Below are 42,661 nucleotides of genomic sequence, written 5' to 3' on the forward strand. Positions count from 1 at the left end.
TCGCCGCACCCGCCGCGACGGCGCCCGTCGCCCCCACCGCCCCGCCGGCCAGGCAGCCGAGCGTCAGCCCCGCCACCGTATGCCGGTTCTGGTACAGCAGGGCGCCGCCCAGGATGATCGCGCGCTCCGCCCCATCGCGCAGCCCGCCCGCGCTGTCGGACAGCCAGCCGCGCCACTCCGCCCGCCACTCCGACGCAGGCGACGCCGCCTGGGCCACCGGTGCGGCCATAAGCACCAGCGTGGCGAAGCCCGCCGCGACGAGGGGATGGCCCGTCCTGTGTCGCATGGGAAGCTCCTTTTTCCAGGCCGTGAGGATACGCCATCGCGGCCGGAACGCCGTCCCGAAAGCAGGGATGAGCGACCGCCGACCGGGCTACCCCCTTCGCATCGGGCCTGTAGTAGATACTTACTGCCACACCAACAATCCGCACCACTAGCATTCATGCTGGAGCCACCAACCGGAATGGAGCCAGCCCCCATGGCCAAGGCCATCCACATGATGATCCGGGTCCTCGACGAGGAGCGGTCGCGGGATTTCTACGCCCGCGCGTTCGGCCTGGAATGCGCCGACCGCTACGCGTTCGACGGCTTCACCCTGGTCTATCTGCGCAACGCCGAAAACGACTTCGAGATCGAGCTGACCATCAATCACGGGCGCAGCGAACCCTACGCCCATGGCGACGGCTACGGCCATCTGGCCGTCTGCGTCGAGGATCTGGACGGGGAACACCGGCGCTTCACCGCGCTCGGCTACGGCCCCAACCCGATCAAGGAGTTCGCGCGGGACGGCGCGCTGATGGCCCGCTTCTTTTTCGTCCAGGACCCCGACGGCTACAAGATCGAGGTCCTCCAGCGCCACGGCCGCTACCGCTGACAAAAGCGCGACACCCGAAACAAGAATCATAATCGGTCTTGGGAGGAAGCCATGCGTTCTCCGACGAGCACAACAGCAAAACCCGCCCCGAACTCCACCATGCACCGGCGCGCCTTCCTGGCGGCCTCGGCCACCGCCGCCGCGGCGACGGCCATCCTGGTGTCGGGCGGAGCGATCCTCTGCCCGCGCGAGGCCTGGGGGTACGAAACCAAGGCGCTGGCGCCCGACACCATGCGCTCGCTGATCCGGGTATCGCGGGACATCTACCCGCACGACCGGCTGGCCGACCGCTTCTACGCCGTCGCCATGAAGGCGCAGGACGAGAAGGCGGCCGCCGACGCCGCGCTCAAGGAGCTGTACGAGTCCGGCATGGCGAAGCTCGACCGGCTGGCCAAGGCCAAGCACGACGCGCCCTACGCGGAGGTCGGCTGGGAGGCCGACCGGGTCCGGCTGCTGCACGAGATCGAGGCCGATCCGTTCTTCCAGACGGTGCGCGGCGGGCTGGTGACTGGAATCTACAACAACCAGGAGGTCTGGCCGCTCTTCGGCTACGAGGGCGAGAGCGCGGCCAAGGGCGGCTACATCGACCGCGGCTTCAACGACATCGAGTGGCTCTGACCACCGTCTCAGGAAGGATGTTTCAGCCATGGCAGCGAAATTCGACCTGAACGACGACAGCGTCGTGGTGATCGTGGGCTCCGGGGCCGGGGGCGGCACGCTGGGCACCCAACTGGCGCTGAAGGGCATCAAGACGGTGATCCTGGAAGCCGGCGGCCGCCACGACATGGAGGATTTCCAGAACGACGAATGGGCCAGCTTCGCCCAGATCTCCTGGCTCGACCCGCGCACCACCTCGGGAAGCTGGCGGGTGTCGCGCGACTTCCCCGGCCTGCCGGCCTGGATCGTCAAGGCGGTCGGCGGCTCCACCGTGCACTGGGCGGGTGCCGCCCTGCGCTTCCAGCCGCACGAGTTCAAGACGCGCACCGCCTACGGCGAGGTAGCCGGCGCCAACCTGCTCGATTGGCCGGTCACGCTGGAGGAGCTGGAACCCTGGTACGCCAAGGCGGAGGACCGCATGGGCGTCACCCGCACCAACGGCATTCCCGGCCTGCCCGGCAACAACAACTTCAAGGTCCTGAAGGCCGGCGCCGACAAGATGGGCTACACGGAATGCCACACCGGCAACATGGCCATCAATTCGGAGCCCCGCGACGGGCGCGGGTCCTGCCAGCAGATCGGCTTCTGCTTCCAGGGCTGCAAGTCCGGGGCGAAATGGTCGACCCTGATCGCCGAGATCCCCAAGGGCGAGGAGACCGGCAAGCTGGAGGTCCGCGCCAACGCCCAGGTGCTGAAGATCGAGCATGACGCCAAGGGCAAGGTGACCGGCGTCGTCTACGCCGACAAGGACGGGGCGATCCAGCGGCAGAAGGCCCGCATCGTCGCGGTGGCCGGCAACTCCATCGAAAGCCCCCGCCTGCTGCTGAACTCCGCGTCCTCGATGTTCCCGGACGGTCTCGCCAACTCCTCCGGCCAAGTGGGGCGGAACTACATGCGGCACATGACCGGCTCGGTCTACGGCGTGTTCGAGAAGCCGGTGCGCATGCACCGCGGCACCACCATGGCCGGCATCATCCGCGACGAGGCGAAGAACAAGCCCGACCGCGGCTTCGTCGGCGGCTACGAGATCGAGACCCTGTCGCTCGGCCTGCCCTTCATGGCCGCCTTCCTCGACCCCGGCGCCTGGGGGCGGGAGTTCACCTCCGCGCTCGACGGCTACGACCATATGGCCGGCATGTGGCTGGTCGGCGAGGACATGCCGCAGGAGAGCAACCGCATCACCCTGCACGCCGACAAGAAGGACAAGTACGGGATGCCCGTCCCCAATGTCCATTTCGACGATCACCCCAACGACGTTGCCATGCGCCAGCACGCCTACCGGCAGGGCATGACGCTGTATGAGTCGGTGGGGGCGACCCGCAGCTTCCCGACGCCGCCCTACCCGTCCACCCACAATCTGGGCACCAACCGGATGAGCGAGAAGGCGCGCGACGGCGTGGTGAACAAGTGGGGCCAGACCCACGACGTGGCGAACCTGTTCGTCTCCGACGGCTCGCAATTCACCACCGGCGGCGCCGAAAATCCCACCCTGACCATCGTCGCGCTGGCGCTGCGGCAAGCCGACTACATCGCCGGCCAAATGGCCAGGAACGCGATCTGAAGCTGTTCTGTCCCATTATTCGGGACGCTCCATTCTCGTCTGCCCCTCTCTTCCGAATGGAGGAGGGGGGCATTCTTTTGCGCTCAGGCCGTCTCGCGTTCTTTTTCCGGGGCGGTGAAAGAGGTCGGAATGCCTGCCGGAAGGACGGCGGCGGCCACCGCGGCAAAATCGGTGCGTGCCTCCCGCTCCAGTTCCTCCACGCAGGGGCGGTGGCCCTTCACCTCCTGGGCGTAGGTCAGGCAGGCGCAGCGCAGCAGGCCGGCAAAGTTGCGCCGCTCCACCCCGCGGGCAAAGACTTCATCGTGCAACTTCGACAAGAAGCGGCCAAGCGACACGCCCTGCATCGCCGCGATTTCCTCCAGCGCGTCCCAGAAGGCCGCTTCCAGACAGACGCTTGTCGAATGACCGCTGAGGCGGACCCGCCGGGTTACCATACGGAAGCGCTCCGGGTCCTGACCGGCAAAAATTCGGCACATCCCTCGTCTCCTTCCAAACTTCCCCGATTCCTTTAATGCACTATGAACGGAAAATCCGTTACGCGCATTAATTTCCGAAAGGCATCACCCGGCCAGGTCGAGTGGAGAGGGGGAAACATCACCAAATTCGTGCGCGTCGAAAAGCACTGGAGACGCGCAGTCTTCCTCGAATACCACCCCCGCCCGCTGAAATATGCGCTTACCCCAGCCAACCCGGCGCAAAAGAACGAGCGTTGAAAATATGGGGAACCGTTTTCCGCAACGCATTTCTGTCACGGAACCCACCCATGCCGACCCCGTTATTGGTTTCCGGTTTGCGACGTCACTCCGCTGCGCTGCGAAAATCCGCTGTATTCGTGGCGAATTTCCGGCGGCACCCCGACGATATGTCACTTAAGAGAGGATGGAAACATGAGTTGGGCCGGCCAACACCAGTTCCCAATCGGCAGAAACCGAAAAAGAACACGTCCGACCGCCGACTCTCCGCATTCCAACACCATCGACACCCCATCGCAGACCCTGATCTGCTTTTCACACCTGCGCTGGAGCTTCGTTTATCAGCGTCCACAACATCTTATGTCGCGATTCGCGCGTGACCACCGCGTGCTGTTCGTCGAGGAGCCGATCCACAACGACACGCCCGAGCCCTGGCTGGACGTGCGGGAGGACGAGGGGGTCCATGTCCTGGTGCCCCGCCTGCCCGCCGGCATGGACGGCGAGGCGGCCGTCACCGCCCAGCGCCAGCTGCTCGACCGCTATCTGGCCGAGGAGGGGGTGACCGACCCGATCCTCTGGTACTACACGCCGATGAGCCTCGGCCTGTCCGGCCATCTGCGCGGGGCGCTGGTGGTCTACGACTGCATGGACGAGCTGTCGGCCTTCCACGGCGCGCCTCCGGAGTTGGTCGAGCGTGAGCGGCAGCTGATGGCGCGGGCGGACGTTGTGTTCACCGGCGGCGTCAGCCTCTACGAGGCCAAGCGCAACCTGCACCCCAACGCCCACGCCTTCCCCAGCAGCGTCGATGTCGCCCATTTCGCCGCCGCCCGCGGCATCGTCGAGGAGCCCCCCGATCAGGCGGCCATCCCGCACCCGCGGCTCGGCTTCTACGGCGTCATCGACGAGCGGCTGGACATCGCCCTGCTCGACGCCGCCGCCGCGGCCCGGCCCGACTGGCAGTTCGTCCTGGTCGGCCCAGTGGTGAAGATCGACCCGGCCGACCTGCCCCGCCGTCCGAACATCCACTATCTCGGCCCGAAGAGCTACGACGACCTGCCGCACTATCTGGCGGGCTGGGACGTCGCCCTGATGCCCTTCGCGCGCAACGAGTCCACCCGCTTCATCAGCCCGACCAAGACGCCGGAATATCTGGCCGCCGGGCGCCCGGTCGTCTCCACCTCGATCACCGACGTGGTGCGCGGCTATGGCGACAGCGGCGTCGTGCGCATCGCCGACGCGCCGGAGGACTTCGTCGCCGCCGTCGCGGCCGCCCTGGCCGACGCCGCCGATCCGGAGCGGCTGCGCGCCACCGCGGACCATGTCCTGCGCGACATGTCCTGGGACAAGACGCAGGGCCGCATGACGGCGCTGATGGAGCAGGCCCGCCAGCGCGGACGCGCCGCGCCGCCGGCCCACCGCCCGGCACCGGCGATCCACCCGGCCACTCACCCGGTCAGGCACGTCAACGGGCGCGCCGCCGGCCGCCGCTCCGGCTTCGACTACCTGATCGTCGGGGCGGGCTTCGCCGGCAGCGTGCTGGCGGAGCGGCTGGCGGCCGGGCTGAACAAGCGCGTGCTGCTGATCGACCGGCGTCCGCACATCGGCGGCAACGCCTACGATCACTACGACGACGCGGGCGTCCTGATCCACCGCTATGGCCCGCACATCTTCCACACCAACGCCAAACCGGTCGCCGACTATCTGTCCCGCTTCACCAAGTGGCGGCCCTACGAGCACCGCGTCCTGGCGCGGGTGGACGAACGGCTCGTTCCCATCCCGATCAACCGGACGACGGTCAACCAGCTCTACGGGCTGGATCTCGACGAGGCGGGCGTGGCGGAGTTCCTCAAGAGCCGGGCGGAGCCGGTGGCCGACGTCCGCACCTCGGAGGATGTGGTGGTCGGCGCCGTGGGGCGGGAGCTGTACGAAAAGTTCTTCCGCGGCTACACCCGCAAGCAGTGGGGCCTCGACCCGTCGCAGTTGGACAAGGCGGTGACCGCCCGCGTGCCGACGCGGACCAACGACGACGACCGTTATTTCGGCGACAGCTTCCAGGCGATGCCGCTGAACGGCTACACGCGGATGTTCGAGAGCATGCTCGACCACCCGAACATCAAGGTGATGCTGAACACCGATTTCGACGACGTGCGGGACGAGATCGCCTACGACCGCATCGTCTTCACCGGCCCGATCGACGAGTATTTCGGCCACCGCTTCGGCAAGCTGCCCTACCGCTCCCTGACCTTCCGGCACGAGACGGTCGATCAGGAATGGTTCCAGCCCGTCGCCGTGGTGAACGAGCCGTCGGAGGGGGTGCCCTACACCCGCGTCACCGAGTACAAGCACCTGACCGGGCAAAGCCACCCGAAGACCAGCATCACCTACGAGTATCCTTCCGCTCACGGCGACCCCTACTACCCGATTCCCCGTCCGGAGAACCAGGAGCTGTTCCGCAAGTACCAGGCGCTGGCCGACGGCACCCCGGACGTGATCTTCCTGGGCCGGCTCGGCACCTACCGCTACTACAACATGGATCAGGTGGTGGCGCAGGCGCTGGCGGTCTACGCCCGCCTGGAGAAGGAGGAGCAGCAGAGCCGCGGTCTCGCCGCCGCCGCGCGGGCCTTCGGCTCGCTGGGCGCGGAGCGGGAGGTGCGGGTCGCGGGGATGGGGGATTAGGCGCGCCCTTGCCCCCACCCTTCCCACGGCTTCGCCGCGGGCCCCTTCCCTCCCCCGCTTCGCAGGAGAGGGAGACAATCCCCTCCCAGCCCCCCATGCACACCCCCACCCTGTTCGACAGCGTCTTCCTTGGTGGCTTCGAATGCTCGACGCACCGGCGGCATGACGGACGCCGGTTGGACCTGATCACGGCGACCGGCCACGACCGGCTGGCCGCGCAGGACTATCAACGCATGGCCGCCCACGGCCTGCGCACCGTGCGCGACGGTGCGCGCTGGCACCTGATCGAGACCACGCCGGGCCGCTACGACTGGTCCAGCCTGCTCCCCATGGTCCGGGCGGCGCGGGAAGCCGGGGTCCAGGTGATCTGGGACCTCTGCCATTACGGCTGGCCGGACGACATCGACATCTGGCGGCCCGCCTTCGTGGAGCGCTTCGCCCGTTTCGCCGGGGCCACTGCCGCCCTGCTGCGCGACGAGGGCGTGGAGACGCCCGCCTATTGTCCGGTCAATGAAATCTCCTACTGGGCCTGGGCCGGCGGCGACATGAAGCGCTTCAACCCGATGACCGAGCGTCGCGGGTTCGAGCTGAAGCACCAGCTCGTGCGGGCGAGCATCGCGGCCATCGACGCCATCCGCGCCGCCGACCCGCGCGCGCGCATCGTCCAGGTCGATCCGGTCATCAACGTCCTGCCCCGCCCCGACCGCAAGGGCGACGCCGGGGCCGCGGAGGCCGCCCGGCTGGCCCAGTATGAGGCGTGGGACATGATTGGCGGCTACGCATGGCCGGGGCTGGGCGGCAAGCCGGAGTATCTGGACGTGATCGGCGTCAACTACTACTCCGACAACCAGTGGTTCCTGAAGGGCGGCACCATCGGGCGGGACGACCCGCGCTATCGCCCCTTCGCCGACATCCTGGCGGAGGTGCACCAGCGCTACGGCCGCCCGGTCCTGGTGGCCGAGACGGGAGCCGAGGGCGACGCCCGCGTGCCCTGGCTCGACTATGTGACGGAGCAGGTGGTCACGGCCCTGCGCGCCGAAGTGCCGGTGGAGGGCGTCTGCCTCTACCCGATCCTCGACTATCCCGGCTGGGCCAACGAGCGCCACTGCGAGACCGGCCTCTACGGCCTGTGCGACGAGCAGGGCGGGCGTTGCCTCCATCAACCGCTGGCCGCCGCGTTGGAGCGCGGACAGGCCCGCATCGGCGCGCTGCTCGGCCAGCCCCAGTTCGACCAGCCGGAACTCCAGGCGGCTCAATGAGCGGTTCCAACACGGACACCATCCCGGACCGCCCCGGCCGCTTCCTGCTGCGCTACATCCGGCGGCGGCCCTGGTCCTTCGGCGGGCTGTTCTCGGTGATCGTGGCGGCGGCGGGCTGCGCCGTCGCCGTGCAGTACGGGATGAAGCTGCTGATCGACGCCATGGCCTCCCCCGACCGGGCGGCCGCCGACGTCTGGACTCCGCTCGGCCTGTTCCTGGGCTTCATCGCGGCGGAGAACGTGCTGTGGCGGCTGGGCGGCTGGCTCGGCTGCCGGACGGTGCTGGCGACCGGCGTCGACATGCGGCTGGACCTGTTCCGCCACCTGACCGGCCATTCGATGCGCTATTTCTCGACGCATCTGGCCGGGTCGCTGGGCAACCGCATCGCCGCCACCGAGAACGCCGCCACCACCATCTTCCGCACCCTGACCTGGAGCATCGTCCCGCCGGTCACCGACTTCCTGGGGGCGGTGCTGGTGCTGCTGACCATCCATTGGGGCATGGCGGCGGCGCTGGTGATGTTCGCCCTGGTGGTCGCCGTCGCCATCGTCGGGCTGGGGCTGCGCGGTCGGACGGTGCACCACGCCTTCGCCGAACAATCCGCCCGCACCAACGGCGAGTTGGTTGATGTCGTGTCCAACGTCTGGACGGTGAAGGCCTTCTCCGCCCGCGGGCGGGAGCGCGAGCGCCTGCGGCAGGCCTTCACGGTGGAGGCCGGGGCGCACCGCCGGAGCTGGATGCATCTGGAAAAGACCCGCGTGGTCCATGACGTCTGCCTGTGGGTGATGGCCGGGTCGATGCTGCTGTGGGCGCTGCTGCTGTGGCGGGACGGCACGATCACCACCGGCGACGTGGTGATCGTCAGCGCGCTTACCTTCCGCATCCTGCACGGCTCCCGCGACCTCGCCTTCGCGCTGGTCACCGCCACCCAGCAGGTCAGCGCCATCGACGAGAGCCTGCGGGTGATCGCCCGCCCGCACGACGTGCTCGACCCCGTGCCGGCCGAACCCGCCACGCCCGGCGGCGGCGCCATCGCGTTCGAGCGGGTCTCCTACCGCTACCCCGAAGGGCGCAAGGTGCTGGAGGATTTCAGCCTGACCATCCCGGCCGGACAGAAGGTCGGGCTGGTCGGGCCGTCGGGGGCCGGCAAGTCCACCATCATCAGCCTGATCCAGCGGTTAGACGACGTGCAGCGCGGCGACATCCGGATCGACGGTCAGCCGCTCACCGCCTTGGCCCAGGACGACCTGCGGGCCAAGATCGCCGTGGTGCCGCAGGACATCGCGCTGTTCCACCGCCCGATCCTGGAGAACATACGCTACGGCCGCCCCGACGCCAGCGACGAGGAGGTGTTCGAAGCCGCCCGCCACGCCTTCTGCGACGGCTTCATCCGGCAGTTGCCGGAGGGCTACGGCACGCTGGTCGGTGAACGCGGCGTGCGGCTGTCGGGCGGGCAGCGGCAGCGGCTGGGCATCGCCCGCGCCTTCCTGAAAAACGCCCCGATCCTGATCCTCGACGAGGCGACCTCCGCCCTCGACACCCAGTCGGAACAGGAGATCCAGGCGGCGCTGGCCGATCTGGCCCAGGGGCGGACGGTGGTCGCGGTGGCGCACCGCCTGTCCACGGTTTCGGCCTTCGACCGCGTTCTGGTCCTGGTGGACGGCCGCATCGCCGAGGACGGCCACCCCACGGAGCTGCGGCGGCACGGCGGACTTTTCAACTCCCTGTGGCAGCTCCAGGCGCAGGGCTTCGCGGCGGAGTAGATGACGGCCCCCGCACCGTGGCGCGGGGGCCGCATCAGCCAGAACGGTTAGGGAAAACCGCCCTTCGACGAGCTATCTTTCCGGGCGTTGTGTGTTAAGACACCAGACGCAACCTCGCCTCGGCCCGAAAGCTCGATGAAAGCCACGACCGACGACAGCATCTTTGCAATTCACACCCTTATTCCGTGCAAAATCCGCGGAGCCGGCGCATGACCGACCTGCCGGTGATTGGCGGCCCGGTGATTGGCGGCGACCTGGATTTCCTGTCCGGCGGGGGCGAGATGGGAGAGCGGATGCGCTCCCACGACTGGGCATCCACGGCGCTCGGCCCGCCGGAGAGCTGGCCGCAGAGCCTGCGCACCATCGTCAGCGTCGTCCTCTCCTCCCGGCAGGCGATGTTCGTGGCCTGGGGGCCGGAGCTGTCCTTCCTCTACAACGACGGCTATGTGCCGATTTTCGGGGCCAAGCACCCGGAGGCGCTCGGCCGCCCCTTCGCCGAGGTGTGGTGGGACATCTGGCCCCAGATCAAGCCGCTGGTCGACCGCACGCTGTCCGGCGAAGCCTCCTGGTACGAGGATCTGCTGATCCCGATGGAGCGCCGGGGCTTCCGCGAGGACGCTTGGTTCACCTTCTCCTACACCCCGGTGCGGGGCGAGGACGGGCGCATTCCGGGGATGTTCTGCGCCGTCGTCGAGACGACCGCCCAGGTGCTCGCCACCCGTCGCACCGCCTTTCATCTCGAGCTGGAATCCCGGCTGCGCCAGCTCTCCGACCCCTTCGCGGTGGCGGCGGCGGCGGCGGAAGCTCTGGGTCGCCACCTGGGAGCCAGCCGCGTCGGTTACGGCGTGATGGACGAGACCGCGCGCTTCTTCACGACGGAGCGGAACTGGACCGACGGCAGCGTCGATCATCAGGCCGGCACCCATGACCTGCTGAGCTTCGGATCAGAGCTTCTGGACACGCTGCGCGACGGCGGGACGCTGACCATCCACGACACAGCGACGGACCCGCGCTTCGCCGCGCCGGACCGCCAGACCGCCTTCGCGGCGCTGAACCTCGCCTCCACCGTCACCACCAGCCTGGTGAAGAACGGGCGGATGGTCGCGGCCCTCTACATCCACGACCGCAAGGCACGGCGCTGGCACCAGGACGAGGTCCGGCTGGTCGAGGAGGTGGCGGAGCGCACATGGTCCGCCCTGGAGCGCGCCCAGGCCGAGGAGTCGCTGCGCCGCGCCAACGCCCGGCTGGCCGCGGAGGGGGAGCAGATGCGCACCCTGTTCCGGCAGGCGCCCAACTTCATGTGTGTGCTGCGCGGCCCGGACCATGTGTTCGAACTGGCCAACGACTCCTACCGGCAACTGGTCGGCGACCGCCCCCTGATCGGCAAGCCGGTGCACGAGGCCATGCCGGAGGTCGCCGGGCAGGGCTTCTTCGAGCTGCTGGGCCGCGTCTACGACAGCGGGAAGCCCTTCGTCGGGCACGCCCTGCCGGTGCGGGTCGTCCGCCAACCCGGCGCGCCCGTCGAGGAACGCTTCATCACCTTCATCTACCAGCCGATCAAGGACGCCGACGGGCGGGTGACCGGGATCTTCTGCGAAGGCAGCGACGTCACCGAGGCCAAGCGGGCCGAGGACGCGCTGCGCGACCTGAACGCCACGCTGGAGCAGCGCGTCGCCGAACGCACCGCCGACCGCGACCGCATGTGGCGCCTGTCCACCGACGTCATGCTGGTGGCGCGCTTCGACGGCTCCATCAGCGCCGTCAATCCGGCCTGGACCACCCTGCTGGGATGGTCGGAGGAGGAGCTGGCGACGCGCAGCTTCCTCGACCTCGTGCATCCGGACGATCTGGAGCGCACGCGGGCCGAGGCGGCGCGGCTGGGCGCCGGGCACACCACGCCGCGCTTCGAAAACCGCTACCGCCACAAGGATGGTCATTATCTCTGGCTGTCCTGGGTCGCCGTGCCGGACGACCGCTTCATCCACGCCGTGGGCCGCGACATCACCGCACAGAAGGAGGCCGACGCCGCCCTGCGGCAGGCAGAGGACCAGCTTCGCCAGTCCCAGAAGATGGAGGCGGTCGGCCAGTTGACCGGCGGCGTGGCGCACGACTTCAACAACCTGCTCCAGGCGCTGGAAGGCTGCCTGTCGATGATCGGGCGCCGCACCGGGGAGCCGCAGGTCCACGCCCTGCTCGACGCCGGGCAGCAGGCGGTGGGGCGCGGGGCCAAGCTGGTGCAGCAGCTCATGGCCTTCGCCCGGCGCGACAGCCTGCGTCCGGAATCCATCGGGGTGCGTGACCGGGTGCTCGCCATGTTGGCTCTGCTGGAACGGGCTCTGCGGGCCGACATCACGCTGGACCTCCGCCTCGGCGACGATCTCTGGCCCGTCGAGGTCGACCCGACCCAGTTCGAGCTGGCGGTCATCAATCTCGCCGTCAACGCGCGCGACGCCATGCCGGCCGGCGGACGGCTGACGGTGGAGGCGGTCAACGCCGTGTTTCCCCACGGCGATCCACGGGGAGTGGAGGGCGAGTTCCTGCGCCTGTCCGTGTCGGACACCGGCTGCGGCATGCCCGCCGCGGTGGCCGTCCGCGCCTTCGAGCCGTTCTTCACGACGAAGGACCTCGGCAAGGGGACGGGGCTGGGGCTGGCCCAGGTCTACGGCCTTGCCCGGCAGGCCGGCGGCACCGCCTGGATCGACAGCGCGCCGGACCGGGGCACTACGGTGCATCTGCTGCTCCGCCGCTCCGGCCTGGCTCCGGCGGAGGAACCCGCTCTTCCCGCCGCCATTGTGCCGCCGTCGGGTGGCGCGCGGCGTCATGGCCGCGTCCTCGTGGTGGAGGACGACCCCATCGTCGCCATGACGGTCAGCACCGCGCTGGAGGACGCGGGGTTCGCCGTGCTGTCCGCCGCCAACGCCGAGGAGGCGCTGCCCCATCTGTCGGACGACGGGGTCGACGTTCTGCTGAGCGACGTGGTGATGCCGGGCGGGATGAGCGGCATCGACCTGGCCCGCGAAGCCCGCGAGCGGCGGCCCGGCCTGCCGGTCATCCTGGCGACCGGCTACAGCGAGGACATCGCCCGAGCCACCGGCATCCCGGTGCTGGCGAAGCCCTACCGGATCGACGAGTTGGTCGGGCGGATCGACGCGATCCTGACGGGCGAGGTTGGGGAGTAAAGAGGTCGGGGAATGAAAAAGGCGGAGTCCCCCAGGGGGACTCCGCCTTGGCCGGCCGCGATAGGGTCCTCAGATGTGGTCGGAGGACAGGATGGCCTCGGCGTCGCCGCCGGTGCCGCGGCCCGGCAGGACCGCGTTCAGGACGACGCCCATCAGCGCCGACAGCGCCATCGAGGAGACGACGAAGCCGCCGTCGCCGAACTTCAGCGACGCGCCGCCGATGCCGATCACCAGGATGGTCGAGGAGATCAGCAGGTTGCGCTTGTCGCCCAGATCCACCTTGCCCTCGATCAGCGTGCGGATGCCCGAGGAGGCGATGACGCCGAACAGGGCGATGGACACGCCGCCCATCACCGCCGTGGGGATGCTGGACAGGAAAGCCGACAGCTTGCCCACGAAGCCCAGGATGATGGCGAGCGTCGCCGCACCGCCGATCACCCACACGCTGAACACCCGGGTCACCGCCAGCACGCCGATGTTCTCGCCGTAGGTCGTCGCCGGGGGACCGCCCAGCGCGCCCGCCACCATGGTCGCCACGCCGTCGCCGAACACCGAGCGGTGCAGGCCCGGATCGGCGATGAAGTTGCGGCCCACGACGCGGCTCAGCACGATCTGCCCGCCGATGTGCTCGGCGATGGTGACCAGCGCCACCGGGGCCACCAGCAGGATCATCGCCCAGGCCGAGACGCCCTCCTTCATATCGGAGAACAGCAGGTGGAAGTCGGGCATCCGCAGGAAGGGAGCCGCGGCGACCGGTCCGAAGTCCACCATACCGAAGACCACGCCCAGCACATAACCGGTCAGGATGCCCAGCAGGATCGGCACCACCGTGAAGAAGCCGCGCAGCACGATGGAGTAGAGGAAGATGCTGCCCAGCGTCGCCAGCGCCAGCAGGAAGTGCGGCAGGCTGTACTCGCCGCCGCCCGCGGTGTTCTGCGCCATGCCGACGGCGACCGAGGCGAGGCCGAGGCCGATCACCACGATCACCGGCCCGACCACGATGGGCGGCAGGATGGCCAGCAGCCAGCGCACGCCGAAGGCGCGGATCAGCAGGGCGACCGCCACATAGACGGCTCCCGCCGCGCAGGCCCCGACCAGCGCGCCGCCGGTCCCGCCGATCTGCGTGGCGGCGACGATCGGGCCGATGAAGGCGAAGGAGGAGCCCAGATAGGCGGGCAGCCGCCATTTGGTGAAGGCCAGATAGATCAGGGTGCCCAAACCGCTGGTGACGAGCGCCACCGACGGGTCGAGGCCGGTGAGGATCGGCACCAGCACGTTGGCGCCGAACATGGCGAACAGGTGCTGAAGGCTGAGCAGGAGGAAGGTGGCCGGGGGCGGACGGTCGTGGACGTCCAGCACCCGGTCGCGCGGGGCTGTCATGAACTGCGGTTCCCGTATCGGTGGTTGCCGGGCAAGGGTTACTCCGCGACGGCCTGCCCGGTCAAACGCCACCATGCGGAATTTTTCGGCACAGGACTCCCACCGGGACCCGGCGGCACCATCACGGATGCGAAATTATTCGTCCGTTGCCTTGCAATCGCCCTTTTGTTATTATGGGTTTTAATAAAAATTCTCGTTACCGGACATGAAACTGCGTTCCCACACGCGATGCGGGGATGACGCGCCTTGTTTTTAGAGTGACTGACCGCATGGCCGACGAACTGTTTGCTCAACTCACCGACACCCTTTCGTCGGCGAAGACCGTGGAAGACCTGACCCGGCCCCTGCTGTCGCTCCTGGAACTGGTGACGGAGTTGGAGGCGACCTACCTCACCCGGATCGAGCTGGAACACGGCATCCAGCGCATTCTCTTCTCCTGCAACACCAAGACCCTGACCATTCCCGAAGGCTTGGCCGTTCCGTGGGAAGGCACGCTGTGCAAGCGGGCGCTCGACGAAGGGAAGCTCTACACCGACGACGTGCCCAGCTGCTGGGGCGATTCCGAGGCGGCGGCGGCGCTGGGCATTCAGACCTACGTCAGCACGCCCGTTCATCTCGACGACGGCAGCCTGTTCGGCACGCTCTGCGCCGCAAGTTCGGAGCGCAAGCCGCTGACGCCCAAGGGGGAGCAGGTGCTGCGCCTGTTCGCCTCGTTGATCGCCCTTCATGTGCAGCGCGAGCAGCTTCTGACCCAGTTCCGGGAATTGAACGCGGCCCTGGAGTCTTACTCCTACACCGACGCGCTGACCGGCCTGCCGAACCGGCGCGCCGTGGTCGCGGAGTTGCACCGGCTGTTCGCCATGGCCGAGCGGGCCGGCCAGAGCGTGCTGATCGGTTTCATCGACCTGGACGGCTTCAAGGCGATCAACGACACCCACGGGCACGAGGCCGGCGACGAATTCCTGACCGAGGTGGGGCGGCGCATCGGCGGGGGGCTGCGGGCGGGGGACACGCTGGGCCGGCTGGGCGGCGACGAGTTCATCATCGTCGGCATGGGCGCCACGCCCGGCGCCGAGGGGGATGAGGCCGCCGGCGCGCTGCGCGACCGGGTGGCCCCGTTGATCCGCGGCGGGTACCGCTTGAAGGGCTGCGCCTTCGATTATCCGGGGGCGAGCGTCGGGGTGGTCAGCGCCGACCCTGGCGCCACGACGCCCGACGACGCGCTGCGCGCCGCCGACGCCGCCATGTATGTCCAGAAGAAGATCCGGCGGGCGGTCAGAGCCTGACGCCCAAACCTGACGCCCTCCGCGACGATCGTTCCGAGCCTTACGGACCGGCGGCCGCGCTCCAGGGATCGGGAGCGGTCACCTCGTAGGGCTGGGCGACGCCACCCATCGACAGCGCATGGACGGAATTGCTGGAGAAGCCGCAGGCCTGCTCCGGATTCACGGCGGCGTTGGGACGGAAGGCGTAGGGCCGCGGGGCATCGGGCGACACGGAGGCGGCCTTGGTGCGGACGACCAGCCCGTGGCCCGACGGAACGCTCTGCTCCACCCAGACCCACAGGACCTCCGGGTTGTCGCGGAAGCGGGCCAGCAGGGTGGACAGCGCCTCCGTGCAGGCGGCGTGGTCGAGCTGGTGGGCGCCGCGGTCGATGATGGCCGAGGCCGGTCCGGACGACGAGGCGTCCGCGGGATTCCAGGTGACCGCCATGAGGCCGGACAGAGCGATGCCAGCGATGGAGGTTCCCCAGAGGACTCCGGAATCGAAACCGGACTCACCGTGACGGCTGGAATGATCGCGCATCGTGGCCCCTCTACAAAACACTCAACCGCTGCAACCGGCGTCTGCAATGTCCCCATCTGTTTGACAGGAACGCAGGCCCGTGACGTTGATCCAGGACAAGCATTTCATGGGCTCGTCCGGTTCGTTGTTTATTGTGCACCGCAGCATCCGCCCGTCAACACCCACCGGAAGCATGGCAGGGCTGATTCCACGCGCTTTCACGCCCGCGTGGCGATGAACGCGGCAATTTGCCGCTCCTCCGCGCTGGAGCACCGTGACGACCAGCGGATGCGCCGTCGGCCGGCAAGCTCCCAGACAACGGTCCCGGCGGCGACATGGTTCCCGTCGCCGTCCGATTCGCCAACAAAGTCAGTTGGTTATATTTACGCACATTCAGGATTACAAACGAAGGCGTCCCTTCAATCCCACGTCCCGCGGGTCGATTGCGGACGCGCGGATGCCATTCCCTTTCGCCCCTGCCGCCGCCGCGCGCTATGGTGCGCCCGGCGACCAGCGGACCGGCAAGAGTCCGGGGCGCCCGCAAGAAGAACACGAGAACCGGAAGGGACGAGCATGAGTGACCAGACCCCCAGCCGCCGCGCCGCCGCGGCCTTCGCCCAAACCGCGGAAACCGGGACGCCGGTCGCCTTCGCCGATCTGGTGGCCCTTCTGGAGCGCATCTTCCTGCGCCACGGCACGTCGGAGCGGGTGGCGGCGATCCTGGCGGAGAACTGCGCGTCCTGCGAGCGCGACGGCTCCACCAGCCACGGCGTGTTCCGCATTCCCGGCTACGTCGGCTCGCTAAAGAGCGGCTGGGTGGACGGCCGGGCCGAACCGACGGTGGAGGAGGCCGGCCCCACCTTCCTGCGCGTCGACGCCGCCAACGGCTTCGCCCAGCCCGCCTTCCTGGCCGCCCGCGATCGCTTCCTGGAGATGGTGCGCGAGAGCGGCGTCGCCGTGATGGCGATCCGCAACTCCCACCATTTCAGCGCCCTGTGGCCGGACGTCGAGCCCTTCGCGCGGGAGGGGCTGGTGGCGCTCTCCTTCGTCAACAGCTTCGCCTGCGTCGTGCCGCCGGGCGGCAAGGCCGCGGTCTACGGCACCAACCCGATGGCCTTCGCCACCCCGGTGGCCGGCGGTGACCCGATGGTGTTCGACCAGGCGGCCAGCTCCATGGCCAACGGCGACGTGCGCATCGCGGCGCGCGAGGGGCACTCCATCCCCGCCGGCTCCGGCGTGGACCGCGACGGCAAGCCGACCACCGACCCCAAGGCCGTTCTCGACGGTGGCGCCCTGCTCCCCTTCGGCGGTCACAAGGGCGGCTCCATCGCCTTCATGATCGAGGTGCTGGCGGCGGCGCTGACCGGCGGCAAATACTCGCGCGAGGTCGACTGGTCGGCCCATCCCGGCGCCGAGACGCCCTGCACCGGCCAGCTCTTCATCGTCATCGACCCGGAGCGCGGCGGTACCGGCGCCTTCGCCGACCGCGTCGCCGGCCTCATCGGCGAGGTGAAGGAGGCGGGGCAGGACCGCATGCCGGGCGAGCGCCGCTACGCCCGCCGCGCCCGCACCCTGCGCGACGGCATCCCGCTCGCCCCCGCCCGGCTGGCCGAGCTGCGCGCCCTGGCCGGCGACGCCTGATACCGAAGGCGTTTGATGGCCTCCATCAAACGCCTTCGGTTCAAACCCGACAGCACATGGCGCAGCCATGTGCGAAAGGGTCATACGGCCGGCCGATCATGGAACTGTTCATGCGCCGGCCGTATGACGCCCCTGCCCTTCTTCAAACCCGGTCGATTCCCGCCATGACGACGCCCACCATCGCCACCTTGTCCCGCCAGCTCGACGACGGCGCCACCACCAGCCGTCAGCTCGTCGACTCCGCCCTCGCCGCCATCGCGGCCGGGGGGGAGGAGGCGCGCAAGACCTACACCGCCCTGCACGCCGAGCAGGCCCGCGCGGCGGCGGACGCCCAGGACCTGCTGCGCCGGGCCGGGCCGCGCCCCTCCCCGTTGGCCGGCCTGCCGGTCTCGGTCAAGGACCTGTTCGACGAGGCCGGGCACATCACGCGGGCCGGGTCGCGGGCGCTGGAGGGCGCCGCCCCCGCCACCCGCGACGCCGACGCGGTGGCCCGCCTGCGCGCCGCCGGTGCGGTGGTGGTGGGGCGGACCAACATGACGGAGTTCGCCTTTTCCGGCGTCGGCATCAACCCGCATTACGGCACCCCCGGCAACCCCGCCGATCCCGCGCGCATCCCCGGCGGCTCGTCGTCGGGCGCCGGGGTGTCGGTGGCGGCCGGCCACGTCCCGCTGGCGCTCGGCACCGACACCGGCGGGTCGATCCGCATCCCGGCGGCGCTCTGCGGCATCGTCGGCTTCAAACCGACGCAGCGCCGGGTGTCGCTGCGCGGCGCCCTTCCTCTGTCCTGGTCGCTCGATTCCATCGGGCCGCTCGCCCGGACGGTGGAATGCTGCGCCATCGCCGACGCCGTGCTGGCCGGCGAGGCGGAGTGGGTGCCGCCGTCGGTCGGGCTGGCCGGGCTGCGCTTCGCCGTGCCGCAGACGGTGGTCCTGGACGGGATGGAGGACGCGGTGGCCGCCGCCTTCGACGCCGCCTGCCGCCGCCTGTCCGAGGCCGGGGCGCGCATCGTCGAGATTCCCATGGCGGAACTGGCGGAGGTCGGCCCGGCCAACGCCATGGGCGGGCTGCCCGCGGCGGAGGCGGCCCACTGGCATCGCGACCTGCTGGCGGAGAAGGGCGACCTCTACGACCCGCGCGTCCGCGTGCGGATCGAGCGCGGCCAGACCATGAGCGCCGCCGATTACATCGAGGTGACGCAGCGCCGCGCCGACCTGATCGCCCGCAGCGACCGGACCACGGCGGACTATGACGCGCTGCTGATGCCCACCGTGCCGCTGCTGGCGCCGCGCATCGACGCCTTCGCCGAGGACGCGGAGTTCGCCCAGCTGAACCTGCTGCTGCTGCGCAACTGCGCGCTGTTCAATTTCCTGGACCGCTGCGCCATCAGCCTGCCGATGCAGCGCGCCGGCGAACTGCCCAGTGGCCTGATGCTGGTGGGTGCGGCCGGGGCCGACCGCCGCCTGCTGTCCATCGCCGCGGCGGTGGAACCGGTGCTGGGCGCCTGACCCGAGGGGGGCGGCGCCCTCGGCCCGCCCCCGTCGGACGCGCCCATCAGAATCCTACGGCGCAACCGTCCTTGCGGTGGTCCGAGCCGGCGATCAGCAGGCCGGCCGCGTGGTCGATCCAGATCGCCTGACCGCCGCCCATCGCCTCGTCCCGGCGGACCACCGCGTGGCCGCGGCGCGCCAGCTCCGCCGCGGTGTCCTCCGCCACGGTGGGCTCGATCTCCAGAACGCCGTTGAAGGCGAAGCTGCGCGGCTCGTCGATGGCGGTCTGGACGTCCAGCCCGCGGTCGAGCACCGCCGACACAAAGGCGCCGTGCCCCGCCGCCTGATAATGGCCGCCCATCACGCCGAAGGGACAGACCGCGCGCCCGTCCTTGCGGATCAGGCCGGGGATGATAGTGTGCAGCGGGCGGCGGCGCGGCGCCAGGGCGTTGGGGTGCCCCTCGGTCAAGCGGAAGGAGGTGCCGCGGCTGTGCAGGAGGACGCCGGTCGCCGGGTCGAACTGCACGCTGCCGAAGCTGTGGAAGATCGAGTTGATGAAGGAGATGGCGTTGCCGTCGCGGTCGACCACGCTGAGGCAGACCGTGTCCTTGTGCTCCGCCTCCGTCCACAGCGCGGGGGGCTGGGCGCGGGCCGGGTCGATGCGGCGGCGCAGCGCCGCCGTCGCCTCCGCGGACAGCAGCGCCGCGGCGGCGTCCGGTCCGCCCTCCCCCACCAGGATGTCACGGTGGTGGTAGGCGAGCTTGGTCGCCTCGGCTTGCAGATGGTGGCGGTCCGCGTCGCCGACCGACGGCGACAGGTCGAAGCCGCCCAGCGCGTTCAGGATCATCAGCGCGGCGAGGCCCTGGCCGTTCGGCGGGCACTCGAGAATCTCATAGCCGCGGTAGTCGGTGGCGATGGGCGTCACATACTCCGCCCCGTCCTGCGCCGCCGCGAAGTCGTCCAGCGTGTGCAACCCGCCGCGGGCGCGCAGGAAGCCGACCAGCGACTCCGCCGTGGCGCCTGTGTAGAAGGCCGCCGCCCCGTGCGCCGCGACGTCCCGCAGCCGTTGCCCGAGCAACGGCTGGGCGTGGCGTTCCCCGGCGCGCGGCGCGCGGCCGCCGGGCAGGAAGACGGCGCGGCAGCCCTCGTCCGCCGCCAGCAGGGGGACCGCCGCCGCCCAATCCCGGGCCACCCGCGGGGAGACGCCGTAGCCCTCCTCGGCGTAGCGGATGGCGCGGAGGAAGATCCGGTCGAGCGGCAGCCGCCCATGGTCGGCGTGCAGCCGCGTCCAGGCGGCGACGGCGCCCGGCACGGTGACCGCGTGGGCGCCGTGGCGCGGGATCTCGCCGGTGACGCCCAGCCCGGCCAGACGCTCCACACTGGCGGCAGCGGGGGCGCGCCCGCTGCCGTTCAGGGCGACCACCGGTCCGTTCGCCGGGGCGTAGAGGGCGAATCCATCGCCGCCGATGCCGGTCATGTGCGGCTCGACCACGCATTGCACCGCGACGGCGGCGATGGCCGCGTCCACGGCGTTGCCGCCCGCCGCCAGGATTTCCAGGGCCGCCGCGCTCGCCAGCGGGTGCGATGTGGCCACCGCGGCCTCCGTCGCCACCAGCGCCGACCGTCCGGGCCGGCAGAAGTCACGCATCACGATGGGAGCCTCCGGACCGGGGGAAAGGATCAATGCGGGCTGCGGCGCAGGGGAACCACGCGGCGTCCCCGCACCTCCGGCTCTTCCGCGCCGTGGGCGTGCACCTTCTTGAGCTGGATGACGTAACGCTCGGCGCCGTTGACCATCACGGCGATGACGGTCGGCCCGTTCGCCCAGTCGCTAGGCACGAGGTGAAGTTCCTTGATGCGCGCGGTTCCGGCGGTCAGCTCCGCAAGGTCGAGAACCTCGTCCCCGGCGCGAAACCCCAGATATTCATCAACGATCATGGCGTCCGGCGGCAGTGTCTTGGCGGCAGTGTTCCCAAGCCTACCAGCACCGCGGGCGGCGGGCCACCGTGCAGGCCGCCGCCCGGCGCTTTTTCATAGGGGGCCTTACGAACGGCGCGTCATACGGCGACGCGCGTCAGGTGGCGGTGCGCGTCATATGATTGTCCCAACGGAAGTCGGCCAGCCGCAGGCCGTCGCCCGGCAGGTCCGGCGCCGCGCCGACCGTCCGGAGATTGCCCAGCCCGCTGCTCGCCAGGAAACCATCGCCGTCCGGGGCGATGCCGCAGCCGTCGGGCAGCGCCGCCGACCCCAGCCAAGCGCCGGTGGCGTCGTCCCACAGCCCGATGATGCCGCCCTTGGGCGAGCTGGCCGCGACCTTGCCCCTGTCGGCCGCGACGCTGCCGATGTAGCCCTCGAACCGGGACAACTCGTCGTCCGGCGTCTCGAACAGGCGCACCGCGCCGCCGCCCGGACGGTGCGTGCCGGTCAGCGGCTGGAGCATGCCGACGGGCCGTTCGTCCTGCGCGCCGAAGGCGATGCCGCCGTCGGCCAGGGCGGCGATGTGGCGGATGCCAAGGTTGGCGTGCTCCTCCGGCAGGCGGACCTGATCGAGCAGCATTCCGCTCGCCACCTCGACATAGGTGATCGAGGAGTCCATCTCGTCCAGGTTCAGCTTGGCCCGGCCGGTGTCCGGGTGGGTGATGACGCCGCCGTTGGCGACCGCCAGGACCGTGCCGTCCGCGATCATCAGAAGCTCGTGCGGCCCCAGCCCGTGGGTCGGCATCGCGCCGACGCGGCGGTAACCGTCCATCGCGTCATAGACGCCGATCGACCCGGCCTCGCGCGGCACGTCGTCCTCCGCCACATAGAGCAGGCGCCCATCCGTGGAGAAGGCGCCGTGCCCGGTGAAGCGGCGGTCCTCCGGCGCGCGGACCACCGGCCCCGGGCGACCGTCAACCAACGACAGCGGCATGAACCAGCGCCCCGGGCGGCGGGCGAAGGCGATCGCCTCGGCCCGCGTCGGGTGCGGGACGACGCCATGGGCGCGGCCCGGCGTCGGGGTGGTGAAGCGCACGCCGCCCGTTCCGTCCAGCGCCGCCACACCATACTCCGGCGCGGCCGCCGCGGTGGCGTAGGCGTTGAGGAACAACGTGCCCCCCGCGGTCTCCGCCCGCGCCGGCCCCAGAAGAGCGCCGAGCAGGCCGCCCCCAAGCAAACCACCGCCAATCAGAAGCAGGGTGCCCCGGCGGGTCGTGTCCATCGCTCAGTCTCCATCCAGTTCGTTGAAGCCGATGCTGATGTCCAGCAGCGGCGCCACCGTGCCGGTCAGCAGGTTGCGCACGTCCTTGGCCCGTTGCAGGGTGGTCTCCACGGACTTGCGCTTGGCCGGATCGGCGACGGCGACGTTGATCGGGGTGGGGATCGCCTCGGCGGCGCGGATCGCGGCGGTGAAGCCCTCGTCCAACGCGCGTCGGGCCTGCGCCCCGGCATCGCCGGCGGGCAGCAGGGCGGTCAGGCCGGGGCCGCCGCTCTCACCCAGCATCAGGGCGCGCAGCGCCTCCAGGTTGATGCGCACGTTGCGGGCCGACTGGCCGCTGCGCAGCGCCTCGGCCACCGCCGGCTTGGCCTCCCCGGCGTTGGGGCCGAGCGGCGCCAGCAGCTTCTGGTCGGCGACCACCTGCAAGGCGGTGAGCGATCCGGTAAAGAGGACGTTGACCGCGGAACCGGCGTCGGGACCGAGCGCGGTCTGCTCCCCGGCGGCCAGCGGCGCCTCCAGCGCCTTCCAGCCGTCGCGGACCTCGCGGGTGATGGCGAGGACGTTCTGCGCCACCGCGGCGGCCAGCGCGCCGCGGAAGCGCCCGGCCTCATCCCCCTGGAATCCAGCGGCGGTGACGCCCTCGTCGAACAGCAGACGCTCCAGCGCGGTCAGTCCCTGCACCGCGGCGCTCTGGCGGGCCAGCCCGCCGGGCTCCAGCAGCTTCGGATCACGGTTCTTCAGCATGGCGAGGATCTGGCGCTGCACCACCCCGGCCCGCTCCGGCCAGAAGGCGATGCGGTCGGCGCGCAGTTCCATCGCCAGCGGTCCGGAGCGCAGATGCTGGACACCGGCCCAGGCGTCGTAGAGGGCGCGGTGGGCGGCGCGGCAGCTCTCCAGCCCGTCCGCGGTCGGCGCCGCGGCGAACTGCGCCAGCCGCTCCGCATAGATGCCGGCGGCACCGGCCAGAGCGTCGAAGCGCGGCAGGGCGTGGGTTCGGACCAGACCGCCCAGCACGGCGGCGTCTCCCGCCGGCTCCCGCGCCGCCAGGGCGAGCTTGCCCGGCAGGAGGATCGACAGGGCGGCGGCCGACATCAGGCCGATCACGCGGCGGCGTTGCATTCTCATCACCTATGCCATTCAAACCGTGTGGACTTTAGAGCCCCAGAACGAAACGCACCAACTTTTCCCGGTCGCCGCGCGGCAGGGCCATGAAGGCGCCGCGCGCCTTGTCCGCCTCGCCGCCGTGCCACAGGATGGCCTCGGTCACGCTGCGCGCCCGCCCGTCGTGGAGCAGGGCCAGTGTGCCGTCGGACTCCGCCAACCGCTTCATCCCCCACAGCGGCGTCGTGCGCCAGTCGCGGCCCCGCGCCTCGCCCATCGCCACGCCGTCGGCCAGATCTTCGCCCAGATCGTGGAGAAGCAGGTCGCTGTAGGGGAAGATCGTCCGGCGGGACAGCGCGGGGTATGCCGCGTCCTCCGCCGTTGTGAAGGAGGGGCGATGGCAGGACGCGCAGCCGGTGGCGGCGAACAGCGCAGCACCCGCTTTGTCGCGCGGCGCCTCAAGCCCGCCGTCGGGCGGCAGGGTGCGCAGATAGCCGTCGATCAGCCCGATCACCGTGGAGGGGATCTCCAGCCCCTCATATTGCGGGGAGTCACCGTGCGGGGCGTTCCGGCATTCGGTCTGCGCCGGGGTGCAGTCGCCCCACGGCTCGGGATAGGCCGGGGTGGACATGCCGATGTCGAGGCTGAATGCCTCCGAATTCTGGCGGTGCAGCGTCGGGTGGACGGCCTTCCAGCCGAAGCGGCCGAGCTGCCGCGTGCCCTCCGGCGCCACCCGGTTGGGACGCCCCGCGATGCCGTCGCCGTCGCGGTCCTCCGGATCGGCGCCGGCCAGGATGTCGGCTTCGGGGATGCGCTCCAGCAGGCCCATGCCGCGCACGGACGGAGCGATGCGGGCGGAGATCGCCGTCGCCTCGGCCAGCGGCCCGTAATTGAGATCGGTGACGGACAGCAGCGGGCGGCGCAGCGTCGCCGTGTCGCCGTCGGGGAAGCGCACCGTCTCCTCGCGGTAGGTCAGGACGGGCTGGCCCTCGATGGCAAAGCCGAGCACCGCGTTGGTCTGGATCTGCCGCCCATAGACGGGGTCGCCGCTGAGCTTCAGCGCGTAGCCGACGCCGCGGTCGTCGGGAACGGCGGGATCGGGCGGTCGCCCCTGGCGGGCCGCCGGATGGCAGGCGGCGCAGGAGCGGGCGTCGTAGAGCGGACCCAGCCCGTCGTTGGCGTGCGTCACCGTCGGGGCGCTGACCCACATCCGCCGGAACAGCTTCTCGCCGATCCGGGCGTCGAGGTCGCCCGCCACCGCCGGCAGGGCCGGCAGCAAGGCGAGCAGGAAGGCGAGGCGGGCTTTCATCGGGCGTGCAGGCATCGGTCGGGCGGAGTGCCCCATCTCATGAAGACGAAAAGGCCGGGCTGCGGCCCCTCCCCCGCGCGGGCGGGCGGTGGGGAGCGGACAACGCCGCCCCACGCGGGAAGGAGGGTCCGCAACCCGTGGTCCGCCGGCTTGCTTGCCGACGTCTTACTTGCCGACGCCTTACTTACCGACGGCCGACGGGTTGTCGAGGCTGTCCGAACCTTCCAGCTCGACCGAGACGCCCAGGGCGGCGACGACGCCTTCCAGGGCCTTCTTCTGGTCGACCAGACGGTCCACCGCGGTCGAGACGATCGCGTTGCCCTCGGCGTTGTCGGTGCCGATCATCTGGTCGTAGGCCATCTTGCCGCTGTCGGCCGTGTCCTTCATGACCTTCATCGCGGCGGTGGTGGCGGTCATCGCCTCCTTCACCTTGGCGTCGGCCTCCGGCGCGGTGGCGGCGACATACTGCGACAGCGACGGGCCGGTCACGACCTTGCCGTCCACGCGGGTGTAGCGGCCGCTGTAGACGTTGACCATGCCGATCTGGTCGTAATAGTGCGAGTTGTGGGTGTTGTCGGAGAAGCAGTCATGCTCCTCCTCCGGATCGTGCAGCATGAGGCCGAGCTTCATGCGCTCGCCGGCCAGCTCGCCGTAGCTGAGGCTGCCGAGGCCGGTCAGGATGCGGGCGACGCCCTCCGACTCCTTGGCCTTGGCGACGGAGGCGCGGGCCTTGCCCTTGGCGCCCCAGGCCTTGGCCATCTCCTCCAGATCCTCGACCAGCATCTGGGTGGCGACGGTCAGGAACTGGGCGCGGCGGTCGCAGTTGCCGTTGGTGCAGTCCTTACCCTTGGCGTAGTCGGTCGCCTTGCGGTCACCGGCCCCCGGACCCGTGCCGTTCAGGTCCTGGCCCCACAGCAGGAACTCGACGGCATGGTAGCCGGTCGCCACGTTGGCCTCGACCTTGCCGGCCTCGTGCAGTTTGTCGGCCAGCAATTCCTTGGTGATCTTGCGGGCGTCGATGGTCTTGTCGCCGGCCTTGATCTTCGGGTTGGCGATCACGTTGGCCTTGGCGAACGGGTTGCTGTCGCCGCCGGCGTAGCCGTCGTCCACATAGTCGATCAGGCCCTCGTCCAGCGGCCAGGCGTTGACCTTGCCCTCCCACTCGTCGACGATCGGGTTGCCGAAGCGGAAGGCCTCGGTCTGCATGTAGGGGACGCGGGCGTTCAGCCACGCCGTGCGGGCGGCGGCCAGCGTCGCCTCCGACGGGTTGGCCACCAGCGCGTCGACGGCCTTCTTCAGCGCCTTGGCGGTGCTGGCGGAGTCCTCGTAGCTGGCCTGGGCGATGTCGGCGTAGGTCTTCACCACGTCCTTGTAGGCGGGCTTGGACGACTGGGCGTCGGCGGCGAGCGGCGCCAGCGCGATGAGAGCCGCGGCGGCAAGGCCGGAGGCGTGCTTGAACATGAAGGTCTCCTCAAGCGTCGGTGATCGTTGGCGTGAGAGCCATGAAAGTGCGAAGCATTCTCAACATGCGCCGCTAATCACTTTTATTGTCAAGATGCAATTGCCGAGCAGGCTGCGCATTGCCGAATTTGCGGCGGACGGCGGGGCCATCGCGGCGGCCCCACCTGCCCGCGCTCACTTCACCAGCGGTTCGTAGCGGGCATCGGTCAGCGTCTTCATGAAGGCAACCAGCGCCTTGATTCGGCGGTCGTCGAGCGCCGGGCCCTCCTCCAGCTCCTTGATGGAGACGGTGGCGGCGATTTCCGGATTGCCCCAGGGCTTGCCGGTCTCCGGGTTGATCTGGTCCGCCGGCCTGGTGCTGTTGTACTTGTTGTAGAAGCGGACGACGGTCTCCAAGTCCTTGAAGACGCCGTTGTGCATGTAGGGGCCGGTCACCGCGACGTTGCGCAGGGTCGGCGTCTTGAATTTCCCCTCATGCGCCTTCTGGCCCTTCAGCGCCGGATTCTCGGCCAGCCCGCGGTCGATGTGAGTCGCCGCCACCCCGTTGGCCGCCCGCAGCTCCGCGTTCACCGGAACGCCGATGTTGTGGTACTCGTAGTTGGTGAAGACCTCGTTCGCCGCCGCCGGCATGGCGTTCAGCTTGTGGCAGACGTTGCAGTTGGTGAACTGCTGCGAGAAGAACAGGGTCATCCCCAGTTCCTCCTCGCCGGTCATCTTGTACTCGCCGCGCAGATAACGGTCGTACTTGGAATCGAAGGGCGAGAAGACGTCGGTCGTCTCGAAGGCGGCGATGCTGTCGGTCATCGCGTCGTAGGCCTGCTCGGCGTCGTCCAGCACGCCCGCGCCATAGAGGGCGACGAAGCTCCGCGCGTAGTCGGCGTTCTCCTTCAACCGCCCCTGCACCTCCGCCTTGGAGGCCATGGCCATCTCGGCGGGGTTCAGCGGCGGCCCGCCGGCCTGCTCCTGGAGGGTGGCCGCCCGGCCGTCGTGGAACTGCCCGCCGAAGGGAACCCCGCTGGCCTTGAAGCCGAAGCGCGGGGCGAGATGGGCGTAGGCGGCGGTCGGCGCGTTGCGGTCGCCCAGCGACTTGCCGTCGGCCCCCAGCGACGCCGCGCCGCGCGGGTCGGCGAAGCCGAACTCCGGATTGTGGCAGGTCGCGCAGGACTGGCTGCGCGTGGAGGACAGGTTGTTGTCGAAGAACAGCGCCTTGCCCAGCTCGGCCTTGGCCTTCTGAATCTCTGCCTTCTGGATCTCTGCCGGATCTGCGGCCAAGCTGGAGCCACCGGCGATCAACAGGGCGGACAGCGCCGCGGCCGGCGCGACATATTTGCCGAACAATGACATCCTGACTCTCGCTCCTTGACGGCGGTGGCCCGCGGCGGCAATCCATGGCGGGGCCTGCCGGTCAGTATCCATGCCCTTCGGCCTGGATGATAGTTATTCTCATTATCACGAACGTGCGACCTATTGCCACTGGTCGTAGGACCGGCGGGATTAACACCTCGCCCCATTCGTCCGGCCCCGTTCCCGGATGGACGATCCGGTCCGGGCGCTTCGGCATGACGGAAAAGGGTACCCCGACCCGGCTACCGACTCTGCTTCGCCAACCGGTGGGCTTGCCGCCATTCCGGGGCGAGGCGGCACCACCGTCGGGATTCCAAATGCTCCGCGCGCCGCGAAGGGAGCGGTAACCCCGGCGTCGGCACAATCCCCGCATAGTCCGATAATCACTTTAAATTCTAATCATTTTCTTTCAAAGCAACCCGTTCGTTATCCACGCCTCCGCACGGCGCTCTCCTTCCCGTTTCTTTGGCGCGACTCTTCCACACATGGCGTCACCCGCGCTTTGCCTGAAAACGGCGCGGAAAATTGTGCTGCGGACTGCGGGGACAACGGCCTCGGCCCGCCGGACTACCCCTATCGATAGGTTTATTAAAATACCGAGCTTCGACATCCTTCAAATCACAGACGCCGTGCATTCTCTAAAAATCAGTAATCAATCCTCTCCGCTTCACTACGTCGAAGCGAAAACCCTTCGTATCACAATTATCAACGGAGACCATCAATGACCCTGTTCGCCAACATCCGCGCCGTCATTTCCCCGCTCCAGGCCGCGACCAAGGACCGCAAGGGCATCACGGCCCTCGAATACGGTCTGGCGGCGGCGCTCGTCGCACTCGTCATCATCGGCGGCGCCCGCACCTTCGGCACCAACGTCAGCACCCTGTTCACCGGGATCGGCACCACGGTCAGCGGCACCTCGACGACCATTCCGTAAGCGCCGCCACCCCTCCTCCCTCCCACGCAAAGCCCCGCCATGGATACGATCGCGCTCTTCGATCCCCTCTCCCTGGCACTGCCCATGGCGGGGCTTGCGCTGGGCTGGGCGGCGGCGGACGACCTGTGCCGGCGCATCATTCCGGACACGGCGGCCATCCTCCTCGCCACCCTCGGCCTCGCGCTTCCGTTGTGGCAGGGCGGCCCCTTTCCCTGGGTCAGCCTTGCCGCCGCCGCCACGCTGTTCCTCGTCCTGTGCGTCCTGCACGGGCGGGGCTGGCTGGGCGGCGGGGATGTGAAGCTGGCCTCGGCCATCCTGCTGCTGGTCGGGGTGGAGCGGGCCGCCGCCTTCGCGACCGCCACCGCGCTGGCCGGCGGGCTGCTCTCCCTTCTCTATCTCGCCGGGTGGCTGGCCCTGCGCAACGCGAGCCCGGCGCGCCGGTTGCTGCGCCGCTTCGGCAGGCGTTCCGGCCCGGCCCGTCTGCCGGCCCGCATCATGGCCCATCTCCTGGCGGCCGAGGCGCACCGCATCGCCACCCGCCATTCCGTCCCCTACGGCGTCGCCCTGGCCGCCGGCGGGCTGCTCACCCTCTCCAACCCCACCGGAGGAGCGGCATGGTTCTGAGAGTGCTTTTCCTGTCCCTGCTGCTCGTCGGGCTGTCGTTGGTTGGCTACGTCTCCTTCTCGATGCTGCCGGCCCCGACCGCCGCCGTCGCGGTCCCGGCGCCCCAGGCGCCCATGGACTCCGTGCTGGTCGCCGCCCGCCCGATCTCCACCGGCATGCTTCTGCGCGCCGAGGATCTGCGCTGGGAGCCCTGGCCGCCGGGCCGTCTGGGCGATGGCTACATGGTGCGGGGCCGCGTGGCGGAAAGCGCCTACAGCGGCGCCGTCACCCGCCGGTCCTTCGCGTCGGGCGAGCCGATCATGGCCGGCCACATCGTGGCGCCGGGGGAGCGCGGCTTCCTCGCCGCCGTCCTGTCACCGGGCAGCCGCGCCGTCTCGGTGGCGGTGGACGCGGTCAGCGCGACCGGCGGGCTGATCTGGCCCGGCGACCGCGTGGATCTGATCCTGACCCAGAATTTCGAATCCCACGCGGGGCGCGACCTGCGCAGCCGGGCGGTCGGCGAGACCGTGCTCCAGAACCTGCGCGTCATCGCCATCGACCAGCAACTCGGCGAGGCGGGCATGATGAAGAACGGGCCGGACGGGCGCATCCCCCGCACCGTGACGCTGGAGGTCACCGCCCGTCAGAGCGAGACGGTCACCGTCGCCGCCACCATGGGCAAGCTCTCGCTGGCGCTGCGCAGCCTGCTCGCCGACGAGACCGTTCTCGCCGCCGGGGAATCGGAACCCGCCTCCGCCCCGACCTGGGCCGAGGACGTGTCGCCCGCCCTGCGCCAGCTTCCCGCGGCCCACAGCGCGGAGGCGCCCGCCCGCCGCCCGGCGCTGCTCATCATCCGCGGTTCCAAGACGGAAACACTCGAACGCTGAACCGGCGCGCCGACCCAGGGGGGACGAACTCATGACGATGACCACCACAACCACCATGGGCCGGGCCGCAGCCTTCATGGGGGCGGCCCTCCTGGCCGGACTGTTCGCGACGCTGGCCGCATCGCCCGCCCAGGCGCAGCAATCCCAGTCGCAGCAGCGCCCCCGCGAGATCACGCTGGAGGTCGGCGGCGGACAGCCGGTCAACCTGCCAGCCCCGGCGGCCAGCGTCTTCACCTCCGCCCCGGAGATCGCCGACGTGCAGGCCTCCGGCCCGCAGGCCTTCTTCATCGTTGCCAAGACGCCGGGGCGGGCCAGCGTCTACGCCCTATCGGCGGACAACAAGCCGCTCGCCTCCTTCAGCGTCGTCGTCACCATGCCCATCGGCGACCTGCGGTCGAAGCTGGTCGCCCAGGTGCCCAACGCCGCCATCGACGTGCAGAGCACCGGCAACGGCATCACGCTGACCGGCACCGTCTCCTCCCCCGCCACGGCGCGACAGATGGTCGAGCTGGCCGAACGCTACGTCGGGCAGGGGCAGACCGTCACCAACCGCCTGACCGTCGCCTCCCCCGCCCAAGTGAACTTGCGCGTCCGTGTGGCCGAGGTGTCGCGCCAGGTGACCAAGGAGCTGGGCGTCAATTTCGAGAGCATGTTCAACATCGGCTCCTTCGCCTTTGGGATCGCCACCGGGCGCCCCATCCTGGACGCCGCCGGCAATCTGATCCGCGCCATTCCCCCCACCAACTCCTTCGGCGGCAGCTACCGCTCCAGCAACGGCCGGGTGGACATCAACACGGTGGTGGACGCGCTGGCAGAGGACGGGCTGATCACCGTGCTGGCCGAACCGAACCTGACCGCCCTGTCCGGCGAGACGGCCAGCTTCCTGGCCGGCGGCGAGTTCCCCATCCCGGTCGCCCAGTACGACCGCACCACCACCATCCAGTTCAAGAAGTACGGCGTCAGCCTGGACTTCACCCCCACCGTACTGGGCGGCGGCCAGATCAGCATGCGCGTGCGCCCGGAGGTCAGCGAACTGACCAACAACGGCGCCGTCGTGGTCGACTCCATCCGCATCCCCGGCCTGTCGGTGCGCCGCGCCGAGACCACCATCGAGCTGGCCAGCGGGCAGAGCTTCGCCATCGCCGGCCTGCTTCAGAACAACACCACGGCGACGCTGGACGCCGTGCCGGGGCTGGGCGACGTGCCGGTGCTGGGGGCGCTGTTCCACTCCAGCAAGTTCCGCCGCAACGAGACGGAGCTGGTCATCGTCGTGACCCCCTATCTCGTCCGCCCGGTGTCCGCCGCCAACGCCCTGTCCGCCCCAACCGACGGCTTCGTCGCGGCGACCGACGTGGAACGCATCTTCCTGAACCGCGCGCAGAGCCTCCAGCCCCCGCCGGGCGGCGGCGCCCCCACTTCCGCCGCCCCTATCGCCATCGGCCCTGGCGCCACCCGCCTGCACGGCGACGCCGGCTTCACCCTCCAATGACCCCTTTCGCGGAGCACAGCGCCATGCCCAGAGCCATGCGAACGCCGATGCTGCTTCTGCCACTCCTCACGGGTCTGCTGGGCGGCTGCGCCGTGCCGCAGACGCCCCCGCCGATGCCCACCGCCCAAGTACCCGCCGTGAGGGCCATCGGCAACACCGTCCCCTTCGCCATCGACCCGCGCAGCGGCGCCATCGCGGCGGAGGAGCGCGCCCGCGTGGTCCGCACGGTGGCCGGGCTCGGCCGCGACACCACCCCCCACGTGACGGTCACCGGTCCGCTGCTGGCCCCCCCGGCGCGGGCCGCCGTCGCCTCCCTGCTGGGCGGGGCCGGGGTGCCGGCGGAGAACGTCACCTTCGCCCCCGACCAGACCGGCGCCCCGGCGCTCCAGGTGACCACCTATGTCGCGCTGGCCCCGGACTGCGGGGCGTGGAGCGACATCTACAACGGCTGGTACCAGAACAGCCCGACCGAGGCTCTGGGCTGCAGCAACCAGCGCAACCTCGCTTTGATGCTGGCCGATCCGCGCGACCTCGTGCAGGGCCGCGAGACCGTGCCGGCCGACGGCCAGCGCATGGCCGGCGCCGTCCAGCGCTACCGCGCCGACAAGGTGAAGCCCTTCGTGAAGGGGAACAGCACCAGCGCCTTCCTGCTGGCCCCCGCCCTGAACGGAAGCCAGGAGGACCAATGAGCCTGCTCGCCACCCTTCTCGGCGATGCGCCGTCGCCGGCCGACGCCGCCCGCGGCACCGGTCCCCGCCTGCTCGCCTACGTCGCCGACGCGGCCAGCGCCGCCCTGCTGACCCGCACCGCACCGTCCCTGCTGCCCTGCGAGGTGCGGACCGGCGACATCCGCAGCGCCGCCCGCGACCTGGCACGCCAGCGCTCGCCCGACCTGCTGCTCGTCGATCTGTCCGGCGTCGCCGAGCCGCTGGCCGCCATGGAGGCGCTGGCCGGGGTCTGCGACCCGTCGGTGCGGGTCATCGCGGTCGGCGACAGCAACGACATCGGCCTCTACCGCGACCTGCGGCGGATCGGGGTCAGCGACTACCTGTTCAAGCCGCTGTCCCGCGACCTGCTGGAGGGCGCGCTGCGCGCCGCCGGCGCCGGCGCCGCGGCGGACGAGGCGGCGGGCCGGCTGGGCAAGCTGGTGGCGGTGGTCGGCGCGCGCGGCGGCGTGGGTGCGACCACGGTGGCGGTGCATCTGGGCTGCTGGCTGGCCGATGGGGCGCGCGGACGCACGGCGCTGATCGACCTCGACCTGCAGAACGGCACGGTGGCGCTGGCCCTCAACCTGCGGCCCGAGCCGGCGCTGCGCGAGGCGGTCGAGGCGCCCGACCGGGTTGACGACGTGTTCATGGAGCGCGCCATGGTCGCCGCCTCCGACCGCCTCTCCGTCCTGGCGGCGGAGGAGCCGGTGGAGGACGTGATCGACATCGCGCCGACCGCCGCCCTGTCGGTGCTGAACCGGCTCCAGGCCCGCCACAACTACGTCGTCGTGGACGCCGGCCGCGCCCAGGGCGGGGCCGCCCGCGCCGCACTGGAGGCGGCCTCCATCGCCGTTCTGGTCGGCGACGCCAGCGTCGCGGGGCTGCGCGATCTGGTGCGGCTGCGCGCCGCCATCGCGCGGCGGGCCGGCGGCGGGCGGCTCGTCACCGTCCTGAACCGGCGCGGCGCCCCTGGGGAGCTTCCTGCGGCGGACCTGATGCGCACGCTGGGCGAACCGCCGGAACACGCCCTGCCCTACCGCCCGGTGCCGCTGGCCGTCGCCGCAGGCGTCGGCGAGCCGGCCTTTCGCCACTGCCGCCGCTTCCGCGAGGCCATGGAGCGGCTGGGCGCCGACGTCGCCGGGCAGCCCGCCGCCCAGGACGGCCTGTTCCGCCGCTGGGTGCGGCGATGAGCACGCTGTTCGGCCGCAAGGCCGCACCCCCCTCCCTGTCCGTGGCGACGAGCCCGCCGCCCGAGGAGCCGAAGCCCGCCGCCGCGCCGGCCCCGGCGGCAGCGGCGCCCATCCCGCCGCCGCCGGCCGCGCTGCGCCCGGTCAACCGCTCGCTGAACGACATCCGTTCCCAAGTGCTGGCCCGCATCGACCCGGCGACCATTGCCGACATGCCGGCGGAGACTCTGCGCCCGCTGGTCGAGCGGCTGATCGACGACATCGCCACCACCAGCCGCAGCCAGTTGAACGGGCGCGAGCAGGCCACGCTGGCGACGGAGCTGGTCCACGACATGATCGGGCTGGGGCCGCTGGAGCCCCTGCTGGCCGACGACGCGATCACCGACATCATGGTCAACGGCCCCTCCCGCACCTTCGCCGAGCAGCGCGGCAAGCTGGTGGAGATGCCGGTGCGCTTCCGCGACGCCGGGCACCTGCTGAACATCGCGCAGCGCATCGCCTCGGCGGTCGGACGGCGGGTGGACGAATCCAGCCCCATGGTCGACGCCCGGCTGGCCGACGGCAGCCGCGTCAACATCATCGTGCCGCCGCTGGCGCTCGACGGCGCCTGCATCTCCATCCGCAAATTCGCCCGCCGCACCATCGGCTTCCGCGAGCTGGTGGAGTTCCGCAGCCTGTCGGAACCGATGGCCCGCGCGCTGGAGATCATCGGGCGCTGCCGGCTGAACGTGATCATCTCCGGCGGCACCGGCTCGGGCAAGACGACGCTGCTCAACGCCATGTCCCGCCCCATCGAGGCGACCGAGCGCGTCATCACCATCGAGGACGCCGCCGAACTCCAGCTCCAGCAGCCCCACGTCGTGCGGCTGGAGACGCGCCCGCCCAACCTGGAGGGCCAGGGGCAGGTGACGCAGCGCGACCTCGTCCGCAACGCCCTGCGCATGAGGCCCGACCGCATCATCATCGGCGAGGTCCGCGGGGCGGAGGCCTTCGACATGCTCCAGGCCATGAACACCGGCCATGACGGGTCGATGTCGACCATCCACGCCAACAACCCGCGCGACGCGCTGAGCCGCGTCGAGAACATGGTGCTGATGGCCGGGATGAGCCTGCCCAGCCGGGCCATCCGCCAGCAGATCGCCGGGGCGGTGCACGTCATCGTCCAGGTCCAGCGCATGCGCGACGGCGTGCGCCGCATCACCCACGTCACCGAGCTGGTCGGCATGGAGGGCGACGTGATCCTGACCCAGGACCTCTTCACCTTCGAATTCCGCGGCGAGAACCGCGACGGCATCCTGGAGGGGCGCTACGCCGCCACCGGCCTGCGCCCGCGCTTCGCCGAGCGGCTGGCCTATTTCGGGCAGGAGGCGGCCTGGAACGCCGCCACCACCGGCCTCTGAGACGGGGGGATACGCGATGGACCGCATCCAGGCCCTTCAGCTCGCCACCCTCCTCCTCGGCGTCGGGACGCTGCTCTTCGCCCTCTCCACCCTGCGCGCGTTCCGCCGCCACACGGCGCTGCGCCGCCGGCTGGCCGCCCTGTCGGCGGAAGCGCGGACGGTGACGGAGGACGGCAGCCCCGACATCACCGGCGCCGGCTCCCTGACCCTCGCCGACCGGGTGAAGCGGCGCATGTCGCGCTTCTACGCGCGGCGCCAGACCGTCTATCTGCCGCCGGGCATCCGGCTGTGGCGGGCGCTGCTGTATGCCGTGATCGCCGCCGCTCTGTGCTGGTGGCTGGGCGGGCCGGTGCTGGGCGAGGCGGGCGCCACGACCGCCGCCGCCGTGGCCCTGCTGGTCACCCCGCGCGTGGTCTTCGCCGCCAGCCGCCGCAAGACGCTGGAAGCGCTGATGAACCAGCTTCCCGACGCGATCAGCCTCGTCGTCCGCGCCACCCGCGCCGGCATCCCGGTCTCGGAAAGCCTGCGCATGGTCGGCACCGAGCTGTCGGAGCCGATCGCCCCGCTGTTCCGCCGCATCGTCGACGAGACGGCGATGGGCATCGACCTGGAGACCGTGCTGTCCCGCGCCGCCGCCAACGTCCGCCTGCCGGAGTTCCGCTTCTTCGTCGTCACCCTTCTGCTGCAGCGGGAGACCGGCGGCAACCTGACGGAGCCGCTGGAGAATCTGGCCGACATGATCCGCCAGCGCCGCCGCGTGCAGATGCGCACCCGCGCCCTGACGTCGGAGGCGCGCAGCTCCGCCGCCGTGCTGGCCGCCCTGCCCTTCCTGGCCGGCGGCGGCATGGCGATGCTGAACCCCGACTACGCGATGCGGCTGATCGACGAGCCGAGCGGCCAGACGATGCTGGCGGTGGCGGGCGGGCTGCTGCTGGTCGGCGTCGGTTCCATGCAGCTCCTCATCCGGAGGACCCTGTCATGAGCGGTGGCCTCATGAGCGGCGGCCTGATCCCGCAGCCGGTCCTTCTCGGCTTCGGCGTTCTGATGATCCTGACCGGGGTGGCCGGGCTGCGCTCCTGCGTGCTGCGCGAGCGGCTGCTGGCCCGGCTGGAGCGCCTGCGCGCCGGAACCGCGCCGTCCGCCCTGCCGGAGACGGAGCGTCGCAGCCTGCTGAGCCGGATCGGCGCTTGGCTGGCCCGCACGCCGTTGGTCGGGTCCGCCGACCGGGAGCGGATGCGCAAGAGCCTAGTCGCCGCCGGCTACACCCAGCCCGGCCACCTCTATTCCCTGCTCGGCATCAAGCTGCTGTGCATCGGCGCCGGGATGGCGCTGGTCCCGGCGGCGGCTGGCGACATGCTGCCGTCGCTGATCGGCGCGCCGGGCGCCGCCGCGCAGGTGGTGGCCGGCGCCCTGCTCGGCTGGCGGCTGCCCGATCTGGCCCTGGGCCGGATGCGCGACCGCCGGCTGGAGGAGGTGCGCAACGGCCTGCCCGACGCCCTCGACCTGCTGGTGATCTGCGGCGAGGCCGGCCTCGGCCTGGAAGCGGCGGTCGACCGCGTGGCCCGCGAGGTGGCGACCGCCTACCCGGCGCTGAGCGCCGAGCTGTCGGCCACCGCGGCGGAGATGCGCGTGCTGTCCGACCGCGGCGGCGCGCTCAACAATCTGGCCGCCCGGCTGGACATGGAGGGCGTGCGCGGCATGGCGACGACGCTGATCCAGGCCATGCGCTACGGCACGCCGCTGGCCCAGGCGCTGCGCGTCCTGGCCGGGGAGATGCGCGCCCAGCGCCTCGCCCGGTTCGAGGAGAAGGCGGCCCGCCTGCCGGTGCTGCTCACCCTGCCCATGGTGGTCTTCATCCTGCCCTGCGTCTTCATCGTCGTCGGCGGCCCCGCCATGCTCGACGTCTCGCGCAGCTTCGACAGCGCCGGCACCGGCCAGCAGACCCATTCCAGCCAGTCCCCTTCCAACCCGCCCCACAGCCAGACCAAGGGAGGTCAGCCATGATCGCCACCCCGTCCCTTCTCCCGTCCGGGAAGCGTCTTTCCGGTCTGGGCCGTGCCGCGGCGGCCGCCCTGCTGCTGCTGTCGGTCAGCGCCTGCGCCAGCGCGCCGGGCGGCGGGCCGGTGGGGTCGAAGAGCGGCCCGACGGCCAACGCCACGCTGGACGATAAGGCGCGCGTGCAGCTCCGCCTCGCCCGCGCCGCGCAGGAGGCTGGCAACGCCGGCTCCGCGGTGCGCTTCTACCGGGCGGTGCTGGATCAGGCGCCGGGCCATGTCGGCGCCCTGCTCGGGCTGGGCGAGACCCTGTCGGAGAGCGGCTCCGCCGCCGACGCGGTGGTCGAGCTTCAGAAGGCCGCCGCCGCCGTTCCCGACAATGTGGAGGTGCAGACGGCGCTGGGCCGCGCGTTGGTCCGCGCCAACCGTCCCGCCGACGCGTTGAACCGCTTCGACGCCCTGCTCCGCCGCAACGACGACGACCTGCGCGCCCGTCTGAACCGCGGCGTCGCCCTCGACCTCGCCGGGCGGCACGCGGAGGCCCAGACCGAATACCGCCACGTCCTGAAGACCGAGCCGAACAACATGACGGCCATGGCCAACCTTGGCCTGTCGCTGGCGCTGAACGGAAGCGCGGAGGGCGTGGCGATCCTGGAGGGGCTGGTCCAGGGCGGCGTGGACTCTCCCCGCGTGCGCCAGAACCTCGCGCTGGCCTATGGGCTTAAGGGCGACCTGGAGGCGGCGGCCCGCGTGGCCCGGCTCGACCTCGACGACGCCAACGTGCGTTCCAACCTGGCCTTCTACGAGACGGCGCGCCAGTTCGTCGCCCTCAAACCGTGAGGCGGTCATGCTTAGCCGCAACCGCAGCCTTTTCCTCCGTGCCCTGCGTGACCGCCGGGGCCTGACCACGCTGGAGCTGGCGATCGTCTCTCCGGCGCTGATCGCGGGCATGATCGCGCTGGCCGAGGTGTCCTATTCGCTGACCGTGGACGGTCTGCTGAATCACGCCGCCCGCGCCGCCGCCCGCAGCGGCTTCACCGGGGAGCTGGCGAGCGGCTTCACCGACCGTCGCGCCCAGGTCTGCGACACGGTGCGCCGGCTGACCTCCCGGGTGCTCGACCAGAGCCGCCTGTCGGTGCGCAGCCACAGCTACGCCTCCTTCACCACGCTGGGGCAGGTCAACGGCGGGGTTCCGCCCTCCACCGCGCTGACCGACCTGAATTGCGGCTCCACCAACTGGGACGCAAAGCAGAACGGGGCGGCGCTGGGCGGCAGCGGGCAGGTCGTCGTCTACGCGCTGCGCTACACACAGCCGGTGCTGACCGGGCTTGGCGCCACGGTGCTGGGCCGGGCGGAGCTGGTCCACGAAGCCCGGCTGGCCGTGCGCAACGAACCCTTCATGGTGGGGGAGTGACCGGCATGACGGGATATCGTCCATTCCGCCGAAATCCGTTGCGCGACCGGCGCGGCATCGCGGCGCTGGAAATGGCGTTGCTGGCGCCCGTCCTTCTGCTGCTGGTCACCGCGACGGTGGACGTGGTCCGCTACGTCAGCATCAGCCTGACCCTGAACCGCACCGCCGCCAACGTCAGCGACATCGCCACCCAGTTCGACAAGCTGCGCGCCGGCATGACGGTGGTGAAGGGAAACGAGGTCGGCGTGCTGTTCCTCGCCGCGACGGAGGTCGCCCAACCTCTGGACCTGATGGCCGGCGGGCAGGTGATCGTCAGCTCGGTCGCCAACATGGGACAGGGGTCGCGGGTGATGTGGCAGCAACGGGCCGGCACCGGCTCCGCCGCCAGCCACCTCGGTGCCGCGGGCGGGGTCGCCACGCTGCCGCCCGGCTTCACCCAGCAGCCCGGCGACAACGCCATCTTCACCGAGCTGTTCTACCGCTTCACCCCCTATCTGCTGAGCGGACCATGGCTCGGCGACGCCGGGACCTCCACGACGCTCTACGCCAGCGCCGTCTACCAGCCCCGGCTCGGCACGCTCACCACGCTGGAGACCGGGCCATGAGGATAGTGCTCAACTCTGCGGGCCGCTTGCTCACCTCCTTGGACGCGGTGCGGCGGGACCGGCGGGGCGCCACCGCATTGATGTTCGCCGCCGCCGCGGTGCCGCTGCTGGGCATGGTCGGGCTGGCGGTGGATTACGGGCGGGCCTTCCTGGTGCAGTCGCGGCTTCAGACCGCCATCGATGCCGGGGCGCTGGCCGCCGGCAAGATGCTCAACTCCTCTGCGGAGGCGCAGCGGGACATCGCCATGTTCGTCGCGGCCAACCTGCCGCCGGGCTTTCTCGGCGCGGCCATTGGCACCCCGGCGGTGACCCTGGACCAGACGAACCAGCGCGTCGGCGTCTCCGTCACCGCCACGCTGCCGACGACCTTCCTGCGCGTCCTGCGGGTGAACCAGCTCACCATCTCCGTCACCAACCAGGTGCAGCGCGCCAACGCCGGTCTGGAGCTGGCCTTGGTGCTCGACGTCACCGGCTCCATGGCGACCAACAACCGCATCGGGGAGCTGCGCAGCGCCGCCACCGACCTCGTCAACATCCTGTTTGGGCCGGGCAGCACGCCGCCGAAGAACCTGTGGGTTTCCATCGCCCCCTACGCGGCGGAGGTCAACATCGGCAAGACACGCACCACTTGGCTGGCGGCGGGCAGCTACGACGCCACAAAATGGGCCTCCCAGGGCTGGCGCGGCTGCGTTCTCGCCCGCACCCAGCCACAGGACCAGACCGATACCCCGCCGGCCTCCGCGCCCTTCAAGCCTTTCTGGTACCCGAACAACCAGTACAGCGGGAACAACAACGACAACCCCTGGACCCCGAACAACATCACCGATGACGGCACCTACCGCCAGACCAACGACATGGCCGGTCCGAACCTCGGCTGCCCGCCGCCGGTCATGCCGCTGACCAACGACCGGTCGGCCCTGCTGTCCAAGATCGCCGGGCTGAAGCCGGTGAACCGCGGCGGCACCATGGCGAACCAGGGGCTTCAGGCCGGCTGGTTCACCCTGTCGCCGAAATGGCGCGGCCTGTGGGGCGGCACGACGCCGAACACGCTGCCGCTCGATTACGGAACGCCCGACATGTCCAAGGCGGTCGTCCTGCTGACCGACGGCAACAACGAGTGGTACAAGTACAAGCCGCAGGGCGACTACACCAGCTACCAGCGCCTCGGCGACGGGCTGCTGGGCACCACCAACCCCAACCAGGTGACGACGGCGATCGACAACCGCATGTTGACGCTGTGCAGCAACATGAAGGCGGCGGGGATCACCCTGTTCACCATCACCGTCGGGGACAGCGCCAGCAGCGCCACCCGCACGCTCTACCAAAGCTGCGCCTCGCCCGGCCCGAACCACTATTTCGACAGCCCGACGCCGGCGGACCTGCAGACGGTGTTCCGCACCATCGCCGGCCAGCTCAGCAATTTGCGGATCATCCGCTGATCGGCTGGCGCTGATCGGCTGGCGCTGATCGGCCGATAGCATGGCCGGGCGCGGTATGGCGGAGACGGCGGTTTATGACCTATTGCGCATTGGTCCGCCGCCGCCCGATGGGCTACAGGATTCGGGACCGTGCAGACAAGAGGCCCGCCCGTCATGTCCCAGACCTTCCCCCAGACCTTCCATGTGATCGTCGCCGAAGACGACCCGGTCGTCGCGGTCACCATTGCCGAAACCCTGGAGGAACGCGGCTTCCGCGTGACCATCGGGCGCAACGGGTTCGATGCCTTCAAGATCGACCAGAACGATCCCGCCGACATCCTGATCACCGATCTGCGCATGCCGCATTTCGACGGCACCAGCCTGATCGCCCGCATGCAGGAGCAGCGTCCCGAGTTGCCCATCCTGGTGACCACCGGCTACAGCGACAACCTGCCCAAGGAGGAGCCGGGCCAGTTGTCCGTCGTCCAGAAGCCCTTCTCCGAGGACAGCATCGTCCGGGCGGTGCAGAGCCTGCTCGGGGTCGCCTGATCGGACCGCCGGAGGGTGGCAGCGAAAAAAGTTCACTCTCCGGTGAAGTTCCTGCTTGCGCTGCGCCGCTGGGACCCGTATAAGCCGGCCTCCGTTCCGGATTAGCTCAGTCGGTAGAGCAGCGGACTGTTAATCCGCGTGTCGCTGGTTCGAGTCCAGCATCCGGAGCCATATTGCGGGTGTAGCTCAGTTGGTTAGAGCGCCGGCCTGTCACGCCGGAGGCCGCGGGTCGAGGGTTCGAATCCCTTCGCCCGCTCCAGTTTCGGGGCACGACAGTGTCTACGGGGGCCGCTTGTTCATCAAGCGGCCCCTCGTCGTTTCAGGCGTCGTTTGAGACCAACCCGTTCCTTCCCCATCCCGCTCAGCCGAAATAGGCCGACGGCGTCACGCCCAGCGTCCGCTTGAACACGGCGATGAAGGCGCTGACGCTGTCGTAGCCGAGGTCGATGGCGACGGTCGTCACCGGCACGCCCTCGGCCAGCATCTCCAGCGCGCGCATCAAGCGCGCCCGCTGCCGCCACACGGTGTAGCTGTAGCCGGTCTCCGCCACGAAGCGGCGGCTCAGCGTCCGCTCGGACACGCCCGCCCAGGAGGCCCAGGCGTCCATGCCGCGCCGATCCCCGGGATCGTCGAGCAAGGCCCGCGCGATCCGCAGAAGGCGCGGATCGCGCGGCATCGGCAGGGTGAAGGGATCGATGGGCGACGCCCTGAACTCGTCGAGGAGGACCATGGCAAGGCGCCACTGCGCCTCGTCCAGTTCCACCCCCTGCCATCCGGAGGCGCGGAGCACCGCCTCGCGCAACAGGCCGGACACCTTGATGATGCAGGGCCGGTCCGGCAGCGTCGCGCAGGCGGCTTCCGTGACGTAGCAGCTCCACCCCTCGACAGCCCCGTGGGTGTAGCCGTGGTGCGGCTGGTGGGGCGGAAGCCAGACCGCGTGCTCGGCGGGAACCACCCAGGTGCCCGTCTCCGTGCCGATGGTGAGCAGTCCGCGGCGCAGACCGGAGAGCTGTCCGCGCGGGTGGCGGTGCAGCCCCAGCGCGCGATGTTCGGCCTGCGTTTCGTAGATGGTGACGATGATCGGGTCGCGCGCATCACTCGCGGCGAAGGCGAACCGCTCTTCGGACATGGCGTCAACCCGCTATCGAATGGCCGCCATAGCTTAGCGCCACCTTCGGTGCCCCGCTAGACTGCTCGCGACAGGAGAAAGCCATGCCCCCACAGAATCCCCCCTCCCCCACGCCCGACCTCGACCGGCTTTATGACCCGCCCATGGAGCATGTCCAGAAAGCGGTCATGACGGAGTTGATCTCCTTCCACGCCGATTACCTTGCCAAGGCCACTTTCTTCTGCCTCGCCACCGGGCGCGCCACCGGTCTGGACGCCTCGCCGCGCGGCGGCCCGCCGGGCTTCGTCAAGGCGCTCGATGCCAAGACCATCGCTTTCGCCGACTGGCCGGGCAACAACCGGATCGAGTCCATGCGCAACCTGCTGGAGGACGACCGCTTGGGGATGCTGTTCCTGTTCCCCGGCCTGGACGTTTTCATGCGGATCAATGGGCATGGCCGCGTCTCGGACGATGCGGATCTCCGCGCCAGCCTCGCCGAGGGGACGAAAATTCCCAAGACGGCCATCGTCGTGAGCGTGGACGAGGTGCTGTTCCACTGCGGAAAGGCGGTGAACCGGGCCAAGCTGTGGGCTCCGGAATCGCGAATCGGGCGTGGCGTGCTCCCAACCCCCGGCCAGATGCTCGCCGCCATGACCAAGCAGGACGCCTCCGCCGCCGCGGTCATCGATGCGCGCTACGACCATGCGATGCGAAACGACCTCTACGGCTGAGGCGCAGGGCGGGACGCCGGCGATCGCCCTTTTGATCCCCTCCCCCGCCCTCGGCGGGGGAGGGTTAGGGAGGGGGCCCGCAGCGACGGCCAGACACGACGAAAAGCCGGCGCCTCCCACTGGGGAAAGCGCCGGCCTTGCCGTTCATGAAGCCGATTGTCAAGTGTGTTTGAGCCCTGCTCCGTCCACGTCCTTGGATGGTTTGGCGTGTGCCGTGGTGACCTGGCGGCGACCTACTCTCCCACGTCTTAAGACGCAGTACCATCGGCG

37 protein-coding genes, 2 tRNA genes and 1 pseudogene are annotated in these 42,661 nt (G+C 70.2%); 28 read left to right on the forward strand and 12 right to left on the reverse strand.

Annotated features, from left to right (window positions below; genetic code table 11):
- Window positions 1–286, reverse strand: a pseudogene (locus tag AC1DVI_RS27140) (hypothetical protein); the annotation flags it as partial.
- Window positions 287–478: 192 nt separating this feature from the next.
- Between AC1DVI_RS27140 and AC1DVI_RS27145 the strand changes: the two are divergent.
- Genes AC1DVI_RS27145 through AC1DVI_RS27155 form a run of 3 tightly spaced genes read left to right on the forward strand, consistent with a single transcriptional unit; the run spans window position 479 to window position 3,092 of the window.
- Window positions 479–874, forward strand: coding sequence for a VOC family protein (locus AC1DVI_RS27145; protein ID WP_014200037.1), 396 nt, complete (start codon window positions 479–481; stop codon window positions 872–874).
- Between the two features lie 51 nt (window positions 875–925).
- Entirely contained in the window at window positions 926–1,492 is a 567-nt protein-coding gene (locus tag AC1DVI_RS27150; protein WP_376996639.1) for a Twin-arginine translocation pathway signal, read from the forward strand.
- A 28-nt stretch (window positions 1,493–1,520) separates the two neighbouring features.
- Window positions 1,521–3,092, forward strand: a complete 1,572-nt coding sequence (locus tag AC1DVI_RS27155; RefSeq protein ID WP_476960625.1) for a GMC family oxidoreductase — start codon at window positions 1,521–1,523, stop codon at window positions 3,090–3,092.
- An 83-nt stretch (window positions 3,093–3,175) separates the two neighbouring features.
- Here AC1DVI_RS27155 and AC1DVI_RS27160 read toward each other — a convergent pair whose 3' ends face one another.
- Window positions 3,176–3,526: a ribbon-helix-helix domain-containing protein gene (locus tag AC1DVI_RS27160; RefSeq protein ID WP_476960626.1), complete on the reverse strand. Its 351-nt coding sequence runs from the start codon at window positions 3,524–3,526 to the stop codon at window positions 3,176–3,178.
- Window positions 3,527–4,144: 618 nt separating this feature from the next.
- On the opposite strand from AC1DVI_RS27160, the gene glf reads away from it, so the two are divergent.
- The 4 genes from glf to AC1DVI_RS27180 all read left to right on the forward strand — a co-directional run bounded on the left by glf (window position 4,145) and on the right by AC1DVI_RS27180 (window position 12,661).
- Window positions 4,145–6,460: a UDP-galactopyranose mutase gene (gene glf / locus AC1DVI_RS27165; protein WP_476960627.1), complete on the forward strand. Its 2,316-nt coding sequence runs from the start codon at window positions 4,145–4,147 to the stop codon at window positions 6,458–6,460.
- A 95-nt stretch (window positions 6,461–6,555) separates the two neighbouring features.
- Window positions 6,556–7,719 carry a beta-glucosidase gene (locus AC1DVI_RS27170; protein WP_476960628.1) on the forward strand — a complete coding sequence of 388 codons (1,164 nt, stop codon included), beginning with the start codon at window positions 6,556–6,558 and terminating at the stop codon, window positions 7,717–7,719.
- Entirely contained in the window at window positions 7,716–9,482 is a 1,767-nt protein-coding gene (locus tag AC1DVI_RS27175) for an ABC transporter ATP-binding protein (protein WP_476960629.1), read from the forward strand. Before AC1DVI_RS27170 ends, AC1DVI_RS27175 begins: the two co-directional genes overlap by 4 nt.
- Window positions 9,483–9,691: 209 nt before the next feature.
- A complete protein-coding gene (locus AC1DVI_RS27180) occupies window positions 9,692–12,661 on the forward strand; it encodes a PAS domain-containing protein (protein ID WP_476960630.1) in 2,970 nt (989 codons plus the stop codon).
- Between the two features lie 69 nt (window positions 12,662–12,730).
- Here the strand turns inward: AC1DVI_RS27180 and AC1DVI_RS27185 are convergent, their stop codons facing one another.
- The gene (locus tag AC1DVI_RS27185) at window positions 12,731–14,041 is read right to left on the reverse strand and encodes a solute carrier family 23 protein (protein WP_476960631.1); all 1,311 of its coding nucleotides are present in this window, start codon (window positions 14,039–14,041) and stop codon (window positions 12,731–12,733) included.
- A gap of 269 nt (window positions 14,042–14,310) precedes the next feature.
- Between AC1DVI_RS27185 and AC1DVI_RS27190 the strand changes: the two genes are divergently transcribed.
- Window positions 14,311–15,327, forward strand: coding sequence for a sensor domain-containing diguanylate cyclase (locus tag AC1DVI_RS27190; RefSeq protein WP_476960632.1), 1,017 nt, complete (start codon window positions 14,311–14,313; stop codon window positions 15,325–15,327).
- 40 nt (window positions 15,328–15,367) lie between these two features.
- Here AC1DVI_RS27190 and AC1DVI_RS27195 read toward each other — a convergent pair whose 3' ends face one another.
- Window positions 15,368–15,847: a hypothetical protein gene (locus AC1DVI_RS27195; protein WP_476960633.1), complete on the reverse strand. Its 480-nt coding sequence runs from the start codon at window positions 15,845–15,847 to the stop codon at window positions 15,368–15,370.
- Window positions 15,848–16,399: 552 nt separating this feature from the next.
- Here AC1DVI_RS27195 and AC1DVI_RS27200 point away from each other — a divergent pair.
- Window positions 16,400–17,467, forward strand: coding sequence for an Ldh family oxidoreductase (locus AC1DVI_RS27200; protein WP_476960634.1), 1,068 nt, complete (start codon window positions 16,400–16,402; stop codon window positions 17,465–17,467).
- 164 nt (window positions 17,468–17,631) lie between these two features.
- Window positions 17,632–18,972, forward strand: a complete 1,341-nt coding sequence (locus AC1DVI_RS27205) for an amidase (protein ID WP_476960635.1) — start codon at window positions 17,632–17,634, stop codon at window positions 18,970–18,972.
- A 46-nt stretch (window positions 18,973–19,018) separates the two neighbouring features.
- On the opposite strand, the gene AC1DVI_RS27210 is transcribed toward AC1DVI_RS27205, so the two are convergent.
- The 6 genes from AC1DVI_RS27210 to AC1DVI_RS27235 all read right to left on the reverse strand — a co-directional run bounded on the left by AC1DVI_RS27210 (window position 19,019) and on the right by AC1DVI_RS27235 (window position 26,021).
- Window positions 19,019–20,602, reverse strand: coding sequence for a gamma-glutamyltransferase family protein (locus AC1DVI_RS27210; protein WP_476960657.1), 1,584 nt, complete (start codon window positions 20,600–20,602; stop codon window positions 19,019–19,021).
- Window positions 20,603–20,634: 32 nt separating this feature from the next.
- The gene (locus tag AC1DVI_RS27215; RefSeq protein ID WP_149167507.1) at window positions 20,635–20,892 is read right to left on the reverse strand and encodes a hypothetical protein; all 258 of its coding nucleotides are present in this window, start codon (window positions 20,890–20,892) and stop codon (window positions 20,635–20,637) included.
- A gap of 136 nt (window positions 20,893–21,028) precedes the next feature.
- Window positions 21,029–22,153, reverse strand: a complete 1,125-nt coding sequence (locus tag AC1DVI_RS27220; RefSeq protein WP_476960636.1) for a DUF1513 domain-containing protein — start codon at window positions 22,151–22,153, stop codon at window positions 21,029–21,031.
- A gap of 3 nt (window positions 22,154–22,156) precedes the next feature.
- Complete coding sequence (locus AC1DVI_RS27225; protein WP_476960637.1) at window positions 22,157–23,269, reverse strand: imelysin family protein; 1,113 nt, start codon at window positions 23,267–23,269, stop codon at window positions 22,157–22,159.
- A gap of 34 nt (window positions 23,270–23,303) precedes the next feature.
- A complete protein-coding gene (locus AC1DVI_RS27230) occupies window positions 23,304–24,560 on the reverse strand; it encodes a di-heme oxidoreductase family protein (RefSeq protein ID WP_476960638.1) in 1,257 nt (418 codons plus the stop codon).
- 180 nt (window positions 24,561–24,740) lie between these two features.
- Window positions 24,741–26,021, reverse strand: a complete 1,281-nt coding sequence (locus tag AC1DVI_RS27235) for an imelysin family protein (RefSeq protein ID WP_476960639.1) — start codon at window positions 26,019–26,021, stop codon at window positions 24,741–24,743.
- On the opposite strand from AC1DVI_RS27235, the gene AC1DVI_RS27240 reads away from it, so the two are divergent.
- The gene (locus AC1DVI_RS27240) at window positions 26,014–26,217 is read left to right on the forward strand and encodes a hypothetical protein (RefSeq protein ID WP_476960640.1); all 204 of its coding nucleotides are present in this window, start codon (window positions 26,014–26,016) and stop codon (window positions 26,215–26,217) included. The two genes, AC1DVI_RS27235 and AC1DVI_RS27240, sit on opposite strands and share 8 nt — an antisense overlap.
- On the opposite strand, the gene AC1DVI_RS27245 is transcribed toward AC1DVI_RS27240, so the two are convergent.
- On the reverse strand, window positions 26,196–27,365 hold the full coding sequence (locus AC1DVI_RS27245) for a cytochrome-c peroxidase (protein ID WP_476960641.1): 1,170 nt from the start codon (window positions 27,363–27,365) through the stop codon (window positions 26,196–26,198). The two genes, AC1DVI_RS27240 and AC1DVI_RS27245, sit on opposite strands and share 22 nt — an antisense overlap.
- A gap of 721 nt (window positions 27,366–28,086) precedes the next feature.
- On the opposite strand from AC1DVI_RS27245, the gene AC1DVI_RS27250 reads away from it, so the two are divergent.
- From AC1DVI_RS27250 to AC1DVI_RS27325, 16 genes are all read left to right on the forward strand, one after another.
- A complete protein-coding gene (locus AC1DVI_RS27250) occupies window positions 28,087–28,299 on the forward strand; it encodes a Flp family type IVb pilin (RefSeq protein WP_476960642.1) in 213 nt (70 codons plus the stop codon).
- A gap of 39 nt (window positions 28,300–28,338) precedes the next feature.
- Complete coding sequence (locus tag AC1DVI_RS27255) at window positions 28,339–28,923, forward strand: prepilin peptidase (protein ID WP_476960643.1); 585 nt, start codon at window positions 28,339–28,341, stop codon at window positions 28,921–28,923.
- Window positions 28,914–29,789 (forward strand): Flp pilus assembly protein CpaB, encoded by an 876-nt coding sequence (gene cpaB / locus AC1DVI_RS27260; RefSeq protein WP_476960644.1) that lies wholly within the window; start codon window positions 28,914–28,916, stop codon window positions 29,787–29,789. The genes AC1DVI_RS27255 and cpaB overlap by 10 nt, the downstream gene beginning before the upstream one ends.
- Window positions 29,790–29,820: 31 nt before the next feature.
- Window positions 29,821–31,278 carry a type II and III secretion system protein family protein gene (locus AC1DVI_RS27265; RefSeq protein ID WP_476960645.1) on the forward strand — a complete coding sequence of 486 codons (1,458 nt, stop codon included), beginning with the start codon at window positions 29,821–29,823 and terminating at the stop codon, window positions 31,276–31,278.
- Window positions 31,279–31,301: 23 nt separating this feature from the next.
- On the forward strand, window positions 31,302–31,967 hold the full coding sequence (locus tag AC1DVI_RS27270; RefSeq protein WP_476960646.1) for a CpaD family pilus assembly protein: 666 nt from the start codon (window positions 31,302–31,304) through the stop codon (window positions 31,965–31,967).
- The gene (locus AC1DVI_RS27275) at window positions 31,964–33,175 is read left to right on the forward strand and encodes a CpaE/TadZ family protein (RefSeq protein WP_476960647.1); all 1,212 of its coding nucleotides are present in this window, start codon (window positions 31,964–31,966) and stop codon (window positions 33,173–33,175) included. Before AC1DVI_RS27270 ends, AC1DVI_RS27275 begins: the two co-directional genes overlap by 4 nt.
- Complete coding sequence (locus tag AC1DVI_RS27280; protein ID WP_476960648.1) at window positions 33,172–34,572, forward strand: CpaF family protein; 1,401 nt, start codon at window positions 33,172–33,174, stop codon at window positions 34,570–34,572. Before AC1DVI_RS27275 ends, AC1DVI_RS27280 begins: the two co-directional genes overlap by 4 nt.
- A 16-nt stretch (window positions 34,573–34,588) precedes the next feature.
- Window positions 34,589–35,554: a type II secretion system F family protein gene (locus AC1DVI_RS27285; protein WP_476960649.1), complete on the forward strand. Its 966-nt coding sequence runs from the start codon at window positions 34,589–34,591 to the stop codon at window positions 35,552–35,554.
- Complete coding sequence (locus AC1DVI_RS27290) at window positions 35,551–36,576, forward strand: type II secretion system F family protein (RefSeq protein ID WP_476960650.1); 1,026 nt, start codon at window positions 35,551–35,553, stop codon at window positions 36,574–36,576. The genes AC1DVI_RS27285 and AC1DVI_RS27290 overlap by 4 nt, the downstream gene beginning before the upstream one ends.
- A complete protein-coding gene (locus tag AC1DVI_RS27295; protein ID WP_476960651.1) occupies window positions 36,573–37,406 on the forward strand; it encodes a tetratricopeptide repeat protein in 834 nt (277 codons plus the stop codon). The genes AC1DVI_RS27290 and AC1DVI_RS27295 overlap by 4 nt, the downstream gene beginning before the upstream one ends.
- 7 nt (window positions 37,407–37,413) lie before the next feature.
- On the forward strand, window positions 37,414–37,980 hold the full coding sequence (locus AC1DVI_RS27300) for a TadE/TadG family type IV pilus assembly protein (protein WP_476960652.1): 567 nt from the start codon (window positions 37,414–37,416) through the stop codon (window positions 37,978–37,980).
- Between the two features lie 5 nt (window positions 37,981–37,985).
- Window positions 37,986–38,585 (forward strand): TadE/TadG family type IV pilus assembly protein, encoded by a 600-nt coding sequence (locus AC1DVI_RS27305; RefSeq protein ID WP_476960653.1) that lies wholly within the window; start codon window positions 37,986–37,988, stop codon window positions 38,583–38,585.
- Entirely contained in the window at window positions 38,582–40,024 is a 1,443-nt protein-coding gene (locus tag AC1DVI_RS27310; RefSeq protein WP_476960654.1) for a pilus assembly protein TadG-related protein, read from the forward strand. The genes AC1DVI_RS27305 and AC1DVI_RS27310 overlap by 4 nt, the downstream gene beginning before the upstream one ends.
- A gap of 153 nt (window positions 40,025–40,177) precedes the next feature.
- A complete protein-coding gene (locus AC1DVI_RS27315; RefSeq protein WP_035682866.1) occupies window positions 40,178–40,552 on the forward strand; it encodes a response regulator in 375 nt (124 codons plus the stop codon).
- Window positions 40,553–40,647: 95 nt separating this feature from the next.
- Window positions 40,648–40,723 (forward strand) — tRNA-Asn (locus tag AC1DVI_RS27320).
- 4 nt (window positions 40,724–40,727) lie between these two features.
- Window positions 40,728–40,811 (forward strand) — tRNA-Asp (locus AC1DVI_RS27325).
- A 102-nt stretch (window positions 40,812–40,913) separates the two neighbouring features.
- Here the strand turns inward: AC1DVI_RS27325 and AC1DVI_RS27330 are convergent.
- Window positions 40,914–41,681, reverse strand: a complete 768-nt coding sequence (locus AC1DVI_RS27330; protein ID WP_476960655.1) for an AraC family transcriptional regulator — start codon at window positions 41,679–41,681, stop codon at window positions 40,914–40,916.
- Between the two features lie 83 nt (window positions 41,682–41,764).
- On the opposite strand from AC1DVI_RS27330, the gene AC1DVI_RS27335 reads away from it, so the two are divergent.
- The gene (locus AC1DVI_RS27335; RefSeq protein WP_476960656.1) at window positions 41,765–42,391 is read left to right on the forward strand and encodes an MSMEG_1061 family FMN-dependent PPOX-type flavoprotein; all 627 of its coding nucleotides are present in this window, start codon (window positions 41,765–41,767) and stop codon (window positions 42,389–42,391) included.
- Window positions 42,392–42,661: the final 270 nt, after the last annotated feature.

The sequence above is a fragment of the Azospirillum sp. P4_B5 genome (assembly GCF_056402275.1).

Excerpts from the sequence above, each read along its gene's own strand:
- AC1DVI_RS27145 (WP_014200037.1), top strand. The coding sequence starts at position 479 with ATGGCCAAGGCCATCCACATGATGATCCGGGTCCTCGACGAGGAGCGG.
- AC1DVI_RS27150 (WP_376996639.1), top strand. The coding sequence starts at position 926 with ATGCGTTCTCCGACGAGCACAACAGCAAAACCCGCCCCGAACTCCACC.
- AC1DVI_RS27155 (WP_476960625.1), top strand. The coding sequence starts at position 1,521 with ATGGCAGCGAAATTCGACCTGAACGACGACAGCGTCGTGGTGATCGTG.
- AC1DVI_RS27160 (WP_476960626.1), bottom strand. The coding sequence starts at position 3,526 with ATGGTAACCCGGCGGGTCCGCCTCAGCGGTCATTCGACAAGCGTCTGT.
- glf (WP_476960627.1), top strand. The coding sequence starts at position 4,145 with ATGTCGCGATTCGCGCGTGACCACCGCGTGCTGTTCGTCGAGGAGCCG.
- AC1DVI_RS27170 (WP_476960628.1), top strand. The coding sequence starts at position 6,556 with ATGCACACCCCCACCCTGTTCGACAGCGTCTTCCTTGGTGGCTTCGAA.
- AC1DVI_RS27175 (WP_476960629.1), top strand. The coding sequence starts at position 7,716 with ATGAGCGGTTCCAACACGGACACCATCCCGGACCGCCCCGGCCGCTTC.
- AC1DVI_RS27180 (WP_476960630.1), top strand. The coding sequence starts at position 9,692 with ATGACCGACCTGCCGGTGATTGGCGGCCCGGTGATTGGCGGCGACCTG.
- AC1DVI_RS27185 (WP_476960631.1), bottom strand. The coding sequence starts at position 14,041 with ATGACAGCCCCGCGCGACCGGGTGCTGGACGTCCACGACCGTCCGCCC.
- AC1DVI_RS27190 (WP_476960632.1), top strand. The coding sequence starts at position 14,311 with ATGGCCGACGAACTGTTTGCTCAACTCACCGACACCCTTTCGTCGGCG.
- AC1DVI_RS27195 (WP_476960633.1), bottom strand. The coding sequence starts at position 15,847 with ATGCGCGATCATTCCAGCCGTCACGGTGAGTCCGGTTTCGATTCCGGA.
- AC1DVI_RS27200 (WP_476960634.1), top strand. The coding sequence starts at position 16,400 with ATGAGTGACCAGACCCCCAGCCGCCGCGCCGCCGCGGCCTTCGCCCAA.
- AC1DVI_RS27205 (WP_476960635.1), top strand. The coding sequence starts at position 17,632 with ATGACGACGCCCACCATCGCCACCTTGTCCCGCCAGCTCGACGACGGC.
- AC1DVI_RS27210 (WP_476960657.1), bottom strand. The coding sequence starts at position 20,602 with ATGCGTGACTTCTGCCGGCCCGGACGGTCGGCGCTGGTGGCGACGGAG.
- AC1DVI_RS27215 (WP_149167507.1), bottom strand. The coding sequence starts at position 20,892 with ATGATCGTTGATGAATATCTGGGGTTTCGCGCCGGGGACGAGGTTCTC.
- AC1DVI_RS27220 (WP_476960636.1), bottom strand. The coding sequence starts at position 22,153 with ATGGACACGACCCGCCGGGGCACCCTGCTTCTGATTGGCGGTGGTTTG.
- AC1DVI_RS27225 (WP_476960637.1), bottom strand. The coding sequence starts at position 23,269 with ATGCAACGCCGCCGCGTGATCGGCCTGATGTCGGCCGCCGCCCTGTCG.
- AC1DVI_RS27230 (WP_476960638.1), bottom strand. The coding sequence starts at position 24,560 with ATGAAAGCCCGCCTCGCCTTCCTGCTCGCCTTGCTGCCGGCCCTGCCG.
- AC1DVI_RS27235 (WP_476960639.1), bottom strand. The coding sequence starts at position 26,021 with ATGTTCAAGCACGCCTCCGGCCTTGCCGCCGCGGCTCTCATCGCGCTG.
- AC1DVI_RS27245 (WP_476960641.1), bottom strand. The coding sequence starts at position 27,365 with ATGTCATTGTTCGGCAAATATGTCGCGCCGGCCGCGGCGCTGTCCGCC.
- AC1DVI_RS27250 (WP_476960642.1), top strand. The coding sequence starts at position 28,087 with ATGACCCTGTTCGCCAACATCCGCGCCGTCATTTCCCCGCTCCAGGCC.
- AC1DVI_RS27255 (WP_476960643.1), top strand. The coding sequence starts at position 28,339 with ATGGATACGATCGCGCTCTTCGATCCCCTCTCCCTGGCACTGCCCATG.
- cpaB (WP_476960644.1), top strand. The coding sequence starts at position 28,914 with ATGGTTCTGAGAGTGCTTTTCCTGTCCCTGCTGCTCGTCGGGCTGTCG.
- AC1DVI_RS27265 (WP_476960645.1), top strand. The coding sequence starts at position 29,821 with ATGACGATGACCACCACAACCACCATGGGCCGGGCCGCAGCCTTCATG.
- AC1DVI_RS27270 (WP_476960646.1), top strand. The coding sequence starts at position 31,302 with ATGCCCAGAGCCATGCGAACGCCGATGCTGCTTCTGCCACTCCTCACG.
- AC1DVI_RS27275 (WP_476960647.1), top strand. The coding sequence starts at position 31,964 with ATGAGCCTGCTCGCCACCCTTCTCGGCGATGCGCCGTCGCCGGCCGAC.
- AC1DVI_RS27280 (WP_476960648.1), top strand. The coding sequence starts at position 33,172 with ATGAGCACGCTGTTCGGCCGCAAGGCCGCACCCCCCTCCCTGTCCGTG.
- AC1DVI_RS27285 (WP_476960649.1), top strand. The coding sequence starts at position 34,589 with ATGGACCGCATCCAGGCCCTTCAGCTCGCCACCCTCCTCCTCGGCGTC.
- AC1DVI_RS27290 (WP_476960650.1), top strand. The coding sequence starts at position 35,551 with ATGAGCGGTGGCCTCATGAGCGGCGGCCTGATCCCGCAGCCGGTCCTT.
- AC1DVI_RS27295 (WP_476960651.1), top strand. The coding sequence starts at position 36,573 with ATGATCGCCACCCCGTCCCTTCTCCCGTCCGGGAAGCGTCTTTCCGGT.
- AC1DVI_RS27300 (WP_476960652.1), top strand. The coding sequence starts at position 37,414 with ATGCTTAGCCGCAACCGCAGCCTTTTCCTCCGTGCCCTGCGTGACCGC.
- AC1DVI_RS27305 (WP_476960653.1), top strand. The coding sequence starts at position 37,986 with ATGACGGGATATCGTCCATTCCGCCGAAATCCGTTGCGCGACCGGCGC.
- AC1DVI_RS27310 (WP_476960654.1), top strand. The coding sequence starts at position 38,582 with ATGAGGATAGTGCTCAACTCTGCGGGCCGCTTGCTCACCTCCTTGGAC.
- AC1DVI_RS27315 (WP_035682866.1), top strand. The coding sequence starts at position 40,178 with ATGTCCCAGACCTTCCCCCAGACCTTCCATGTGATCGTCGCCGAAGAC.
- AC1DVI_RS27330 (WP_476960655.1), bottom strand. The coding sequence starts at position 41,681 with ATGTCCGAAGAGCGGTTCGCCTTCGCCGCGAGTGATGCGCGCGACCCG.
- AC1DVI_RS27335 (WP_476960656.1), top strand. The coding sequence starts at position 41,765 with ATGCCCCCACAGAATCCCCCCTCCCCCACGCCCGACCTCGACCGGCTT.